A 56856-nucleotide genomic window follows, 5' to 3' on the forward strand; every position below is an offset into this window, starting at 1 on the left:
CGGGGCCACGACAACGTGCAGGGCGCCACGGACGTGGGCCCCAACCCCGATTCGCTGCCCGGCTACTACGGCCTGGCCGAAGGTTCGTGGAAGCATTTCGCGGCCGTGTGGGGTGTGGACTTCGAGTGGATCAAGAAGCAATTTGCATCGCCCGCAATGATGTCCAAGAATGGCATCACGGTGTCGCGCTGGATTGACGGCGTGCTGGAGAAAAACGAGCTGATCGATCAGGACTCCAACCTGCGCGGCGTGTTTTATTGGGGCCATGCTCCCAACTCGCAAACCCGTGGCCTCGAAATGAAGCGCGCGATGGACAAGCTGGATCTGCTGGTGGTGGTGGATCCTTACCCGTCGGCGACCGCTGCCATGGCGGCCATGCCGGGCAATCCAGACGACCTGAACAAGGACCGAGCGGTTTACCTGTTGCCTGCGGCCACACAGTTCGAGACCAGTGGCTCGTGCACGGCGTCGAATCGTTCGCTGCAGTGGCGCGAAAAGGTGATCGAGCCTCTCTGGGAAAGCCGCAGTGACCACATGATCATGCACCAGCTCGCCGAGAAGCTGGGCTTTGCGGCAGAGCTGTCCAAGAACTACAAGATGCAGAAGGTCAAGGGCATGGATGAGCCCATGGTGGAGGACATCCTGCGCGAAATCAACCGCAGTGTCTGGACCATTGGATACACCGGCCAGAGCCCCGAGCGCCTGAAGGCCCACATGAAGAACATGCATTTGTTCGATGTGAAAACCCTCAAGGCCAAGGGCGGCAAGGACAAGGAAACGGGGTACGACTTTGCCGGCGACTACTTCGGGCTGCCCTGGCCTTGCTATGGCACACCCGAGCTCAAGCACCCGGGTTCCCCCAACCTGTACGACACCTCCAAGCATGTGATGGATGGTGGCGGTAACTTCCGCGCCAACTTTGGCGTCGAAAAGGATGGTCAGAACCTGTTGGCCGAAGATGGATCGCACTCGCTGGGTGCTGAAATCACTACCGGCTACCCCGAGTTTGACCATGTGCTGCTCAAGAAGCTGGGCTGGTGGGACGATCTTTCCGATGCGGAAAAAGCCAAGGCCGAAGGCAAGAACTGGAAGACCGACCCCACGGGTGCCATCATCCGCGTGGCCATGAAGCATGGTTGCCACCCGTTTGGCAACGCCAAGGCCCGTGCCGTGGTGTGGAACTTCCCCGATGCCATTCCGCAGCACCGCGAGCCCCTCTATGGCACGCGTCCTGACCTGGTGGCCAAGTACCCCACGCACGACGACAAGAAGGCCTTCTGGCGCCTGCCCACGCTTTACAAGAGCCTGCAGGACAAGAACGTGGCCGACAAGGTGTACGAGAAGTTCCCGCTCATCCTGACTTCCGGCCGTCTGGTCGAATACGAAGGTGGTGGCGAGGAAACCCGCTCCAACCCCTGGTTGGCCGAGCTGCAGCAAGAGGCGTTTGTGGAGATCAACCCCAAGACGGCTGCCGACCGGGACATTCGCAACGGCGAGCGTGTGTGGCTGAGCTCCCCCACGGGCGCGCGCCTTAACGTGCAGGCGCTGGTGACCGAACGCGTCGCACCAGACACGGTCTGGATGCCATTCCACTTTTCTGGCCGCTGGCAAGGCGCCGACATGCTCGCGCACTATCCGAAGGGGGCCGCCCCGGTTGTGCGTGGCGAGGCTGTGAACACGGCCACTACCTATGGTTACGACAGCGTGACCATGATGCAGGAAACCAAGACCACGATCTGCAACGTGGAACGGGCGTGAGCACGCGGCACTGACCAGGAGACAGAACAATGGCACGAATGAAATTCATCTGCGATGCAGAGCGCTGTATCGAATGCAACGGCTGCGTCACCGCCTGCAAGAACGAGCACGAAGTACCGTGGGGCGTGAACCGCCGCCGCGTGGTCACCCTCAATGATGGTGTTCCCGGCGAAAAATCCATCTCGGTGGCCTGCATGCACTGCAGCGATGCGCCTTGCATGGCCGTGTGTCCCGTGAACTGCTTTTACCGCACGGACGAAGGCGTGGTGTTGCACGACAAGGATGTCTGCATCGGCTGCGGTTACTGCAGCTATGCCTGCCCGTTTGGTGCCCCCCAGTTTCCGTCGCAAGGCACATTTGGCGTGCGCGGCAAGATGGACAAGTGCACTTTCTGCGCTGGCGGTCCCGAGGCCAATGGCAGCCAGGCAGAGTTCGAGAAATATGGCCGCAACCGCCTGGCCGAAGGCAAGCTGCCCGCCTGTGCCGAAATGTGCTCTACCAAGGCCCTGCTGGCCGGTGACGGCGATGTGGTGGCGGACATCTTCCGCAACCGCGTGATGCAGCGCGGCAAGGGCGCCGAAGTGTGGGGCTGGGGCACGGCCTACGGCACTCATAAGGGTGCCCAGCCACCTGCAGGAGCCAAGTCATGATGCGTATTTCCATTACCCTGACTGCGGTGCTGGCCCTTGCCGGCCTGGCCGCCTGCTCCGAAAAGCCGCAAACCGGTGGTGGCATCAAGAACGATGCAGCGCCCTACGCGGGCACCGGCAGCAATTTCACCCAGCCGGGCTGGAAGGCGGGCGACAAGACCAGCTGGGAGCAGCAGCTGAAGGCGCGCCAGCAATACGGCCAGAACGAATACACCCGCACCCAATCCAAGTGAGGCCCACCATGAAACGCATCATGTGGTCCCTGGCCTTGACGGCGGGTCTGGCGTGGGTGCCTGCCCATGCGCAGGCACCGGCTGGGTCAGCGGCGCCGACCGCGACATCACCCGCGCCTGCCGCAGCGCCCGGTGGCATTCAGAGCCAGAACATTTTTGAGATCAAGCCCGATGCCAGCGCTGATCCCCAATATGGCGATCAGACCAATGGCGAGCGCGCCAAGGTGCAACCCGGCAACAACGCGCCCATGTGGCGCCAGGTGGGGCAGGGCGTGACTGGCTACAGCAGCCTGCCCCGGACCCAGGCCCCAGAGGCTGGAAACCTGATCCAGCCGATGGTGGCATACCCCGGGGCTCGGGTAACCAACGCGGGCGAGGGCTGGCGCCAGGTGCGCAACCAGCGGATCATTCCCTATGGCGCTGCCTTGCTGGGCCTGGTGTTGCTGGCCTTGGCGATTTTCTATTTCACCAAGGGCCCCATGGGGCACGAGCACTCCGCGTCGGACCGCCGGATCGAGCGTTTCACGCCTTTTGAACGGGCGGCGCACTGGGCCAATGCCGGCGCCTTCATCGCGCTGGCTATTTCGGGCATCGTCATGGCGTTTGGCAAGTTCTTCCTGCTACCGGTTATCGGCAGCACGCTGTTTGGCTGGCTGGCCTATGCGCTCAAGAACGTGCACAACTTCATGGGCCCGCTGTTCGCCGTTTCGTTGCTGGTCATCATCCTCACTTTCGTGAAGGACAACATTGCCAACCGCGCCGATTTCGTCTGGCTCAGCAAGGGTGGCGGCATGCTGGGCAGTGGCGACCATCAGGTGCCTTCGCACCGCTTCAACGCGGGGGAAAAGGGCTTGTTCTGGTGGGGCATCACGATTCCCGGCATTTTTGTGGTGGCCACGGGCCTGGTGCTGGACAAACTGATCCCCGGCTTTGGTGATGTGCGTAGCGACATGCAGATTGCCCACATGATCCACGCGGCCCTGGCCATCTGGATGATGGCGCTGATCTGCGGTCACATCTACATGGGAACCGTGGGCATGCGAGGCGCCTACAAGGCCATGAAGACGGGTTACGTCAGCGAGGGCTGGGCCAAAGAGCACCATGAGCTCTGGTACGACGATGTCCAGGCAGGCAAGATTCCCCGGCAACGCAGCGCCAGCCAACCGGCTGCCGGTGCTGCCGCAACACCATCAGCGGGCCAGCCCGCGCAGGTATGAGGTTTCGCACCATGATGATGCAATTTTCCCGTTCCTCGTTGCTGGCGCTTTGCGCGGCCAGCGCTTGTACGCTGGCATCGGCCAAGCTGCCCGTGCCCTCGCCCGAAGCGGCTGCCAAGGCGGCAGAAGCCGCCGCCAAGTCCGCATGGGCTGGCAAGGTGGACAACTACAAGCTGTGCCAGTCGCAAGACCGCGTGGCAGCGCACTACCGCAAAACGACGCCGTCGGCAAAGCCAGCCACCGCTGTCGGCGCGGGATGCACCGACCCCGGCCCCTTCGCCTACACGCCGCCCGCTGCCAAGCCCGCTGAGGCGGCCGGCGCGCATTCGCCACCCGGCACCGCCAGCAGCCCGCCGAGCACGCTGGTGCCCGCAGCGGCAACTGCGTCCGCGCCCAAGTCCTGAAGGCAGCTATCGCCTGGATGAAAGCCGTACCCACTTGGTGGGCGCGGCTTTTTTTGTGGCGTGACCGACGCCTTGCGGACAAGGCGCGGAGCGCCACAGTGCCAGCGCAGCCAGCCAGCCATCGAGAGTCCCCGCGCTATGCTGCATAAGCCGCCACTGCGTATATTGGCCCCATGAAACGTTCTTTGCACCCTGCTTCTGTTGTGCCTGCCCTGCCGCGTCTTACGCAAGCCCAGGCGCCCCTCACCCACGGCGTGGAGGTTGTCAATGAACTGGGCGAGCGCGAGCAGGTGCAGATTCCGGCGGAGCGGCCGCTCACGATCTACGTGGACAAGCGCGAGCTCGTCACCCTCATGACGCTGGGCGCGCAGCCCGAATTGCTGGTGCTCGGCTATCTGCGCAACCAGCGGCTGGTGGAGTCGGTCTTTGACATCGAATCCATCACCGTGGACTGGGAGGTAAACGCCGCTGCCGTGCGCACGCGCCATGGCATCGCGCGCATCGAAGAACGCACCGCCAGCAAGGTGGTGACCACAGGCTGCGGGCAGGGCAGTGTGTTTGGCGGGCTGATGGACGAGGTCGATCGCATCGAGCTGCCGGCAGCACAGCTTACCCAGGCGCAGCTGTACGGCATCGTCAATGCCATCCGGCTCAAGGAAAGCACTTACAAGTCCGCCGGCTCAGTGCACGGCTGTGCGCTGTTTCGTGGCGAGGAGTTGCTCACGTTCGTGGAAGACGTGGGCCGGCACAACGCCATCGACACCATCGCCGGCTGGATGTGGATGCAGGCCGGTGACATGACCGGCGGCAATAAGGTGTTCTACACCACGGGCCGGCTGACGAGCGAGATGGTCATCAAATCGGCCCAAATGGGCGTGCCCATTGTGGTGTCGCGCAGCGGCATGACGCAGATGGGCCATGCCGTGGCGCAGCAACTCGGCCTGTGCGCCATTGGCCGCGCAACCAACCGGCGCTTCGTCTGCTACAGCGGCGCCGACCGCTTGCTGCTGCAGCCCGAACTGGCGCTGGCGCGTCCGGTCGCGCCGGTACCCATCGGATAAGGGGCCACGCCGCAGCGGCTGGGGCAAATCCCTAAAGCCGCTTCGGGCGTGCAATTGCGCTAAGGTCCGTATCCATGAATCTGTCCTTTTTTCGCCTGGGTCTGCGTACCCTGGCGCGTGACCTGCGTGCCGGAGAGTTGCGTCTGCTCATCGTGGCTGTCACCCTGGCGGTGGCGGCGCTGACATCGGTGGGGTTTTTTGCCGATCGCTTGCAGGGGGGGCTTCAGCGCGACGCCCTGCAGTTGCTGGGCGGCGATGCCGTGGTGGCCAGCGACAATCCTACGCCTCCCGCCTTTGCCGAGCGCGCGCGGGCGCTGGGCCTGCAGGTGGTGACCACCATGGGCTTTCCCACCATGGGCCGTGCCAGCGAGTTGCAGGGCGGGGCCACCAAGCTCGTGGCCCTCAAGAGCGTGGAGCCAGGCTATCCCTTGCGTGGCAGCCTGCAGGTGGCCGATTCGCCCGATGCCGTGGCCCAGGTGACGCGCGACATACCTGCGCCGGGCGAGGTGTGGGTGGATGCCCCCTTGCTGGAGGCGCTGGGGCTGTCGATGGGCGACATGCTGCTGCTCGGTGATGCACAGCTGCGCATTGCCCGCATCATCGTGGTGGAGCCCGACCGGGGCGCGGGCTTCATGAGCTTTGCGCCGCGCGCCATGCTCAACCAGGCCGATGTGCCGGCCACCGGCCTGGTGCAGCCGGCCAGCCGCCTGACCTACCGCTTCGCCGTCGCCGGATCGCCCGCTGCCGTCAAGGCCTTCAGCGAATGGGCTGCCGCCGAGGCAAAGAAGCCTGATGTGCACGGCGTGCGCGTCGAGTCGCTCGAAAGCGGCCGCCCCGAAATGCGCCAGACGCTGGACCGCGCCCAGAAATTCCTCAACCTGGTGGCCCTGCTGGCGGCGCTGCTGTCGGCCGTGGCCGTGGCGCTGGCGGCGCGGGGCTTTGCGGCCGACCATCTCGATGCCTCGGCCATGCTGCGCGTGCTGGGCCAGAGCCAGCGCGCCATCGCGGGCGCCTACACCACCGAGTTCGCGCTGATCGGCCTGTTTGCCAGTGCCCTGGGTGTGGCACTCGGCTACCTGGTGCACAACGTGTTTGTGCTGCTGTTGGCCGGGCTGGTGGAGTCGGCCCTGCCCGCGCCCAGTCTGTGGCCCGTGGCGTTTGGCCTGGGCATGGGCCTGACGCTGCTGCTGGCCTTTGGACTGCCGCCGGTGCTGCAGCTGGCCCAGGTGCCGCCGCTGCGCGTGATCCGGCGCGACATCGGCGGCCTCAAGCCCGTTTCGCTGGCTGTGCTGGCGGTGGGTGTGGCCGGTTTTGCAGCCCTGCTGCTGGCCGTGAGCAGCGACCTGGTGCTCGGCCTGATTGCCGTGGGCGGTTTTGCCGGGGCCGTGGCGCTGTTTGCGCTTTTGAGCTGGGTGGCGGTGAAGCTGCTGCGCAAGAGCGTCAACGAGTCCACGGCGCCGCGCTGGCTGGTGCTGGCAACGCGGCAGATTTCGGCACGCCCGGCCTATGCCGTCGTGCAGGTCAGCAGCCTGGCCGTGGGGCTGCTGGCGCTGGTGCTGCTGGTGCTGTTGCGCACCGACCTGATTGCCAGTTGGCGCCAGGCCACGCCGCCCGATGCGCCCAACCGTTTCGTCATCAACGTCATGCCCGACCAGGCCGAGGCCTTCCAGCAGGTGCTCAAGGACGCCGGCGTGGCCCGCTACGACTGGTACCCCATGATTCGCGGCCGCCTGCTGGCCGTGAACGGCCGGCCCGTGGGCCCCGACAGCTACGTTGAAGACCGCGCCAAGCGCCTGGTTGACCGCGAGTTCAACCTGTCCACCGCCGTCGAGCCGCCCGGCCACAACCAGGTGGTAGCCGGCCAATGGACGCCGGGCGAAGAGGGTGCCATCAGCGTGGAAGAAGGCATTGCGCAAACCCTGGGCCTGCAGCTGGGCGACCGCCTGCAGTTCGACATGGGCGGCGTCCAGAACGAGGCCCGCATCACCAGCCTGCGCAAGGTGGACTGGGGTTCCATGCGCGCCAATTTCTTCGTGATGTATCCGGTAGCCAGCCTCAAGGATGTGCCGGTGACCTACCTTGCCGCCTACCGTGCGCCCGACAAGGCGGGGTTCGACAATGCGCTGGTGCGCCAGTTTCCCAACATCACCAACGTGGACATGGGCGCCACCATCGCCCAGGTGCAGCGCGTGCTGGAGCAGGTGATCCAGGCGGTCGAGTTTTTGTTTGCCTTCACGCTCGCTGCCGGGCTGGTGGTGCTGTTTGCCGCCGTCACGGCCACGCGCGAGGAGCGTGCGCGCGAGTTCGCCATCATGCGCGCCGTGGGGGCGCGCGCCAGCTTGCTGCGCCAGGTGCAGCGTGCCGAATTGGTGGGAGTGGGCCTGCTCGCCGGCTTTCTGGCCAGCTGCGTGGCCGTGGCCGTGGGCTGGGCCTTGGCGCGCTATGTGTTCGATTTCACCTGGACCGCCGCGCCCTGGGTGCCCTTGGCCGGCGCGTTGGCCGGCGCTGTGCTGGCACTGGCGGCAGGCTGGTGGGGCTTGCGCTCCGTGCTCAATACTCCGGTGATGGACACGCTGCGTCGCGCGGCAGAGTGAGCGGTTCGCGAGAGGTGAGAACGGGCCGCCGCTACATCAATGGCGACCACCCCCGCCGGGACCTCCACCGCCACGGAACCCGCCCCGACCACCACCGCGACCACCCCTACCCCAATAGCCGAAGCCGAAGTTGAGGGAGACCGGCGGCCCGATGTATGCCGGGCCGTAGTACGGGGTGGCATAAACGGGCGGAACTGCATATACGGGCGGCGCCGCGTAAACGGCCTGAGCGTTGGCGTCGGCACCGTAGTAGCCATAAGGGCCGGGGGCAGGCGCATATACCGCGCATCCACCCAAGGCGGACAGTGCCAGCAGCGAAAACGTCACGCGATTCACCGTGCCTTTGAGGGATTTGGTCATGATGAGCTTTCCGGTCTTGGGAAGTGATGCGAGTTAGAGCGGAAATTTCTCACCGCAGTTCAGTGGAAATGGGACTGAGGCGGCGGCGCGGCGCGTAAAGTTCTCGTTAATATGGTCGACCTGCGCCTCGCGGAACCCGCCGGAGAGGTGCGCCCCAAACTACCGTGCACAGGGCAGCACAGGCTGTTATCGACACTCCCAAGCCCTTTTTTCACCACGTTTCTGATGCCCATCGAAGAAAAGCAGCCCGACCATCCAGCCATTGAAACGCCTTATGCCTGGATAGGCGGGGAAGAGCGTGTTCACGCCCTGGTCAATCGCTTCTACGACCTCATGGACCTGGAGCCCGCCTACGCCCAATTGCGCGCCACGCACGGCAGCACCCTCGACGATGCACGCCAGAAGCTGTTCTGGTTCCTGTGCGGCTGGTTGGGCGGCCCGGACCATTACCAGAGCCGCTTCGGCCACCCCCGGCTGCGTGCGCGCCACATGCCGTTTGCCATCGGCATCAAGGAGCGCGACCAGTGGGTGGCCTGCATGGACCAGGCCATGGGCGAAACCGGCGTCCCGCAGGATCTGCGCGCGCGGCTGAAAGAGAGCTTCATGGGCACGGCCGACTGGATGCGCAACAAAGGCGTGTGAGGGTGCAGGATGTGTGTGCTATTGTTTGTATAGCTACCAGCGCTTTCCCAGTAACGGGTTGATGCTGTTTTTATGCGTATTTTGCGTGCGCGGTGCTGTGGCGGCTGCGCACCATGCACTGCGGCCGTCATGGGCGGTTCCAGCCAAGCCATCTTCGGCCGTTAAGATGCGCCCATTCAATCAAATGGGAGGTGGGATATGTCGGCAACTGCGTGGATTGTTCTGGCGGTGATCGCCGCGTTGGTGGTTTGGGCCATCGCCGTTTACAACCGGCTGGTGCAGTTGCGCAACCGCATTGCCAACGCTTTTGGCCAGATCGACGTGCAACTCAAGCGCCGCTACGACCTGGTGCCCAACCTGGTGGAAGTGGCGCGCGGCTACCTGTCCCACGAAGCGGCCACGCTGGAGGCGGTGATCAAGGCGCGCGGCCAGGCGCAGGGCGCTGCGGCCGCTGCGCGGGCGGCGCCTACCAGCGCCGGCGCCATGGGTGCGCTGGCCGTGGCCGAGCAGGCCCTGGGCGGCAGCCTGGGGCGCCTGATGGTGGTGGCCGAAAGCTACCCCGAACTCAAGGCGGACGCCACCATGCAGTCGCTCAGCGAGGAACTCACCAGCACCGAGAACCGCCTGGGCTTTGCGCGCCAGGCCTACAACGACCAGGTGCTCGACTTCAACGACCAAGCCGCGCAGTTTCCGGCCATCGTGGTGGCACGGCTGCTGGGTTTTCCCACGGCGCCCATGCTCGAAGCCACGCGCAGCGATGAAGAGCGTGCCGCGCCCCGGGTGCAGTTCTGACGACAGATTGCCTGCGTAAGTTTTCCCCATGAGGTTCTGGGACCATCAGCTCAGCGCCCGCAGCGAAACGCGGCGGCTGCTGCTCGCCTTTGCGCTGGCCGTGGCCGTGCTGGTGGCGGCCGTGCATGGGGCGCTGGTGGTGGCCTGGCTGCTCATGGTGGCGGTGCTGCCGGTGCATCTGCCGTTTCCGGCTGGTTTTCTGGCGGTGAACGTGGGGGTGTCACTCATGCTGGTGCTTGGCGGTTGGTGGGTGGAAACGTCCAACCTGCGTGCGGGTGGCGTCAAGCTCGCCCAGCGCATCGGCGCGCGCGAGGCCCGGCCCTCCGTGTCGCATGCCGAGCAACGCCTGTGCAACATCGTTCATGAACTGTGCATCGCCGCCCACATGCCGCAGCCGCAGGTCATGGTGCTGCCGCGTACCGATGCCATCAACGCCTTCGCCGCCGGATGGGATGCGAGCGACGCCGTGGTGGCCGTCACCCAGGGAGCGCTTGACCACCTCACGCGCGAGGAGCTGCAGGGCATGGTGGCCCACGAACTGAGCCATCTGCACGAAGGCGACACGCGCCTGAAGATGCGCCTGGCAGGCATGGTGTTCGGGCTGGAGCTGGTCTACAACTTTGGCGATGAAGTGCGCGAACGCCGTGGCCTGGCATGGCTGTTTGGCTCGGCCATCATGCTGGCAGGGTTCGCCGGCTGGCTGGCCGGCCGCATGCTCAAGGCCGCCGTGTCGCGCCAGCGCGAATACCTGGCCGACGCCCGCGCCGTGCAATGGACGCGCAGCCGCGACGGCCTGGGCGGCGTGCTGCGCAAGGTGATGGCGCAGCGGCGCGACACCCCCGCAGGCTACGAGCGCGTCACCCACCAGGGGCTGGCGCACCCCGCGGTGCAGCATATGCTGCTGGTGGACCTGCCGGGTGCGGGCGCCATGGAGCGCTGGCTTGACTCGCACCCCACACTGGCAGAGCGTGTGCAGCGCATCTATGGTCGCAGCATGCAGCCGCTGCCGCTCACACCGGTCAACGAGCCGCCCGAGGCCGCCCGCCGTGCGGGCACCGTGGCACCGGGCGCCGTGACGCTGGCCTCGCTGGTCGATCCGTTCGCCCGTCTGTAGATCCACGGGCAAGGCGCCACGGCGCAAGCCCTTGCCCCTTTTTCTGGTGGCGCCTAGTGTCCTGAGTTAAAAATTCATTGAATTATTTTCTGCCAATGCAATCAGTCGTGTGGTGTCATTGCACGATGAGGTGGCCATGAGCGGAAGACCAAAGACTCCATTGGTGTTGAGCGTGACGGAGCGCGAACAGCTGATCGCGCTGACCAAGCGTCGCAAGACGGCGCAGGCTCTGGCGTTGCGAGCGCGCATCGTGCTGGCCTGTGCCGAAGGTTCGGATAACAAAGTGGTGGCAGCGCGCCAGCGGGTCACGCAGCAGACGGTATCGAAGTGGCGCGGTCGGTTTGTCCAGCTGCGGCTGGACGGTCTGCTTGACGCACCGCGCCCGGGTGCACCGCGTACGATCGACGATGCCCGAGTCGATGCCGTCATCGCCAAGACGCTGGAGTCCGTGCCCGCTGGTGCCACGCACTGGAGCACGCGCAGTATGGCGCGCGCCATGGATGTGTCACAGACGGCTGTGAGTCGAATCTGGCGGGCTTTCGGCTTGCAGCCGCACCGCCATGAAACCTTCAAACTCTCCAGTGATCCGCTGTTCGTCGAGAAGGTGCGCGACATTGTCGGCCTGTACATGGATCCGCCGCTCAAGGCGATGGTGTTGTGCGTGGATGAGAAGAGCCAGATCCAGGCGCTGGACCGTACACAGCCGATCCTGCCGCTGGCACCGGGCATCCCCGAGCGGCGAACCCACGACTACATGCGCCATGGCACGACGACGCTGTTTGCGGCGCTGGACATTGCCACGGGCGAAGTGATCGGGGAGTTGCATCGGCGCCATCGCAGCACGGAGTTCCTGCAATTTCTGCGAACCATCGAAGCCAACGTGCCTGCTGGCTTGGACGTGCATCTGGTGATGGACAACTACGGCACGCACAAGACCCCCTCAATCAGGGCATGGTTCGGCAGACATCCCAGGTTTCACGTGCACTTCACGCCCACCTCTGCATCCTGGCTGAACCAGGTCGAGCGCTGGTTCGCCACCCTGACCGAGAAGTGCATCCGTCGCGGCACGCACAGATCAACAAGACAGCTCGAACAAGCAATCCGCGAATACCTCGAACTCAACAACGCGGATCCAAAACCATTCGTCTGGGCCAAGTCCGCCGACGACATCCTTGCAAGCATCGAAAGATTTTGTCTGCGAATTTCTAACTCAGGACACTAGCCCACCGCGGGCGCGGATTTTTGCAGCATCCCCCGGGTCTCGATGAACTTCACCACGTCGGCCACGCCCGCCAGGGTCTTGAGGTTGGTCATCACGAATGGCTTGAGGCCCTGGGTGGTGGTGCGCATGCGGGTGGTGTCGGCGTGCATCACGTCCAGGTTGGCGCCCACGTGGGGGGCCAGGTCGGTCTTGTTGATGATGAACAGGTCGCTTTTTGTGATGCCGGGGCCACCCTTGCGGGGGATTTTTTCGCCAGCGGCCACGTCGACGACGTAGATGGTGAGGTCGCTCAGCTCGGGGCTGAAGGTGGCGGCCAGGTTGTCGCCGCCGCTTTCCACAAACACGATGTCGGCGTTGGGGAACTCGCCCAGCATGCGGTCGATGGCTTCGAGGTTGATGGAGCAATCCTCGCGGATGGCAGTGTGCGGGCAGCCGCCGGTTTCCACGCCCAGGATGCGCTCAGCGGGCAGCGCGCCGCTCACGGTGAGCAGGCGCTGGTCTTCCTTGGTGTAGATGTCGTTGGTGATGGCGATGAGGTCGTAGTCATCGCGCATGGTCTTGCACAGCATCTCCAACAGCGTGGTTTTGCCAGAGCCGACGGGGCCGCCGATGCCCACGCGCAGAGGGGGCAGGTTTTTGGTGCGGTTGGGGATGTGGTGCAGGGCGTTGGTCATGGTGCTAGTGGTGGCGTCATTTGCTACTAAATAAATAGCTACCTGCGCTTGTATTGCTTGCGCTAGGAGCGAAAAAGCCTTGAATATTGCACTTCGTGCTGCGCGCTCAGAATGGCGAGCATGGGCGAGAACGCCTGGCGCTCGCTGTCCATCAGACCAGCGGCGTGGTCTGCAGCGAGCGGGATGGCGGCGGCCAGCCGGGCCAGGATGCGCTGGCCTGCGCTTTGGCCCAACTGCATGGATTTGAGCGCGGCCTGCACCATGTTCTCAGCCCAGCCAAAGGCGTAGGCCAGCAGCACCTCGCGCACGCTGGCCTGGGTGGGCGATGCGGCCTGTGCGAAGGCCACAGGGTAGGTGGGGGGCAGGGCGGCCAGGTGGCGCACGGCGGGCATCAGGGCTTCGTCGCCCTGGTACTGGTTGCGCAGCCATTCGGCCAGCGAGCGGCCCATTTGCTCGGTCTGCAGGCGCAGCTCGCTCGTCTCACGGGTGTGCAGCACCCAGTCGTTGAGTTCTTTCACATGCTCCAGGTCGCCTCGGCGCCAGGCGCCCACGGCCTTGGAGATCAGGGCCATGTCGCCACGCGCCTGGGTGATGTGCAGCTGGTCCAGCAGCCAGTCGCCCACGGCGGCTTCGCTGGCGAGGCCCGCGTTTTCAATGGCGCTTTCCAGCCCTTCGGAATACGAGAACCCGCCCACGGGCAGCGCGGGGGAGGCCAGCCACATCAGCTGCAAGAAGCTGGCGGCGGGCAGAGGCGTGGGGCGGTCCAGGCGCATGAAGCGGGGGGTCAGTGGTCGTGGTTGCAGTCGTGGCCGTGCACATGCCCCTGGGCCACCACGGGGATGGACACGGTGCGCCCACGGGCCGGGGTTGTGGTTGGTGCAGCTGCATGGCTGTGTTCGTGGGTATGTCCATGATCGTGGGTATGGTCATGGTCGTGTGAATGGCCGTGGCGATGGTCGTGTCCATGTCCCCCATGGCTGTGTCCACCACCATGCCCCGCTGCATAAGCGCCGCCTTCGGGCTCAAACGCCAGGTTCTGCTCGGTCACGATCAGGTGCATGGCGCGCAGCATGTCGGCCAGCACGTGGTCGGGTTCGATCTTGAGGTGGTCAGGCTGCAGCTCGATGGGCACATGGCGGTTGCCCAGGTGGTAGGCGGCGCGGGTCAGGTCAAACGGCGTGCCGTGGTGTTGGCAGTGGGTGATGACCAGCACGGGCTGCGGTGCGGCGATCACGCGGACCATGGAGCCGTCTTCGGCCACCAGCACATCGCCGCCGCGCACCAGCGTGCCACGGGGGAGGAAGATGCCCAGCTCGCGCCCGGCCGAGTCGGTGGCGGCGAAGCGGCTTTTTTGGCGCACGTCCCAGTCCAGTTCAACGGTGGTGGCGCGTTTGAGCAGGACGGGCGCGAGGCCCTGGCCTTGGGGGAGGAGTTTGGAGACCTGGATCATGGCGAAGGAGGATTACGGTGCCGGCAAGGCGAGGTCCACATTGTGGCCTTGGCTGCAGGGTGGCACGGGCTGGCTCTACAGCGCGCGGCTCATGTACCGGCTGTGGGGGTCAAGCTGGTAGCTGCCGAACGGCGCGCAGTCGGTAAAGCCGTAGCGCAGGTAGAGCTGGTGAGCGGGTTCAAAGAAGGGCTGGGTGCCCGTTTCCAGGCTGATGCGCTGGTAGCCCAGATTCACGGCCTGGCCCAGGATGTGTTCAAGGATGGCCCGGCCCACGCCGAGGCCGCGCAGGGACTCTGCGGCACGCATGGATTTGAGCTCGACGTGGTCGGCGCTCAGGTGTTTGAGGGCGCCGGTGCCCACCAGCCGACCGGGCGCGGGTTCGGTGTCGTCCGGCAGCCACGCCGTCCAGAAGCGGATTTCTGGGCGGCGCAGCTGGTCCATGTCCAGCGCATGCACGCTTTCGGGCGGCGAAGTGGCGCGCATGTCCTGCAGATGCTCTTCCATGAAGGTGGCAATGCGCGGGTCGCTCAGGTCATCCAGGCGCAGGGAGAGGCTGTCCAGCAAGCTGCTCATCGTGGGGGAGTGTCAGAACAAAAAGTAGCGCTGCGCCATGGGCAGCAGGGTGGCGGGCTCGCAAGTGAGCAGCTGGCCGTCGGCGCGCACGGTGTAGGTCTGCGCGTCCACCTCCATCTTGGGCGTGTAGCTGTTGTGCACCATGTGCTGCTTGCGCACGCCACGGATGTTGCGCACGGCGCTGAGCTGCTTGCGCAAACCAAAGCGTTCGCCAACGCCTGCATTCAACCCGGCCTGCGACACAAAGGTGAGCGAGGTCTTGGCAATGGCCCCGCCGAACGCGCCGAACATGGGGCGGTAGTGCACGGGCTGCGGTGTGGGGATGGAGGCATTGGGGTCGCCCATCGCAGCCATGGCGATCAGCCCGCCCTTGAGGATGAGCGCAGGTTTGACGCCGAAGAACGCAGGCTTCCAGATCACGATGTCGGCCCACTTGCCCACCTCCAGCGAGCCCACCTCGTGGGCAATGCCGTGCGCAATGGCGGGGTTGATCGTGTACTTGGCCACGTAGCGCTTGATGCGGAAGTTGTCGTTGCGCTGCAGGATTTCGGCCAGCTCGTCGCGCCCTGCAGTGGGGGCCAGCCAGCCGCGCTGCACCTTCATCTTGTGCGCCGTCTGCCAGGTGCGCAGGATGACTTCGCCCACGCGGCCCATGGCCTGGCTGTCGCTGCTCATCATGCTGATCGCGCCCAGGTCGTGCAGGATGTCTTCGGCGGCGATGGTTTCCTTGCGGATGCGGCTTTCGGCAAAGGCCAGGTCTTCGGCAATGCTCGCGTCCAGGTGGTGGCACACCATGAGCATGTCCACATGCTCGTCCAGCGTGTTCTGGGTGTAGGGCATGGTGGGGTTGGTGGACGAAGGCAAGAAGTTGTCCTCACCCACCACGCGCAGGATGTCGGGCGCATGCCCGCCACCCGCGCCTTCGGTGTGGAAGGCGCAAATGCCGCGCCCGGCCACGGCGGCGATGGTGTTCTCCACAAAGCCCGATTCGTTGAGCGTGTCGCTGTGGATGGCGACCTGCGTGTCCGTCTCTTCCGCCACGTCCAGGCAGTTGCTGATGGCCGAGGGCGTGGTGCCCCAGTCTTCGTGCAGCTTGAGGCCAATGGCGCCCGCGTTGATCTGCTCGTGCAGCGCATCGGGCAGGCTGGCGTTGCCCTTGCCGAGGAAGCCCAGGTTCATGGGGAACGCGTCGGCCGCCTGCAGCATGCGCTCCATGTTGAAGGGGCCCGACGTGCAGGTGGTGGCCAGCGTGCCCGTAGCGGGGCCGGTGCCGCCGCCCAGCATGGTGGTCACGCCGCTGGCCAGGGCTTCTTCCACCTGCTGTGGGCAGATGAAGTGGATGTGGCTGTCGATGCCGCCCGCGGTGACGATGTTGCCCTCGCAGCTGATGACCTCGGTGCCGGGGCCGATGATGATGTCCACGCCCGGTTGCGTGTCGGGGTTGCCGGCCTTGCCGATGGAGGCGATGCGGCCCGCGCGCAGGCCGATGTCGGCCTTGAAGATGCCGGTGTGGTCTACCACCAGGGCGTTGGTCAGCACTGTGTCCACCGCGCCGCCACCGGAGGGGCCTGTTCCAGTCCCGGCGTTGCTGCGCTGGCTTTGTGCCATGCCGTCGCGGATGGTCTTGCCGCCGCCAAACTTCACTTCTTCGCCGTAGCTGCCCGCGCGCAGCGTGTGATCGGCTTCGACCTCCAGGATGAGTTCGGTGTCGGCCAGGCGCACGCGGTCGCCCACGGTGGGGCCGAACATTTCGGCGTAGGCGCGTCGTCCAATGGTTGCCATGGGGTGTGCTCCGCGAGAACTGATAACTATTATTTTGATAGCTGCTAGCGCTTATCCATCAAGCGCTAGCGGCTGTTTTGGCTATGAATTGCTAGAGTGCGCCCTGCGTCAGGCCCTGAAAGCCGTACACCCGGCGGTCGCCCGCGTAGTCCACCAGCTCCACGGTGCGCTCCTGGCCGGGCTCAAAGCGCACGGCGGTGCCCGACGCAATGTTCAGCCGCATGCCGCGCGCAGCCGCACGGTCAAAGCCCAGGGCGTTGTTGGTCTCGGCAAAGTGGTAGTGCGAGCCGACCTGGATGGGCCGGTCGCCGGTGTTGCGCACCACCAGCGTCAGGGTGCGGCGGCCGGTGTTGAGCAGGTGTTCACCGGGTTCGGTGAGAAGTTCGCCGGGGATCATGATGGCTCCTTGCAGGGAATGCTCAGGCCATCTGCGCCAGCAGCGCGCCACCGAACGCAGCCACGCCAGCACCTGCAGCGCGGGCCAGCCACACATGGCGGTGGCGCAGTGCCCAGCCAGCGGCCAGGCCTGCGCTGTGCAGCAGCACGGTAGCCGTGAGCATGCCCGCCAGGGTCAACCAGGCGCTGTCGCTGCCTGCCAGCTCATAGCCATGGGCCACGCCGTGGAAGACGGCAAACGCGCCCACACCCAGCGCCGCCGCCAGCCCGGGAACGCGCAGGCGCGACACGACCAGCAGGCCGGTGACCAGCAGCGACGCGGCAATCATGGGCTCCACCGCTGGCAGCGCCACACCCTCCAGGCCCAGCACGGCGCCCACCAGCAGCATGGCCGCAAAGCCCACGGGGCCCCACAGCAGGTCGCGCCCCGCGCTGCGTGCGGCCAGGGCGCTCCACAGGCCCACGGCCACCATGGCGGCCAAGTGGTCCAGACCGAACAGGGGGTGGGCAAAGCCGCTCAGAAAACTGTTGTGGATGTGCGATTCAGCGCCGGTATGGGCGCTGGCGCTAGTACCAATTGCGCTGGCAGCTATGAAAAGAAGAGCGGCTGTGTGGCGGTGTGAGAGGGCGATGCGCATGGGGGCTCCACAGAGAGAAATACGAACGGGGGGTTAAACGATGGGTTGGTGGACGGTGACCAGCTTGGTCCCATCGGGGAACGTGGCCTCGACCTGGATGTCCGGAATCATCTCGGGGATGCCTTCCATCACATCGGCGCGGGTCAGCACGGTGCGGCCTTCGCTCATGAGCTGGGCCACAGTCTTGCCGTCGCGCGCGCCTTCCATCACGGCGGCGCTGATCAGGGCCACCGCCTCGGGGTAGTTGAGCTTCAGTCCCCGGGCCTTTCGGCGCTCGGCCAGCAGGGCGGCGGTGAAGATCAGTAGCTTGTCTTTCTCACGAGGGGTCAGTTCCATGTCGTTCTGCTCAATGTAAGGAGAGGTGGGCTCGTGTAGCGGGTTGTTCAGGCCGGACACACGGCGTAATCGTCAACGATGGCCATGCGGTCCGAAGGGCAGTGGATTCATCATAGGCAGCAAGCCCCGTGCCCGCCATACGCCAGAGGGCGAAGGTGCACCGCATACAAAGGCAACCCGTGGCATGGAAACTGCACTTGCAGGGGCTGTCGCCGCCCTTTGCCCATGCCTCCCTCCAACACCCCCTTTGCCCCGCCCGACGCCAGTTCGGCCCCTGTGCCAGGGCCGGATGCCGACGCACAGGCGCCCCAGCAGGTGGTCAAGGTCCGGCGGGACTACAACAGCTGGGTGGCCACCGAGACCATGGAGGACTATGCGCTGCGCTACACGCCCCAGCGATTTCGCAAGTGGTCCGAATGGCGGGTGGCCAACACGGCCTTTGGCGCCGCATCCTTCCTGATCCTCGAAGCCGTGGGGGCCACGCTGCTGGTGCAGTATGGCTTCATCAACGCCTTCTGGGCCATCGTGGCTACGGGGCTCATCATCTTTCTGGCGGGGCTGCCCATCAGCGTGTATGCGGCGCGCTATGGGGTGGACATGGACCTGCTCACGCGCGGCGCGGGCTTTGGCTACATTGGCTCCACGCTCACCTCGCTGATCTACGCGAGCTTCACCTTCATCTTCTTCGCGCTCGAAGCCGCCGTGATGGCCTATGCGCTGGAGCTGGCGCTCGACATTCCACCCACCTGGGGGTACCTGATCTGCGCCATTGTGGTGATTCCGCTGGTCACGCACGGCGTGTCGGCCATCAGCCGCCTGCAGGTGTGGACGCAGCCGCTGTGGCTGCTGATGCTGGTGGTACCGTTTGCCTATGTGCTGCTGCGCGATCCTGGTGCGTTTTCTGGGGTGGTGCACTACGGTGGTGAATTAGCGCGCAGTGCCACGTTCCAACTGCCCTTGTTTGGTGCGGCGCTCACCGTGGGCATTGCGCTCATTACCCAGATGGGGGAGCAGGCCGACTATCTGCGCTTCATGCCCGCCCGCACCGCCACCACGCGCGGCCGCTGGTGGCTGGGGGTGCTGGTGGGTGGGCCGGGCTGGGTGGTGCTGGGTGTGCTCAAGATGCTGGGCGGTGCGCTGCTGGCCTACCTAGCGCTCACGCACATGGTGCCCGCCGAGCGCGCGGTGGACCCGAACCAGATGTACCTGGTGGCCTACGAGTATGTCTTCCCGCACTATGGGTGGGCGGTGGCGGCCACGGCGCTGTTTGTGGTCGTCTCGCAGATGAAGATCAACGTGACCAACGCCTATGCGGGGTCGCTGGCATGGTCCAACTTTTTCTCGCGCCTCACGCACAGCCACCCGGGGCGGGTGGTGTGGGTGGTGTTCAACACGCTGATCGCCTTCATGCTGATGGAGATGAACGTGTTCCGCGCCATGGGCGAGGTGCTGGGGTTGTACTCCAACATCGCCATCGCCTGGATCATGTCGGTAGTGGCGGACCTCGTCATCAACAAGCCGCTGGGCCTGTCGCCCAAGGGCATCGAGTTCAAACGTGCGCACCTCTACGACATCAACCCCGTGGGCGTGGGATCGATGGCGCTGGCGTCGGTGCTGTCCATCAGTGCGCACCTGGGGCTGTTTGGCCCGCTGCCGCAGGCGTTCTCGGCCGTCATTGCGATGGCGGTGGCCTTTGTGACGGCGCCGCTGATCGCCTGGGCCACGCGCGGCAAGTACTACATCGCGCGGCAGAGCGAGACGGTGGCTGTGCCTGTGGCGGGACCTGTGCCCGGCGCGCGGGCTTCCGACATGGGCAGCTACCAGCGCTTCACCGTGCAGCGTTGCGTGATCTGCGAGCGCGAATACGAAGCGCCCGATATGGCCCAGTGTCCCGCCTACCGGGGCGCCATCTGCTCGCTGTGCTGCACGCTGGACGCGCGCTGCGGCGACCTGTGCAAGCCGCACGCGAGCATGGCGGTGCAGTGGTCGGCCGCGCTGCGCTGGGTGCTGCCGCGTGCCATCTGGCGCTATCTGGACACGGGCCTGGGCCACTTCCTGCTGCTGATGCTGGTGATTGCGCCGCTGCTGGCGTCGGTGATGGGCCTGCTGTACCACCAGGAGCTCAACACCATCGCCCAGGCGGCCACGGACACCGAGGTGATGGCGGCACCCGAAGTGGCGTTGCGCTCGGGCCTGCTCAAGGCGTATCTCGCGCTGCTGGTGATCTCGGGCATCGTGGCCTGGTGGCTGGTTCTGGCGCACAAGAGCCGCCAGGTGGCGCAGGAGGAATCCAACCGCCAGACCGGCCTCTTGGTGCGCGAGATCGAGCTGCACCGCCAGACCGACGAGGCCCTGCAGACCGCGCGCAGCGTGGCCGAGCAGGCGCGCCAGGTGGCCGAAACGGCCCAGCGCGCGGCCGACCAGGCCAACCAGGCCAAGAGCCGCTACATCAGCGCCATCAGCCACGAGATCCGCACGCCGCTCAACTCCATCCTGGGCTATGCGCAGCTGATGGGCGAGGATGCGGGCGTGCCGCCGCACCGCAAGCAGGCGGTGCACGTCATCCGCCGCGGGGGTGAACATTTGTTGTCGCTCATCGAAGGCACGCTGGACATCGCGCGCATCGAGTCTGGCAAGCTCACGCTCGATGTCACGCCCATGCGTTTTGCCGACGGCCTGCACGAGATGGCCAGCCTGTTCGAGCTACAGGCTGCCGCCAAGGGCCTGGCCTTCCAGTTCGATGTGCTGGGGGTGATTCCCGAAGTGGTGCGTGCCGACGAAAAGCGGCTGCGCCAGATCCTCATCAACCTGCTGGGCAACGCCGTCAAGTTCACGGCGCAGGGCACCGTCACGTTGCGCGTGCGCTATGCGCGCGAGATGGCACGCATTGAGGTGCAGGACACGGGGCCGGGCCTCAGCGCCGATGAGATCGAGCGCATCTTCGAGCCCTTTGCGCGTGGCGGATCGGGCGGTGGCAGCACGGCGGCCGCGCCGGGGGCTGGGCTGGGCCTGACCATCGCCAAGATGCTCACCGCGCTCATGGGCGGCGAGCTGACGGTGAGCAGCACACCGGGTGTGGGCTCGGTGTTCCACGTCAAGCTGTTCCTGCCCGAAGTGCATGGCGAGGCGCTGGGCAAGGCGGCGACAGCGCCCGCCGCATGGGCCGCACGCACCCAGCGCGCGCGCAGGGGCTACGCGGGCGAGCGCCGCCGCATACTGGTGGTGGACAACGAAGAGCCCGACCGCGAGCTGCTGGTGCAACTGCTCGTACCTCTGGGCTTTGCGCTGCGCCAGGCCGCCAGCGGCCACGATGCGCTGGACCTGCTGGCCACTGGGTACCGTCCGCACGTGATCTTCATGGACCTGGCCATGCCGGGTATCGACGGATGGGAAACGCTGCGGCGCGTGCGGCAGATGCACCTGCCCCACGTGCAATGTGCCATCGTTTCCGCCAATGCTTTCGACAAGGCGCTCGACAACGACGTGGACATCCGCCCCGAAGACTTCATCGTCAAGCCCGTGCGCCACAGCGAGCTGCTGGACTGGCTCGAACGCCGCCTGGGCCTGCAGTGGCAATACGACGAGGCCACTACAGCGCCCGCGGGTGCTGAACCCGCCGTGGTGTCTGCGGCGCCCGCACCCCTCACTTACCCCGATGCCGCTGCGTTGCTGGCTCTGGCACAGGCGGTGTCCTTGGGCTACTACCGGGGCATTCTCAACACGCTGGATGACATTGAGCGCAGCCAGCCCGCACACAGCGCTTTTGTCGGCACCATGCGGCAACTGGCCCAGCAATTCCAGTTCGATGCCATGGGCCAGATACTGGAGCAGGCACCCTCGTGATGACCACTGCCAACCCCTTTCCCTCTCACCCTCCCACAGCGCCCGCCAGCGCGCTGGACCGCAGCGACAGCGATGTGGTGCTGATCGTGGACGACGTGCCCGACAACCTGGCCGTACTGCACGACGCGCTGGATGAATCGGGCTACACCGTGCTGGTGGCCATGCACGGCGAGGCGGCGCTGCAGCGTGCGGCCCAGGCCCTGCCCGACATTGTGTTGCTCGACGCCATGATGCCGGGCATGGACGGCTTTGAAGTCGCCCGGCGCCTCAAGGCATCGCCCGCCACGGCGCACATCCCCATCATCTTCATGACGGGCCTCACCGAGACCGAGCACCTGGTCGCCGCGCTCGAGGCCGGCGGCGTGGACTACGTCACCAAGCCCATCAAGCCGCGCGAGGTAATGGCCCGCATGGGCGTGCACCTGGGCGCTGCCCGCAAGGCCCGGCAGGACGCGCGCCAGGCGCGCGAGGCGCGCAACGCGCTGGATGCGTTTGGCTACGCCAGCATCACCGTGCGCGCAGCGGATGGCCGCATCGTGTGGCAGACCCCGCTGGCGCGCGAGCTGTTGCAAAGCTACTTTGGCGAGGTCGGCCCCGATGGTATGCCCACCCCGTTTGGCCAGTGGGCACCCGAGCCCGTGCAGGCCTGGCTGCGCCGCCATGTGCTGGCCGACAACGCGGCCGAGCTGCTGGAGGCTTCGCTGGCCGAGCCGCCGCGCCTGGCGGTGGAGCAGGGCGCACGCCGCCTCACCTTTCGCTTGCACCAGCAGGCGGGCGACAGCGCAGGCGGTGGCGACTGGCTCATCGTGATGCGCGAGGTGTCCGACGCGAAGATCATCGAATCCATGATTCTGTCCTTCAAGCTCACAGCGCGCGAGGCCGAGGTGCTGTACTGGGTGGTCAAGGGCAAGATCAACCGCGACATCGGCGACATCCTGGGGGCCAGCCCCGCCACAGTCAAAAAGCACCTGGAACGCGTGTTTGCCAAGCTGGGGGTCGAGACGCGCACCGCCGCCGCCGCCATGGCAATGAACCGCATCCGGCAGTTCCATCCGCAGTTTGAAGGCTGATTTCATGCATTTTCTGGCGCCAGCGCTTGTCTATAAAGCGCTAATAGCTATCGAACTCATAGCATTTGCTGGCTTCGACTGGCCCCCGTTCACACGCCGGTGACTTGACCGGCGGGGCCGTTTCGTCCTGGCTGGGGTGTTGCAGCGCTTGCCGCAATGGGCGCACCGTCGCACAGCTGCTGTAGTGCCTGCCGTCCCGGGCCGTTAAAGCGCAGGCGCCCTCCAGACGATGTCTTTTACCTGGATCTTGCGCGGGATGATGCCCAGCGCTTGAAAGGTGTCGGCCAGTTGCTGCTGCTGGGCTATGTGCGACTCCGTCACGGGGCCCAGCGAGAACTCGGCGCGCGCGAACGCGGTGGTCCAGGACTTCACGTCAATGCCCGTGGCTTCGGCGGCCAGTGCAGCCAGCTCCGCGCGGTGGTGGCCTGCCCACACGGTGGTCTTGCCGATCTCTTCGAGCGCGGCAGACAGGGCTGCCGGGTATTGCGTGGCAAAACTGCGCGATGCGATGTAGTACGACGAACTGGTCAGGCGCTTGTCCGACGTGTCGGCGATCACGCGGGCGCCGTACCGCTCCACCGCGATGGCGTAATAAGGGTCCCACACCACCCAGGCGTCGATGTTGCCGCCGTTGAAGGCCGCCGTGGCGTCGGCCGGGGACAGGTAGGTGGGCACGATGTCGTCGAACTTCAGGCCCGCCAGGGCCAGCGCCCGCACTGTGACGTTGTGGGCGCTGGAGCCTCTGCCAAACGCCACCTTTTTGCCCCGGAGATCGGCCAAGGAATGGATGGGCGAGTTGCGCGGCACCAGCACCGCACTGTGGCTGGAGGGCGAGGCGGCGGCGTACACCAGGTTGGCGCCACCCGCCTGCGCGAAGATGGGCGGCGTGTCGCCGACCGAGCCCAGGTCGACGGCGCCGGCGCCCAATGCCTCCAGCAGGGGCGGACCGAACTGGAATTCAATCCACTTGACGCTGGCGACGCCCAGCGCTTTGAGCCGGGCTTCAATCACCTGCTGCTTCTTGGCCAGCACCAGGATGGCCGAGCCTTTCTGAAAACCGATCCGGACTTCCTTGGGAAGGGCAACCTGGGCTCGCGCACGCAGGCCCGACAGGGTGGCGAGTGCCGCGAGTCCGGCACCGAAGGTACGGCGATTGAGCATTTGCTGCATGGAGAGGGTTCCTTGTTGGCGGTAGGTGCACTCCCAGGGGAGGTGCGTTCAAGAATGGCTGTCTGGTTGCCGGTGCCCGTTGGATGGCGCATGTTGGGCTGCAAGCAGCTCGGCACAGGTATGCAGCGTAGGCGCGCGGGGAGCCGGTGTCGAATGCGCAAAGTGCAGATGCTTATGCGAAGTGCGGTTTGAATCCTGTTACGAGCACCACGGGTGCAGGTGCCCTGCCCAGCAGGGCTTGGGCGCGTGCCGGTGCCTGCGGCATACGCCACCCGGCGTATTTCCGATCGGGGGTGCAGTCTCCAGAATCCATTCCATCGACCGACCAAAACCCCCTTCGGGGCCATCGGGCGAAGCGGTTTGAAACCACCCACTGGAGAAGCACACATGCAACGTCGTTATTCCCTCAAGGCCCTCGCGGCCGTCGCTGCGCTCGCTGGCCTGTCTGCGCTGCCAGCCCACGCCCAGGAGACCATCAAGGTCGGCATCCTGCACAGCCTGTCGGGCACCATGGCCATCTCCGAGACGGTGCTGAAAGACACCGTGCTGATGGCGATTGACGAGATCAACGGCAAGGGCGGCGTGCTGGGCAAGAAGCTCGAGCCCGTGGTGGTGGACCCCGCGTCCAACTGGCCGCTGTTTGCCGAAAAGACCAAGCAGCTGCTGGGCCAGGACAAGGTGGCGGTCATCTTCGGCTGCTGGACCTCGGTGTCACGCAAGTCAGTGCTGCCGGTCGTGGAAGAAATGAACGGCCTGTTGTTCTACCCCGTGCAGTACGAGGGCGAAGAACTGTCCAAGAACGTGTTCTACACCGGCGCCGCGCCCAACCAGCAGGCCATCCCTGCGGTGGACTACCTGATGAGCAAGGACGGCGGCGCGGCCAAGCGCTGGGTGCTGCTGGGCACCGACTACGTCTACCCCCGCACCACCAACAAGATCCTGCGCGCCTACCTCAAAGCGAAGGGCGTGAAGGATAGCGACATCGAAGAGAAGTACACCCCGTTCGGCCATTCGGACTATCAGACCATCGTGGCCGACATCAAGAAGTTCAGCCAGGGGGGCAAGACGGCCGTGGTGTCCACCATCAACGGCGACTCCAACGTGCCGTTCTACAAGGAGTTGGGCAACGCGGGCCTGAAGGCCAAGGATGTGCCCGTGGTCGCATTCAGCGTGGGTGAGGAAGAGCTGCGCGGAGTGGATACCAAGCCGCTGGTGGGCCACCTGGCTGCCTGGAACTACTTCCAGTCCATCAAGAACCCGGCCAACACCGAGTTCATCAAGAAGTGGAGCGACTACGCCAAGGCCAAGGGCATTGCCGGCCACAAGGACAAGCCGCTCACCAACGACCCGATGGAAGCCACCTACATCGGCATCAACATGTGGAAGCAGGCGGTTGAAAAGGCCAAGAGCACCGACACCGACAAGGTGATCGCCGCGATGGCCGGCCAGACCTTCAAGGCGCCGAGCGGCATCGTGAGCAAGATGGACGAGAAGAACCACCACCTGCACAAGAGCGTGTTCATCGGGGAGATCAAGGCCGACGGCCAGTTCAACGTGGTGTGGAAGACGCCCGGCCCCGTGAAGGCCAAACCCTGGAGCCCGTACATCGAAGGCAACGACAAGAAGAAGGACGAACCCGAGAAGAAGTAACTCCCCTGAGGCGCTTTGCGCCTTCCCCCCGCTCTCGCATCGCTGCGCGATGCGGGCAGGGGACGCCCCCAGCGCGGCGGGGCGGCCCTTGCGCGGGGGCGCTGGTATGGGCTGTGCGCGTGGCACAGGCCGACCGCCTTTTGACCGACTGGCCCTTCCATGCTTTCCTCACTATTTTCACGGCTGCTTGCCTGCATACTGTTGTGTGCCACGGTTCAAGCGAACGCCCTCACTGCCGAGCAGGCCCTGGCCATGGCCGCTGGCGAAACCGACGACCGTGTGGCCGCCGTGCAGCAGGCCGTGGTGGAGCCCAGCGAGCGCACCGCCGCCTTCTTGCAGGCGCTGGCCGACGACGCGGTGAAGGTTGCCGATGGCAAGGCGCTGATCGTGCGCGATGACAAGGGCATCGACCCTGTCACTGGCGCCGAGGTCCCTGTGCCCGCCGATGCCGAAGACATCATCAACAACAACCGCATGCGCGGCGAGATCGACACGGCCCTGGCGGGCCTGGCGCTGTTTGGCAAGGACGAAACCCAGCGCATGGCCGCCGCCAAGGCACTGACCAAGGAACCGGATGCAGGCCGTCTGCCTCTGCTCGACAAGGCACTGGCGCAGGAGACCAACGACAAGATCAAGAACCAGCTGGAGCTGGCGCGCGCCGCCACGCTGCTGGGCAGCGACGACCCCGCGCAACGTATCGCAGCCGCCCAGGCACTGTCGCTCAGCGCCACACCTGATACGCGGCTGCTGCTCAACGAACGCGTCACCGTCGAAGAAGACGCCAAGGTGAAGGCCGCACTGCAGGCCGCCCTGCGCGCCATCGACGGCCAACTGGCCTGGGGCGAGCGCCTGGGCGCGGCATTCTCGGGCATCAGCCTGGGCTCCATCCTGCTGCTGGTGGCGCTGGGCCTGGCCATCACCTATGGCCTGATGGGCGTGATCAACATGGCCCATGGCGAGCTGATGATGATCGGCGCCTACGCCACCTATGTGGTGCAAGGCGTGTTCCAGAAGTATTTTCCGGGTGCATTCGACTGGTACCTGGTCGCTGCGCTGCCCCTGGCCTTTGGCGCCTCGGCCGCCGTGGGCGCGGTGCTGGAGCGCGGCGTGCTGCGCTTTCTGTACGGCCGCCCACTGGAGACGCTGCTGGCCACCTGGGGCATCAGCCTGGTGCTGATGCAGCTGGTGCGCACGATTTTTGGCGCGCAGAACGTGGGTGTGGAAAACCCCGCCTGGATGAGCGGTGGCGTGCAGGTGCTCTCCAACCTCACGCTGCCCTACAACCGGCTCGTCATCATCGGCTTTGCCATTGCCGTGCTGCTGGGCATGGGCTACCTCATTGGCCGCACACGCCTGGGTCTTTTTGTGCGCGGCGTCACGCAAAACCGCCCCATTGCCTCGTGCATGGGCGTGAACACGGCGCGCATCGACACCATGGCCTTTGCCCTGGGCTCGGGCATTGCAGGCCTGGCGGGCTGCGCGCTGAGCCAGGTGGGCAACGTGGGCCCCGACCTGGGCCAGAGCTACATCGTCGATGCCTTCATGGTGGTGGTGCTGGGCGGCGTGGGCCAACTCGCAGGCACCGTGTATGCGGCGCTGGGTCTGGGCATTCTCAACAAGTTCCTGGAAGGCTGGGCGGGTGCCGTGCTGGCCAAGATTGCGGTGCTGGTGTTCATCATCATCTTCATCCAGAAGCGGCCCCAGGGCATCTTCGCGGTCAAAGGGCGTACGGCCGACTGAAGCCACAAGAGACGACAGACCATGACTACGCCAACCTCTCCCAACATCCAACTGCCCGCACCGGCGCCGCTGCTCACGCGCGGTGGCTGGTCGGCCTTTATCGTCGCGCTCATCGTGGTGTGCGCCGTGGCGCCCGTGCTCAACCTGTGGGTGCCTGCGGGCAGCATGTTCCACCTGTCGGACTACGCCGTGGCGTTGCTGGGCAAGATCATGTGCTACGCCATCTGTGCGCTGGCCATGGACCTGATCTGGGGCTACACCGGTATCCTCAGCCTGGGCCACGGATTGTTCTTTGCGCTGGGTGGCTATGTGATGGGCATGTACCTCATGCGCCAGATCGGCCGCGATGGCAACTACAAAAGCGACCTGCCGGACTTCATGGTGTTCCTGGACTGGAAGGAGCTGCCCTGGCACTGGGCACTGTCCGACAGCTTTGTCGCCACGCTGATCCTGATCGTCGCAGTGCCCGGCGCCATTGCGTTCGTGTTCGGCTACTTCGCCTTCCGCTCACGCATCAAAGGCGTGTACTTTTCCATCATCACGCAGGCCATGACGTATGCGGCCATGCTGCTGTTCTTCCGCAACGAGACGGGCTTTGGCGGCAACAACGGTTTTACCGACTTCAAGCGCATCCTGGGCACCCCCATTGCCACCCCGACCATGCGCATGACGTTGTTTGTGCTCACCGGCCTGGCGCTGCTCGGCTTCTTTTTGCTGGCGCGCTGGCTGGTGCGCAGCAAGTTCGGCCGCGTGCTGCAGGCCGTGCGCGATGCCGAAACGCGGGTCATGTTTTCGGGCTATTCGCCGCTGCCCTACAAGCTCACCATCTGGACCATCAGCGCCATGATGTGCGGTGTGGCGGGCGCCTTGTACGTGCCGCAGGTCGGCATCATCAACCCCGGCGAGATGAGCGCTGCCAACTCCATCGAGATCGCCGTGTGGGCTGCGGTGGGTGGCCGCGCCACGCTGATCGGGCCCATCGTGGGCGCGTTCATCGTCAACGGTGCCAAGAGCTGGCTGACAGTGACGGCGCCAGAGTTCTGGCTGTACTTTCTGGGCGCGCTGTTCATTGCGGTCACGCTGTTCTTGCCCGACGGCGTGGTGGGCCTGGTGAAGAAGCTCAAAGCGAAGACGAAGACAACAACGAAGGGAGATGTGCCATGACGCCCGACCTGATGGAAGAAGGCGCACGGCGTCTTCAGGAACGGCACGCGCCGGTGGCGACGGGCCAGACCGAATCCGGTGGCCGTGCCGCGGGCTTCTCGCGCGTGGCAACGCCCGGCGAGGTGGACATCACCCACGGCCGCATCCTGTACCTCGAAGATGTGAACGTGAGCTTTGACGGCTTCAAGGCGATCAACAACCTGAGCCTGGATATTGCGCCCGGCGAGCTGCGCTGCATCATCGGCCCCAATGGTGCGGGCAAGACCACGATGATGGACATCATCACCGGCAAGACGCGGCCCGACAGCGGCACCGTGTACTTTGGATCGACCATCGACCTGCTGCGCCACAACGAGCCTGAGATTGCCAGTTTGGGCATTGGCCGCAAGTTCCAGAAGCCCACGGTGTTCGAGCAGCTCAGCGTTTTTGAAAACCTGGAGCTGGCGTTGAAGACCCACAAGGGCGTGAAGTCGAGCATGTTCTTCCGTCTGGACTCCGCGCAGTCGGACCGGTTGGCGGAGATCCTGCACACCATTCACCTGGAGGGAAGCGTAACGCGCATGGCGGGGAACCTGAGCCATGGGCAAAAGCAGTGGCTGGAGATTGGCATGCTGCTGATGCAGGACCCGAAGTTGCTGTTGCTGGACGAGCCGGTGGCGGGGATGACGGATGAGGAGACGGCGCGGACTGCGGAGCTGTTTCTCACTTTGAAGGGCAAGCACTCGCTGATGGTGGTGGAGCATGACATGGGGTTCATTCGTACCATTTCGGAGATCGTTACTGTGCTGTGTGATGGGGCTGTGCTGGCGCAGGGGACGCTGGATCAGGTGCAGGGGGATGAGCGGGTGATTGAGGTTTATTTGGGGCGGTGATGGTGGCTGCGCGCTCTTTGCTCTGTGACCGTGCAGCGGAACCTCGACCGTTCGGGCTGAGCCTGTCGAAGCCTGGGCTTGTGCGCTGGTTTGGGCGGTGTGCTTGTGTTGAGTGCGGAGGCCGGGAGTCGCCCGGCGTGCGAGTAACTTTCTTTTGCGTCGCCAAAAGAAAGTCACCAAAGAAAAGGCGACTCCCAGTCTGCGACCCCACGCGGTGCGTGGGGGCAAACCTGCGTCGGGGCGGTTGCGGGGTGCGCCGTGGAACTCGCTTTGCGCTGGCGCGCGCCGCTCGGACAACCACGGCGAGTCAGTTCACGAGGCATGGGCGCTGCGACGCCCATGCTCACCCCACAACCGCCCCGCCGCAGGCGCAGCCAGCAGGGGTGGGACAGCCGAAACATCCGAACAGCCACACGGGCCATTGCTTCGCTCGGCTCCGGTTGCGCCGCGCGTGGCGCTTGCGCCCGCGTGTTCGTGGCCGAGCGCAGCAATGGCCCGTGTGGATGTTCGGTTGCGGGTTCCCTTCTGTGCGTGCCGAGAAGCGCAGGGCAGGGGGTGCGTGCGTGTGCCGCAGGACACACGCACTTCGTGCACTGACTCGCCGCAGTTGTTTGAACGGAGCGCGCAGCGCGCAGTGAGTTCTGCGGCGCACCCCCTGACCGAGCATCGCAGGTTGCCCGTAGCGCAGCGAAGGGACACGCACAGTAGGGTCGCCTTTTCTTTGGTGACTTTCTTTTGGCGACGCAAAAGAAAGTTACTCGCACGCCGGGCGACTCCCGGCCTCCGCCCTGCGCTGAAGCACGTCGCACGCTTAGCGTCCCAGCTCCCGCCACTCAGCACAAGCATGCTAAATGCTACAAAATTTATAGCTTATAGCGCTTGCTGAATAAGCGCTAGAGGCCAAAAAAACTCAAATAAACCACCATGCTCACCGTCCAAAACATCAACCAGTACTACGGCGGCTCCCACATCCTGCGCGACGTGAGCCTCACCGCTGCCCCCGGCAAAGTCACCGTGCTGCTCGGCCGCAACGGTGTGGGCAAGACCACGCTGCTCAAAAGCCTCATGGGCCTGGTCCCCATCAAGAGCGGCTCCATCACCTTCGACGGCCAACCCCTCGATCAGGCCAAGCCCTACGACCGCGCCCGCGCCGGCATCGGCTTCGTCCCGCAAGGCCGCGAAATCTTCGGCCGCCTCACCGTGGAAGAGAACCTGCGCATGGGTCTGGCCTATAAAAGTGGCTCCACCCCCGTGCCACCGCACCTGTACGAGTTGTTCCCCGTGCTCAAGCAAATGCTCAAGCGCCGTGGCGGTGACCTCTCGGGCGGGCAGCAGCAGCAGCTGGCCATCGCCCGGGCTCTTACGCCCGGCCCGCGCCTGCTGATCCTGGACGAGCCCACCGAAGGCATCCAGCCCAGCATCATCAAGGACATCGGCCGCGTGATCCGCATGCTTGCCGACAAGGGCCTGAACGGGGAGAAGGTTGCCATCCTGCTGTGCGAGCAGTACTACGACTTTGCGCAGGAGCTGGCCGACGACTACCTGGTGATGGAACGCGGCGAGGTCATCGCGTACGGGCCGGGCAGCGAGATGGGGGCCAAGGGCATCCGCAAACTCGTGGCGATCTGATCGTTGGCACCTTTTTGGACGCTGTTCCAGCGCCCGCTGCATGGCAGCCTACGTTGACCAGATGCGGGGTGGTTCGGCGCCAAGCTGCCACAGGGCTGCACGCCACGCGGCCCGCACCTGCTTGAGCAACTGCATGGCCGGCTCCACCTGCGGGGCCAGCGCGCGCAGCACCACCACCTGCCCGTTGGGGCTGGTGGCGCCTGCGGTGGCTCTGAACGCATGGGCGTCCATCACCGCGCGGGCGGCGTCCAGCGCGGTGTCACGGCGGGCCTTGTCCAGCGGGGTGCCCGTCACAAAGAACAGGCTGGCGATACAGCGCTCCCCGGCCAGTCCCAGCGGGCTCTGCAGCAGGCGGTGGTCGGCCGCGTCGATCACGCCGCGCTCCAGCCACTGGCCGGGCACCTCGATGTGCTGCACGAAGCGACCGGTTTCAAAGGGTTGCCCGGCATGCGGCAGGCCCAGCGCGGTCACGTCCCAGCCCATGCATTCGGCGCCGGGGGCGAGCTTCAGCGTGAGGTGGTTTTCGGCATGGCAGGCGTTGTAGCAAAGCGCCTCCAGCGGCAACCATTCCAGGCGGGCGTTGTCTTCGAGCGTGAGGTGCGTGTGCTGCAGCGCGCGCGCTCCGGCAGATCGGTAAAAGCGCGTTGCGCCCGGCGTGGTGACCAGCCCGTGTGCGCCCGGTCCTACGGTGGCACTGATGTCCAGCGTGTCGCCGCCCACCAGACCGCCCGGTGGGTGCACCAGCACGTTGTGGCAGATGGCGTCGCCCTCGGGGTACAGGCTTTGCAGGATGCGCAGCGGCCCGCTGTGCTCAAAGCGCGCCACGGTGCGGGCGTTCTCCACCGTGTAGTTCAGCTGCAGGCGGGCGTGCCAGGGCATATCGGATGATTCGGTTTGCTACTAAATAAGTAGCTAATTATGAAGGTTGGTCGGGCGCAGCCACATGGGCGACCTGGGGGCGATGGATGGTGCGCGCTTCAGGCAGACCAGAACCCGGTGTGTGGCGCGCTGGATTCCTCCAGCAGCGCGGGGCCCAGGCATTCGACGGGGTGGGTTGCGGTGGCCAGCACGTCGCGGCACGACAGGTCCAGGTCTCGCTGGGCATGGCGGTTGCTGTGGAAGCTGCGCAGCCGCTGGCTGTCGATGCCGAAAACCACGCGGCCGATGCCGCTCCAGAAAATGGCGGCAGCACACATCGCACAGGGCTCGGCCGACGTGTAGAGCGTGGCGTGGGCGCGGGCTTCCCGCGTGAGATGGCGGCTGAGCTGCCGCAACGCATTCATTTCGGCGTGGCCTGTCGGGTCGCCAGATTCGGTGGTCGTGCAATACGCCTGGGCCAGCAGCATGCCGTCGGCCCCGGCGACTACCGCCCCAAACGGGTGATTGCCGCGCGCCCGGGCGGTGCATGCCCAGGCGATGGCCTGGCGCAGGAAGAGGGTGTCGGTTTCGCCCAGCGGCGTGGGCTCATCGAATGCGGGCGGGTAGGCCGACATGAAGGTGTGCATGGTTGTCTCCTGCAGTGTGCCGGGTGTGCGCGCGTGGCGCAGGCCTGCTCACTGCCTGTCGTCACTGGGCCGCCACCCGCGCCATTGCCATGCATTTGGCGTGCCAACAACAATGTGTGACATATCGCAGGAACGCCGGTCTCCGCCACTCAGAAAACATGCCGGGCCTGCACGCTGCAAGACCCAGGGCCCGCCTCAAAGCCAGGGCTTGAGCCATCCCAGCCCGTCCGATGTGGCGTGGGGTGCCGTGCCGCGCGCCGGGCGGTATTCGCAGCCGATCCAGCCGTCGTAGCCCAGGCTGTCCAGCAGCTTGAAAAGGTAGGTGTAGTTGACCTCGCCCACATCGGGCTCATGGCGCTCGGGCACGCCCGCGATCTGGAGGTGGCCCACATTGCCCGTGGGCAGGCACTGGCGGATCTTCATGGCCAGGTCGCCTTCCACGATCTGCGCGTGGTACAGGTCCATCTGCACCTTGACGTTGGCGGCGCCGATCTCGGCAATCAGCGCGTGGGCCTGGTCCTGGCGGCTCAGGAAGAAGCCCGGCATGTCGCGGCCATTGATGGGCTCCAGCAGGATCTGTATGCCGTGCGGTGCGGCCTGCTCGGCGGCGTAGCGCACGTTGGTGATGTAGGCGGCGCGCACGGTGGCCGCATCGGCACCCTGTGGCACCAGCCCGGCCATGACATGGATCCGCGGGCATTGCAGCGCCTTGGCGTAGTCAATGGCCTTGGCAATGCCTTCGCGGAACTCGGCCTCGCGGCCAGGCAGGCAAGCCAGCCCGCGCTCGCCCGCGTCCCAGTTGCCGGGCGGGGCATTGAACAGCACTTGTTGCAGGCCGTTGGCCTGCAGACGTGCGGCCAGTTCGTGGGCGGGGTAGGCGTAGGGGAAGAGGTATTCCACCGCCTTGAAGCCATCGCGGGCGGCGGCGGCAAAACGGTCGAGAAAGTCCACATCGTTGTAGAGCATGGACAGGTTGGCGGCAAAACGGGGCATGGGTTTCTTTCTGTCTGGGGTGAAGGCTTGGCCTCACCACTGCGCGCCAAAGGTCTGGCGCAGTTCTTCAATCTGGGGCCCGGTAAGCGGCGTGGGGCGGGCTGGCACAGCAGCCACAGGCGGGCGGTTTCTTCCAGTTCCTCAAGTACGGCCATGGCAGCAGCCGGTGTGTCGTGCCACACGTTGGGGCCCAGTCGCGCCAGCATCACGGCGCGTACCGGGCTGCCTTGCGCGGCATAGCGGCCGATGGTCTGGGCCACGAGTGCCGCCGCTGCGGCATCACCGGGGCGGTGGTAGGGAATGTGCGGCACGCGGCCCACCTTCATCACAAAGTAGGGGGTGATGGGTGGCAGCAATTGCGCATCCGTTGCCAACTGACCACCTGCAGCGGCATCGGCTTGCAGTGAGCACCCCACCAGGTGCGTGCTGTGGGTGTGGATCACGCAGCGGGCCGGCGCGGTCGTCGATGCCGATGCATCGTAAATCTGCCGGTGCAGTGCAATGGTCTTGCTGGCGCGGTCGCCCGCCACCTGCTGGCCTTGGGCGTCCAGGCGCGCCAGCCGCTCGGGCTGCAGTGTGCCCAGGCAGGCGTCGGTGGGGGTGATGAGGTAGCCATCGGCCAGTCGCACGCTAATGTTGCCAGCGGTGGCATGCACATAGCCGCGCTCAAACAGGCTGCGGCCTACGCGGCAGATTTCGTCGCGGGCTTCGCTCTCATCCATGAAGGCGGTGGTGGTGCTCATGCCGACAATTGTGCAAAAGCCTTGGTGAAGAAGTCGGTACTGCCAAAGTTGCCCGACTTCAGCGTGATGTGCAGGCCGTCTGTTGCATCGGGTGCCACGGCGTGGCACCACGGCACGCCGGGGTCGATCTGCGCGCCAATGCGCATTTGCGTGATGCCCAGGGCTTGCACGCAAGCGCCCGAGGTTTCACCGCCCGCTACGATGAGTTGGCGCACACCGCGCTGCACCAGGCCGCGCGCAATGGCGGCAATGGTTTCCTCCACCATGGCGCCTGCCTTGTCAGAGCCGAGCTTGCCCTGGATGGCGCGCACGGCCGAGGGCTCGGCGGTGGAGTACACCAGCACCGGGCCCTGGGCGATGTGGGCTTCGGCCCAGGCCAGCGCCTCGGCAGCCACGTCCATGCCCGCGGCAATGCGCAACGGGTCGATGGCCATCGCGGGTTTGCCGGCCTTGATGAAATCCATCACCTGCTGGTTGGTCGCCACCGAGCAGCTGCCCGACACGATGGCCTGCAGCCCTTGCGCGGCAGGCAGGCGTGCGGCCTCGTTGCTGGGGGCCACGCCAAAATTGCCCGGCAGGCCCATGGCCACGCCCGACCCGGCGGTGACCAGCGGCATGCCCTTGAGCGCTGGGCCCAGGCGCAGCAGGTCGGCATTCGAGACGGCATCGACCACGGCCATGCGCACACCCTCGGCCTGGAGCTGGGCGATGCGCGCGCGGATGGCGGCCTCGCCCTGCGCGACCACGCTGTGGTCGATCAGGCCCACGCGGCTTGGCGTCTGTGCCTGCAGCACGCGCACGAGGTTGGGATCCGTCATGGGCGTGAGCGGGTGGTTCTGCATGCCGCTTTCATTGAGCAGAACATCGCCCACAAACAGGTAGCCCTTGAACACGGTGCGCTTGTTGTCGGGGAAGGCCGGGGTGGCGATGGTGAAGTCGGTGCCCAGCGCCTGCATCAGCGCATCGGTCACGGGCCCAATGTTGCCTGCCGCTGTGCTGTCGAAGGTGGAGCAGTATTTGAAGTAGATCTGCTCGGCACCCTGGGTATTCAGCCACTGCAGCGCGGCGCGCGACTGGGCAATGGCGTCGGCCGCCGGGATGGTGCGCGACTTGAGCGCGACCACAATGGCATCGGCCTCGGTATCAAGCGGCGCGGTGGGCACGCCCATGGCCTGCACCACGCGCATGCCGGCGCGCACCAGGTTGTTGGCCAGGTCGGTGGCGCCGGTGAAGTCGTCAGCGATGCAGCCCAGCAGTGCGCGTGTCATGCCTTCTCCTTACCCTCGGGCAGTGTGATGCCAGGGAAGATCTTGATCACGGCGCTGTCGTCTTCCTTGGCAAAGCCCGCGGTCGATGCCTGCATGAACATCTGGTGCGCGGTGGCGGCCAGCGGCAGGGGGAATTTGCTGGCGCGAGCGGTGTCCAGCACCAGGCCCAGGTCCTTCACGAAGATGTCCACTGCCGACAGGGGCGTGTAGTCGCCCGCCAGCACATGGGCCATGCGGTTTTCAAACATCCAGCTGTTGCCCGCGCTGTGGGTGATGACCTCGTACAGCGCGGCGGCGTCCACGCCTTCGCGCAGGCCCAGGGCCATGGCTTCGGCGGCCACGGCAATGTGCACGCCGGCCAGCAGCTGGTTGATGATCTTGACCTTGCTGCCCGCACCGGCCTGGTCGCCCAGGCGGTACACCTTGCCGGCCATGCCGTCGAGCACGGCGTTGGCGGCGGCATAGGCTTCGGGCTTGGCCGAGGTCATCATGGTCATCTGGCCCGAGGCGGCCTTGGCTGCGCCGCCGGAGATGGGGGCGTCTACGTAGTGCAGGCCCAGTGCGTTCAGGCGGGCTTCCAGCGCGACGGACCAGTTTGGGTCCACCGTGGAGCACATCACGAAGGTGCTGCCGGGGCGCATGGTGGCAGCTGCGCCGCCCTTGCCGTCTTCGCCAAACAGCACGCTTTCGGTCTGCGCGGCGTTGACCACCACCGACACCACCACGTCGCTCACCGCTGCCAGGGCGGCTGCGGTGGGGTGGGCGGTTCCGCCATTGGCCGCAAAGGCCTCGGCCACGCCCGGACGCACATCGCACACATGGATGGTGAAGCCGTTGGTGCGCAGGGTTTTGGCAATGCCAGCGCCCATGGCGCCCAGGCCGATGATGCCTACGGTGGGTTGGGTCATAGTTCAGTCCTTCAGTGAATCAGGGGGAAAGTGTCTTAGGCCACCAGGGCCCACAGCAGAGCCGTGAGCGCAAAGCCCGCCAGCCCCAGCACGGTGGTCAGCACCGTCCAGGTGCGCAGGCCATCGCCCACGCTCAGGCCCAGGTAGCGGGTCACGATCCAGAAGCCCGAATCGTTGACGTGCGAAAGGCCCAAGCTGCCAAAGCCAATGGCCACCGTGAGCAGTGCCACTTGCATGGGGGAATACCCGCCGCCCGCAATCGCATCGGCCAGCAGGCCGCAGGTGGTGATGATGGCCACGGTGGCAGAGCCCTGCGCGGCGCGCAGGGCCAGCGAGATGATGAACGCCAGCAGGATCAGCGGCAGGTGCGTGGCCGTCAGGCTTTGCGACAGTGCCGTGCCAATGCCGCTGGCGGTGAGCACCTTGGCAAACACGCCGCCGGCGCCCGTCACCAGAATCACGGTGGCGGCCGGGGGCAGGGCGGATTCCATGATGGCGTTGGTGCGCTCGCGGTTCCAGCCCTGGTTGCGGCCCAGAAGGAACATCGCCAGGCCCACAGCCACCATCAGTGCAAAAATGGGCGAGCCGATGAAGCCCAGCACATTGCGCAGACCGTCGCCCTTGGGCAGCAGCGTGGCGCCGGTGGTGCCCGCCATGATGAGTGCCAGCGGGATCAGGATGAGCGCCAGGACAGAGCCCACGCCTGGAGCGCGGCGGGTGCTGGACGAGGCGTCTTCCTTGCTCTGGCCGAATGCGGCAAATTGCTCTGCCGTGGTGGGCAGCATGGGGTAGCCCTTGCGGTTGAGCCAGCCCGCCACGTACTGCGAGATCACGGCCAGCGGGATGCAGATGGCCAGGCCAATGATGGTGATCCAGCCAATGTCGCCCTTGACGATGGCTGCACCACCCACGATGCCGGGGTGCGGCGGCACCACCACGTGGGCCGCCAGCATGATGCCCGCCACGGGCAGGCCGAACTTCACGGGGTTGACGCCCGCCGCCTTGCAAAAGCCATAGACGATGGGCACCAGGATGATGAAGCCCACATCAAAGAACACGGGAATGGCGAGCACCAGCGCGGCGGCCGTGAGCGCCATGGGCACGCGCGTGGGCCCCAACAGTTGGGTGAACCGGTTGGCCAGGCTGGCTGCGCCGCCTGAGACCTCGATCATGCGGCCCAGCATGGCCCCCAGCGCCACCAGGATGGCTACCGAGCCCAGCGTGCCGCCCATGCCGGCAATCAACGTGCTGATGATGTCGGCAATGGGCATCTGCGTGGCAAACGCCACCAGAAAGCTCACCAGCATCATGGCCACGAAGGCGTGGACCTGCCAGCGGATGATGAGCAAAAGGAGCAGGGCGATGCTGCCGGCGCCAATGCCGAGGAGTGCAAGGGTGGACATGAAGAATTTCTCCGGATGGAAGGGCAACAGCGCTCGGCTGTGCATTTTTTGGTGTGTTTATATGGTTATCATACAAATTTATTGCAGCATTTCTTTTGCGTGTTAACCCTGAGGCCATGTCGGAATGGCGCCGCAGGGGTGAAATGGCTGCTGCTCACGGGGTAGGCATTCACCCCGGCGCAGGGCTTAAAAAAGCAGCGGTGGTGATTCCTGCACCAAGGGCTGTGCCAGCCGGGCGCCGTCCTGTGCCCAGAAGGCCGGATCGGCCTGCTCGATGCGGGACAGCGCATTGCGCATGTGCTCGGCGGCCGCGTGCCGGGCTGCGGGAGCGTTGCCCGCTTCAATGGCCTGCACGATGCGTTCATGCTCTTGCGTCACGGCCTGGGCGAAGTCGGTGCGCCGCGCTTCGTTGGCACGGGTCACCCGCGTGGCACCCTTGAGGAACTTGGCCAGATAGTCCAGGGTGCTGATCATGAAGGGATTGCCCGCGGCCTGGGCAATGGCGCGGTGGAACAGCACGTCTTCCTCCACGCCGTCACGCCCGCTTTGCACGGCCTGTGCAATGCGGTGCATGGCATGGCGGATGGCCGCCACGTCGCCGGCGCTGCCACGCTGTGCAGCCAGTTCGGCCACTTCGGATTCCAGCGCCTTGCGCACTTCCACGATCTGCATCACGGCCTCGCGCGAGGCCGCGTGCGGCAGGTCGAAGTTGAGCGGCTCGATGCCCGGCGCCTGCACATACACACCACTACCCTGGCGCGAATCCACCAGCCCCAGCGACTTGAGGCGCGAGACGGCCTCGCGCACCACGGTGCGGCTCACCTGGAACTGCTGGGCCAGCGCCGCCTCGGTGGGCAGTTTTTCGGCCGCCTGGATGCGGCCCGCGCGGATCTCCGCCTCCAGCGCGCTGGCGACCTGATCGGCCAGCTTGATGCCGGGTTTGATGGCGGAAAAAGGTGACGACATGGGTGAAGCGGGCAATGGGATGACGGCGGCAGTGCGGGCGTGCGGCAGTCGGGGTGATCGCCAGACTGTACCGCAAGCCCAGGGGCTTGCGGTGAGGCCGGTATGGGGCACGCCCCCACTGGCACCGGCGCCATGCGGGCTATTTCGGCGTTGCGCAGGAGTCGTCGAGCTGAGCCAGTCCCGCGAGCTTTTGCAGGCGGCTGCGGTTGTCCAGGCAGGTCTGGTATTGCGTCTCGGCCACCTTCTGTTGGGCCAGGCGCGCGGCCTTGGCGCGCTCGGCCTGCAGCTGGGCCACGCGTTCGCGGATCTGCGGCATGGCGGCCAGCGCGGCTTTTTCGCCTTCCACCATGGCGCTGGTGCGCTGGCTGAAATCGGCCGGGCCGATGTCCAGCACCTGGGGGGTGATGATCACATCGGCGCGCGCCAGCTCGGCCTGACCGAGCTTCTGGCCCATGATGGCAATCGACTGGTTCAGCGCGCCCAGCAGGTTGGCGGGCGACTGGCCCCGGGCCTTGTTGGAGATGTCCACGGCAATCACGATGTCGGCACCCAGCTGGCGCGCGGCATCCACCGGCACAGGGCTCACGATGCCGCCGTCCACAAAATGGAATTTGCCGATGGTGACCGGCTGGAAAACACCCGGCACGCTGCTGGATGCGCGCACGGCCTGGCCCGTGTTGCCGCGCGCAAACACGGTGCGCTCGCCGTCTTCGAGCCGCGTGGCCACGGCAACAAACGGTTTGGCCAGCTGTTCCAGCGGTTTGCGGCGCACCTGCTCGTTCACATAGTCTTCGAGCTTTTGGCCCAGCACCAGTCCGCCTGATGACAGTTGCAGGTCGCGGATTCTGGTTTCGTCCAGCGCCACGGCCTTTTCCTGCATCTCAAACGCATTCATGCCGGTCGCGTACAGCGCGCCGACCACGCTGCCCGCACTGGTGCCCGACACCACCGCAGGCGCCAGGCCATTGGCTTCCAGCATCTTGATCACGCCAATGTGCGCAAAACCCTTGGCCGCGCCGCCGCCCAGCGCGATGCCGATGCGAAGGGGTGCCGGAACGGGCGGCTGCGCATCGGCGGCCGCCGTCGGCCGGGCCGGTGCCGTGCCGCCGCAGGCCACCAGGCCCAGGGCGGCGCAAAGTGCCAGGGAGTGCAAAAGAAGCGACGGGCGCATGCCGGGAAATCCTGCTATCTGGAAGGGGCGGGCAGTATATGCCGCGGTGCGGCGCGTGGGCAGCTGATCCTGAAGAGGAGCTGCCGGCGCGTCCCTTGCGCTGTCAAGCGTCTCAATCTTCGAAACCGTCGCGGCCCAGGCGAGAACCGCCGCGCAAGGACCGCTCCGCCGCGCTGGCGGTGTCCTTTCCCGAATCGCGCCAGCGATTCGAGAGAAGGGGGAAGGCGCCGAAGGCGACCCAGGGGGATGTACCCTGCCTACTCGCCCTGCGAGCCCCGGTGCGCCCAGCCCGTAGTGCGCTTTTCAATCGCGCTGAACAGCTCGTACATGGCCATGGCCATGGCGCCCACCACCATCAGGCCGGCAAATGCCAGACCCATCTGCATGGACGAGCCCGCGCTGATCAGCAGGTAGCCAATGCCTTCATTCGCCGCCGTCATCTCCGACACCGTGGTGCCCACAAACGCCAGCGTGATCGCCACCTTGAGCGACCCAAAAAAGTAGGGCATGGAGCGCGGCAGGCCGACCTTGGTCAACACGTCCCAGCGCTTGGCGCCCAGCACGCGCAGCACGTCTTCGAGCTCGGGCTCCAGCGTGGCCAGGCCCGTGGCGATGTTCACCATGATGGGGAAGAAGCTGATGAGGAACGCGGTGAGGATGGCCGGGCCCACGCCAATACCGAACCACACCACGAGGATGGGCACGAACGCCGCCTTGGGCAACGCATTGAAGGCCGTCATGAGCGGGTACACGGCGGCATAGGCCAGGCGCGAGCTGCCAATCACAAAACCCAGCAGCACGCCAACGACGATGGCAATGCCAAACCCGGTCATGGTGACCCAGTAGGTGCGCCAGGCATGGGCGGCGATCACGCCGCCAAATTCCACCAGTTGCGTGCCGATGGCCCAGGGGCTGGGGAAGATGAATTCAGAGACATTGAAGGCCGAGCAGATGATCTGCCATAGCAGGACGATCGCCAGCAATAGCAGCCAGGGTGACCAGCGTTCTACGGTCTTCTTGTGCATGGGTGTGGCTTGGGTCTATTGCGGCATGGGCGCGCAGGCCTTGCCTGCAGTTTGGCGAATGGCGCCGATATGGCCGCGCAGCTCGTGCACGATGTCGGTGAATTCCTTGGTGTAGGTCACCTCCAGATCGCGCGGGCGGGGCAGCTCGATGTCCTTTTTCACCACAAAGCGGCCGGGGCTCTCGCTCATCACGTACACGGTGTTGGCCAGAAAAACCGACTCGCGCAGGTCGTGCGTGACCAGGATGACGTTGAATTGCTGCTCGGTCCACAGGTCGCGCAGGATGCACCACAGCTCCTCGCGCGTGAAGGCGTCGAGCGCGCCGAAGGGCTCGTCGAGCAGCAGCATCTTGGGCTCGTGGATCAGCGCGCGGCAGATGCTGGCACGCTGCTGCATGCCGCCCGATAGCTGCCAGGGGAACTTGTCTTCGTAGCCGCCCAGGCCCACCTTCTGCAGCAGCTTGCGGGCACGCTCTTCGTATTCCTTGCGCTTTTGCTTGAAGTGGCTGCGGTAGGGCTCGACGATTTCGAGTGGCAGCAGCACGTTGTCCACCGCGGTGCGCCAGGGCAGCAGCGAGGGTGCCTGAAAGGCCATGCCCGAGACCTTGAGCGGTCCCGTCACCGGCTGGCCGTCGATGAAGATCTTGCCCATGGAGGGCATTTTCAGGCCGGTGGCCAGTTTCATGAAGGTGGACTTGCCGCAGCCCGAGGGGCCGACGATGGCGATGAACTCGCCCTGGCGAACCTGCAGGTCGATGGCCTCCACCGCAAACTGGTTTTGCGCGCGCAGCTCGTCGTTGTAGGCGAGCCAGACGTCGCGGAAATCCACAAAATTGGAATCGGCAGCCTGCATGGGGTATTTTTAGATAAAAATGGCCTGTAGCGCTTATTGAACAAGCGCTAATAGCTACTAAATTAATAGTAAATCGGCAGCGCTTTACTTCTTGGGCAGGATGTTCAGCTCGGCCGCGCTGGGCAGAAAGCTGGCGTTCCACACGTCGTCGGCATTCACGCGCGTCTTGGTGTTGAACGCATCCGACACCTGCGAGGCCATCAGCGACAGGCGGCCGGGTTGGGCCTGGCCAAAACCTTCGGCGCGTGCGTCGGGGCTGTTGATCACGGTGTCGATGGCCAGTTGCAGGCGGCGGGTTTCGAGCGGCACGTGCACGATGCCGTCACGCGCCTTCACATGTTCGATGGCAGCGGCCGGGTTGGCGATGACCTCTTTCGCGCCCTTCGTGAAGGCCGCGAGGAAGGCCTTGATGGCGGCCGGGTTCTCTTTGATGAGCTTGGGAGACGCGATGATCACGTTGCCGTACAGCTTCACGCCGAAGTCGGCATAGGGCAGCACCACCACGTCGGCGGCCTTGGCACCACGGGCTTCCAGGTTGAGCAGTGAAGTGAAGGTGAAGCCGGTGATGGCGTCCACATCGCCGCGCACGAGCATGGTTTCGCGCAGCGGGGGGTCCATGGCGGTCCACTGCACGCTACCGATGCCGTTGGCTTTCTGGAAGATCGGGAATGCGCGGCGGCCCGCATCGAACACCGGCGCACCCAGCTTCTTGCCGGTCAGATCGGCGGGCTTGGTGATGCCGCTCTTCTTGAGCGCCATGACCGATGCGGGCGTGTTGTTGTAGACCACCATCACCGCCACGGGCTTGTTCTGCGCATCGGGGTTGTTGGCGTGGAACTCCATCACGGCGGCCAGGTCGGCAAAGCCCATGTCGTAGGTGCCCGAGGCCACACGCTGCACGGCGCCGCCTGAGCCGTTGCCCGCGTCCACCGTCACATCCAGTCCAGCGGCCTTGAAATGACCTTTGGCCACGGGCTGCAGGAACAGCGCTGCGGGGCCTTCAAAACGCCAGTCGAGCTGGAACTTGATGGGGGTGGGCGTTTGCGCTTGCGCCAGCGAGAAGGTGCTGGCAACGGCCAGCAGTGCGGCGGTTTGCAGGAACGAACGTTTCTTCATGGGGACTCCAGGGGATAGAGGCGTTGAAAGGTGCCGTCTTCACGGCCGCTTGGCCATGAACTCAGCAAAATTAATGCCCGCTTTCGCCGCAGTAGAACCGGGCATGAAGCCATTCTTCCCCGAAGTGGTGCACGGGGGGCATGCAGGGTTTCCCGACATGGCGCGAAACCCTGCGCGCCTGCCCCGCCCTGGGCTGCAGCGCGCATTGCGCCCTTGCTCTTGCCTTTACCTGGGGCGTGCTGCCGCGCTGGCCACGGCCAGGGCCGTCATGTTGAGCACGCGGCGCACGGTGGCGGCTGGGGTCAGGATGTAGGCTGTGGCAGCAGCGCCCATCAGGATGGGGCCCACGGTGACGCCACCGCTGGTGGTCGTCTTGAGCACGTTGTAGAGGATGTTGGCGGCATCCAGGTTGGGGCAGATCAGCAGGTTGGCCGAGTCCGTCAGGGTCGAGTCCGCCATGTAGGCGTTGCGGATGTTTGGCTCCAGCGCGGCATCGCCGTGCAGCTCGCCATCGCACTCGATCTCGGGGTGGGCGGCCACGAACAGGTCGCGCGCCTCGCGCATCTTGCGGGCCGATGCGCGTTTGGACGAGCCATAGCTCGAATGCGACAGGAAAGCGACCTTGGGCGGCAGGCCAAAACGCTGTACTTCCTGCACCGACATCCAGGCGATGTCGGCCAGTTGCTGGGCCGTGGGGTCTTCGTTCACATAGGTGTCGGCAATGAAGAGTGTGCCCCGGCTGGTCATCAGCGCGTTCAGCGCGGCGTAGTTGTTGGCGCTTTCCTGGCGGCCGATGATGCTGTGGATGCGCTCCAGGTGCGTCTCGTAGATGCCCACCAGGCCGCAGATCATGGCGTCGGCATCGCCCAGCTTCACCATTAGCGAGGCGATGATGGTGTTGGAGCGGCGCACGGCGGCCTTGGCCACTTCGGGCGTGGCACCATTGCGCTTCATGCGCTGGTGGTAGTGCTCCCAGTATTGGCGAAAGCGTGGGTCGTCCTCGGGGTTGCACACTTCCACATCCTTGCCCAGCTGCATGCGCAGGCCCGCCTTGGCGATGCGGGCGGCAATCACGGCGGGGCGGCCGATGAGGATGGGCGCAGCGATCTTGTCGTCGATGGCCATCTGCGCGGCACGCAGGGCGCGCTCGTCCTCGCCGTCGGCATAGGCCACGCGCTTTTGTGCATCGGGCAGGGCCTTGGCCGCGTTGATCACGGGGCGCATCAGCATGCCGGTCTGGTAAACGAAGCGCGACAGGGTTTCCTTGTAGGCCTCCATGTCGGTGATGGGGCGCGTGGCCACGCCCGATTCGGCTGCCGCCTTGGCCACGGCGGGCGCGATCTTGAGGATCAGGCGCGAGTCGAACGGCGTGGGAATGAGGTAGTCAGCACCAAATGTCAGTTCTTTGCCGGCATAGGCGCTGGCCACTTCTTCGCTGATGTCGGCCTTGGCCAGGTCGGCAATCTGGCGCACGCAGGCCAGCTTCATGGCCTCGGTGATCTTGGTGGCGCCGCAATCGAGCGCGCCCCGGAAGATGTAGGGGAAGCACAGGACGTTGTTGACCTGGTTCGGGTAGTCCGAGCGGCCCGTGGCGATGATGCAGTCGGGCCGGATGGCCTTGGCCAGCTCGGGGCGGATTTCGGGCTCGGGGTTGGCCAGCGCCAGGATGATGGGCTTGGCGGCCATGGTCTTGACCATCTCGGCCGTGAGCACGCCGGGAGCCGAGCAGCCCAGAAACACATCGGCGCCGTTGACGGCATCGGCCAGCGTGCGCGCGTCGGTCTTCTTGGCATAGCGCGCCTTCGATTCGTCATAGCCGCCGGGGCGACCTTCGTAGATCACGCCCTTCGAGTCGCACATGAAGATGTTTTCTACCTTCACGCCCAGGCCCACCATCACGCCCACGCAGGCAATGGCGGCAGCACCGGCGCCCGACACCGCGATCTTGACGGCACCGATGTCCTTGCCCACCAGCTCCAGGCCGTTGAGCAGCGCGGCGCTGGAGATGATGGCCGTGCCATGCTGGTCGTCATGGAACACGGGGATGTTCATGCGCTTGCTCAGCTCCTGCTCTATGTAGAAGCATTCGGGCGCCTTGATGTCTTCGAGGTTGATGCCGCCCAGCGTGGGCTCCAGCGCCGCAATGATCTCGATGAGCTTGTCGGGGTCGCGCTCGGCCAGTTCGATGTCGAACACATCGACGCCCGCAAACTTCTTGAACAGGCAGCCCTTGCCTTCCATCACTGGCTTGGAGGCCAGCGGGCCAATGTCGCCCAGGCCCAGCACGGCCGTGCCGTTGGTGATGACGGCCACCAGGTTGCCGCGCGAGGTGTAGTCGAACGCCTTGGACGGATCGGCCTGGATGTCGAGGCAGGGGTAAGCCACGCCGGGGGAATACGCCAGCGACAGGTCGCGCTGGTTGGACAGCGGCTTGGTGGGGTTCACCGAAATCTTGCCCCGGGTGGGGTTGCGGTGGTATTCGCGCGCGGCGTCGCGCAAGGCCTGTTCGGCGGCGGAAATGTTCTGTGTCATACGAAAATCCTCGAAGTCCTCGGCGGAATGCAAAACAAGCGTACCCGATGGCGTGGTTGGCTGGTATGCCGGTTTAAGCGCGTGCGGCACAAAGCCAAAACTCCGTGGCAGCTTCTTCGGCAGCGGGCAGGGGGATGCGAGTGGGCGTCGGCCTGGCGTGCGGCGTGGACAGCGGCGGAGGTGTCGCGGCTGGCGCCATGGAAGAAACCGTTCAGGACCACAGCCGTGATCGAGGGCAGCAGGATACTGGATTCAAGGGGGTGAGCGGGCGTTGTACCCGGTGTTTGGGCAGAGGCCGGGGAGATAACCCGGTCTCCGCCCTTCACAAAAACACACTGTCAACTGCAAAAACAATAGCTGCCAGCGCTTGATGGGTAAGCGCTAGAGGCCAAAAAGGCCAAAAAGACCAAAAACTACCCCGCCAACAAATCACACAACGCTCGTGCCACCACCTTCGTCGCGCGGCGCAGGTCTTCCAGGTCCAGCCGCTCATCGGCCCGCTTGGCGTGCGATTCGAGCACGCTGCGTGGGCCGGCGCCATAGATCACGCCCGGAATGCCGCGTTCCACATACAGGCGCACGTCGGTGTACAGCGGTGTGCCCACGGCGGGCACCGGTTCGCCCATCACCGCCTGCGCGTGTTTCTGGATGGCTTGCACCAGCGGCGCATTGCCCGCCAGCGGCGTCATGGCGTTGGCCAGCAGCAGGCGCTTGATGTCCACGCTGATGCCGGCGCGCTCGGCTGCCGCCTGCTCGATCACGCGGCGGATGGTGGCCTCGACCTCCACCGGGTTCTCCTCGGGGATCATGCGGCGGTCGAGCTTGAACATGACCTTGCCGGGCACCACGTTGGTGTTGGTGCCGCCTTCAATGCGCCCCACATTCAGGTAGGGGTGCTGGATGCCTTCGACCTTGGACGTGACCTTCAGATACTCGTGGTTCTGCGCATACAACGCGTTCAGGATGTGCACCGCGCCCTGCAGGGCATCGACGCCGGTGTGGGGCACGGCGGCGTGGGCCATCTTGCCGTGCACGGTTACTTCCATCTGCAGGCAGCCGTTGTGGGCGGTGACCACTTCGTAGCTGAAGCCGGCGGCAATCATGAGGTCGGGCTTGGTGAGGCCGTTTTTCAGGAGCCAGCCGGGGCCGAGCTCGCCGCCAAATTCTTCGTCGTAGGTGAAGTGCAGCTCCACCGCACCTTGGGTGGGTTTGGCCACGGCTTCGAGCGCGCGCACCGCAAAGGTGAAGCTGGCGAAATCGCTCTTGCTCACGGCCGTGGCGCGGCCATACATCTGGCCGTCGACGATCTCGGCGCCATAGGGGTCGTGCGTCCAGCCTTCGCCAGGCGGCACCACGTCGCCGTGGGCGTTCAGCGCAATGGTCTTGCCGCCGCTGCCATAGGGCCTGCGCACGATCAGGTTGGTGATGGATTCCATGCCATAGGCCTGCACATCGGCGGCGGGCACGGCGTGTTTTTCCGCCACGTAGCCAAAGTCCTGCAGCAGTTCGGCAGTGCGCTCGGCATGCGGTGCATTGTTGCCGGGGGGCGTGTCGGTGGGCACGCGCACCAGGGCCTGCAAAAAGCGCACTTCTTCGTCAAAGTGCTGGTCGATCCAGGCGTCGAGGTCGGCGTAAGGGGCCTGTGTGGGGGTGGTCATGGCTGGATTTCCTCGGCAAGCTGGTGCAGTATCTGCGTGAAGGCATCGACTGCAAGCTGGATGTCGTTGTTGGTGGTGGATTCGAGCGGGTTGTGGCTGATGCCGGAGTTCTGGCCGCGCACAAACAGCATGGCCTGCGGCATGATTTCGTGGAGTTTCATGGCGTCGTGCCCGGCGCCGCTGGGCATGCGGAACACGGGCACACCGAGCGTGTCCACGGCGCGTTCCCAATGGTGCTGCAAAGCGGGTGCGCTGGGCGCAGCGGCCGCGCGCATGGATTCTTCCAGCATGTAGCGCAGGCCGCGCCGTGCGGCAATCTGGGCGAGCTGTTCCAGCACGTCGCGCACCAGCGCATCGCGCTGCGCGTCGGTGGGGGCGCGCAGGTCGAGGCTGAACTGGCAGCGGCCGGGCACTACATTGATGGAGCCGCCTGGTACGTTGAGCAGGCCGATCGTGCCCACCGAGTCGCCGTCCTGCGCGGCGCGCTGCTCGATGTACAGCGCAAGCTCGGCCACGGCCACGGCGGCATCGCGGCGGCGGTTCATGGGGGTGGTGCCCGCGTGGCTGGCGGTGCCGATCATCTCGCCCACAAAACGCACGCCGCCGTTGATGGAGGTGACCACGCCCAGGGGCAGGTCCAGCTCGTTGAGCACTGGGCCCTGCTCGATGTGCACCTCGATGAAGCCCAGGTACTGGGCGGGGTCGCGCTGCAGTTTTGGAATGTCGTCGATGCACAGGCCCGCGTGTTGCATGGCCGCGCGCATGGTCACGCCATCGGCATCCTTCTGATCGAGCCAGGCGGGGTTGAAGTGACCGATGAGCGCGCCCGAACCCAGGAAGGTGGCCTTGTAGCGCTGCCCTTCTTCTTCGGCAAAGGCGATGACCTCGATGCCAAACGGCAGGCGGCGACCTGCGCGGTGCAGCTCGCGCACGCAGGCCATGGGCACGAAGATGCCCAGGCGCCCGTCGTACTTGCCGCCGTTGCGCACGGTGTCGTAGTGGCTCCCGGTCATGAGGTAGCGGGCACCCGCGCTGGCCGGGTGGTAGCGCCCTACCACGTTACCCACGGCGTCCACCTCGACCTCGTCAAAGCCGCAGTCGCGCATCCAGTGGCTGAGCGCTTTGGCGCAGGCGCGGTGCGCGTCGGTGAGGTAGGTGACGGTGAGCTGGCCTTTTTCGGCAAAGCCGGGGTCGGAGTGCTCGGCCAGCTTTTCGTGCCAGTCCCACACGTCGTTGCCCATCAGGGGCTGGGCCGCGAACTTGTCGTTCAGGCGGATCTCGGCGATGCGGTGGATGTTGCGCAGGGCCTCGGCGCGCTCGAAGTCCGCGTGGTTGCTTAGCCGCCGCGCAAAGGTGTCGATGATCTGCTGCTTGCTCAGCCCCGTGCCGCGCGGTCCGCGCACCGCCAGGATGAACGGGAAGCCAAAGCGTGCGTTGTAGTCGGCGTTGAGCTGCTGGATGCGCGCAAATTCTTCGGGTGTGCACTGCGTGAGGCCCGCCTTCGATTGCTCGTGGGTCGATTCGGCCGTGAGGCTTTGCGCCACCATGGCCTTGCCCGCCAGCTCGGGGTGGGCGCGGATCAGGCCCAGCTGCGCCTCGGTGCTGGCGGTGCGTACGGTCTGGGCCAGGGCGTGCTTCAGGTGCGCCAGCGAGCGAAACGGCCGCTGCGCCAGCGCCTGCTCGGCAATCCAGGGGGAATGCTCGTACACGCCGTCGAGCTGCTGCAGTGCCTCTGCAGCGCTGGCGGTGTTCAGTTGTTCCAGGGTCAGGGGCATGGTGTGTGCTTCAAAAAAGTGAGCTGCTCGCGGTTGTTCAATAAGCGCTAGCAGCCGATTTGACTCAAAATCGTGGCGCCGGAAACCGTTGCGCCCAATGGCGGGCGATGTCGATGCGGCGCGCCACCCACACCTTGTCGTGCTGCGCGATGTGGTCCAGAAAACGCTGCAGCGCCGTGATGCGCCCCGGGCGGCCCAGCAGGCGGCAGTGCATGCCAATGCTCATCATCTTCGGGCGGTCCAGGCCGGACGGGTCGCCCTCGGCGTAGAGCGCGTCAAAGGTGTCCTTCAGGTACTGGAAGAACGGTTCGGCGTGCGAATATCCCTGGGGCAGGGCAAAGCGCATGTCGTTGCAGTCGAGTGTGTAGGGCACGATGAGCTGGGGCACGGCGGTGCCGTCGGTGCGCTGCACCTTCATCCAGAAGGGCAGGTCGTCGCCGTAGTAGTCGCTGTCGTATGCAAAGCCACCCAAGTCGGCCACCAGGCGGCGGGTGTTGGGGCTGTCGCGGCCGGTGTACCAGCCCAGGGGCCTTTGGCCGGTCATGCGCTCGACGATGGCCATGGCCTCGGCCATGTGCGCGCGCTCCACCGCTTCGGGGATGTGCTGGTAGTGGATCCACTTGAGGCCGTGGCAGGCGATCTCGTGGCCCAGTGCAACAAACGCCTGGGTCAGGTCGGGGTGACGCTGCAGGGCGGTCGATACGCCGAACACCGTGAGCGGCAACTGGCGCTTTTCGAACTCGCGCAGGATGCGCCACACGCCCGCGCGCGCGCCGTATTCGTAGATGCCCTCCATGCTCATGTGCCGCTCGGGGTAGCTGGCGGGGTTGAACATTTCCGACAAAAACTGCTCGCTGCCGGCGTCGCCATGCAGCACGGCGCTCTCGCCGCCTTCCTCGTAGTTCAACACGAACTGCACGGCTATGCGGGCGCCGCCGGGCCATTGCGCGTGCGGCGGGTTCTGGCCGTAGCCGATCAGGTCACGCGGGTAGGGCAGGGTGGCGTCGTAGATCATGGATGGCGGCAAATGTCAGGGCGTCAGGGAATCACGGGGCCAGCGTCTCTGCCAGATTGCGGGCGCGGCGCCGGTGGGCACAGCCTGGGCAAGCAATTGACAGGCCAGCCCGGCGCGGGGGCGCGGGCGCTGGTGGCGCCGGCACGCGCCAAGGCCTCGGCGAGGGGGCTCGCAGGCGACAAAAACATGGACTGGATGATAGGTTGAACGGTGCACAGTGCATACACTTTGGGCAGCATTCGGCCCCTTTGCGGCCTTCCTTCTTCAGGAGACTTACCCATGGGCTTGAGCACCCACGTTCTGGACACCATGCATGGCTGCCCTGCGGCCGGCATGGCGGTGTCGCTGTTTTCCACCCGGGGTGACGAGTCCACGCTGCTCCAGCGCCTGGTGCTCAACCACGATGGCCGCACCGATGCGCCGCTGTTTGACAACGCCAGCCTGCGCAAGGGCACCTACCGCCTCACGTTCGATGTGGCGGCCTATTTCAAGGCGCGGGGGGTCGTTTTGCCGGAGCCCAATTTTCTCGACCGGGTGAGCCTGGATTTCGGCATTGCCCATGCCGATCAGCACTACCACGTGCCCCTGCTGGTGAGCCCCTGGAGCTACTCCACTTACCGGGGGTCGTGAGGGGCTGCTCCTGAAAAAGGAGCTGCTTGCGCTTTATCTGCGCCGATTTTCAGTAAATAGGCTTGCACCCAAAGCGGCTCAATCGCCGGCCGCTCTTCTTTATGGGTGAGCGCCGGTTTTCAGAGCTGGCCTTCGGTCAGCGTGTCGAGCTGGAAGTGCCCGCTTTTGTCCCACAGCCAGGTGTCGGTGTAGGTGACGCGGCCCATGCGCGCGGGCACCGGAAACGGAGCGGCGGCGCGCACGGTGCGCTCGATCTCGGCAATGACTTCGGGCGCGTGGCGCGGTGCGCGCATCCAGTGCAATTTGGTGATGCGGCCGCTGCGGTCGATGTCCACTTCCAGCACGCCAATGGCGTACAGCATGGGCGGCAGCTTGCCCTTGAAAACGCGCTGGTTGTTCAGGTTGTAGAGGTGGGTTGCCGCGTCGCGGCGATAGGCCCGCGCAGTGCTGGCAGCCGAGGGACCGGGCGCGGTGGACTTGCCCAGTGAGTGCGCGGCACCGTCGTCGTAGGGCGAACGGCTTTCCGGCGGCAGGGGCACGTTTTCCGGTGTGGACTTGCAGGCGGCAACAAGAGCGCCCACGGCAGCCATGAGTCCGGCCAGCAGCCAATGGCGGCCAGCCCGGGAAGAATGTTGGGACGAAGTGGGTGGCATGGTGTTGTCGCTATGCTGGTGGGCACGATCCATGCGGGCGGTGCATGGCGTGCAATGAACCTGTTGGAAGTTAGCGTGGCTGATCTGTTGTTACTGCTGGAGGGCCTGAAGGCGGCCGCCCCGGCTTGTCTGGTGACCGTGGAGTCTACCCAAGGCTCTGCGCCGCGGGAAGCCGGGGCCTGGATGGCGGTGTTCGCTGACGGCCTGGTGGGCACGATCGGCGGCGGGCATATCGAGCACCAGGCCATTGCCGAGGCCCGGCGCCGGTTGCGTGGTGTACAGGGGGCAGCGCAGCTGCGTTACGCGCTCGGTCCGGCCCTGGGACAGTGCTGCGGAGGCGTGATGCACCTGGGGTTCGAAGTGGTGGGGGCGCAACATGTGGCAGATTTGAAACAGCGCCTCGCACCGACGCGCCACCCGGTGGCCTTGTTCGGCGGCGGGCATGTCGGCCATGCGCTGGCGCGCGTGCTGGCGCCCCTGCCGTTTGCGCTGACCTGGATTGACAGCCGCGATGGGGTCTTTCCACCGCATCCGCCAGGCGACGTGGCATGCGAACACTCCGACCCGGTGCACAGCGCGGTGCCAGGGCTGGCGCCCGGCAGCCGGGTGCTCATCATGAGTTTCAGCCATGCCGAAGACCTGGATGTGGTGGCCGCGTGCCTCCAGCGCCAGCGCGCGCAGGGCGACCTGTCCTTCATCGGGTTGATCGGCAGCCAGACCAAATGGGCCACCTTTGCCAACCGGCTGCATGGGCGGGGTTTCGCGCCGCACGAGCTGGCGCAGGTGACCTGCCCCATCGGGGTGCCGGGCATACGCGGCAAGGAGCCCGAGGTGATTGCGGTGGCGGTGGCCGCGCAACTGCTGCAGACCGTGCAGGATGCTCGCGTGCCCCGGCCGATGCAAGCGCCGGATCAGGCCGTGGATGTGCGCGCGCAGTAATCGCCGCGGCCGGTACCAGCGGGTGGGGTGGCACCGGGAACAATTCCTGCATACACTTTTTGCCGAACCATGAGGGTTCTGGGTCGCAGCGGTGCCCCGGCAGATGTCTGCCACGGTGCGCGGCCTCTTTGTCTGCTCAGAGCGCCCGCAGTGGTGAGCAGGTTTGCTGTTGCAGCGCATGCGCGCTGCCAAGGTTGAGATATGGAAAGCTATTTTCTCGACTGGGCCAACCTGCTGTTGCGCTGGGTCCATGTCATCACCGCGATTGCCTGGATTGGCTCGTCGTTCTATTTCGTTTTTCTGGACAGCAGCCTCACGCCGCCGGAGGATGAGGATCTGAAAAAGCAGGGCGTGAGCGGCGAGCTGTGGGCCGTGCATGGCGGCGGGTTCTACCACCCTGTCAAGTTTGCCGTCTCTCCGCCGCAGCTGCCCAAACACCTGCACTGGTTTTACTGGGAAAGCTACAGCACCTGGCTCAGCGGCTTTGCGCTGTTCACGGTGTCGTACCTGTGGAGCGCCAGCACCTATCTGATTGACAAGTCGCGCATGGACTGGGCGCCCGCCGAGGCCATTGCGGTGGCGCTGGCGTTTCTGGTGGTTTTCTGGCTGCTGTACGACGGGGTCTGCCGCCTTTTTGGCCACAAGAAGCACGGCGACGCCATCGTGGGCGCTCTGGTGCTGGTGCTGGTGTGCGTAGCGGCTTGGCTGGCCTGCCACTGGTTTGCCGGGCGCGCCGCCTTTTTGCTGGTGGGTGCGATGATGGCCACGGCCATGAGCGCCAATGTGTTCTTCTGGATCATCCCGGGCCAGCGCACCGTGGTGGCGCAGATCAAGGCCGGCCAGCCGGTGGACCCGATTCATGGAAGGCGCGGCAAGCAGCGCAGCGTGCACAACACCTATTTCACGCTGCCGGTGCTGTTTGCCATGCTCAGCGGGCACTACAGCTTCACCTGGGGCCATCCGCAGAACTGGCTGGTGCTGATCGTGATGATGGTGGCCGGGGCTGCCATCCGCCAGTTCTTCGTGCTGCGCCATGGTTACAAGCTGGGGCGCAATAGTCATCCGCTGCCCTACGCCGTGGTGGGGGTGGCGCTGGTGGTGGCGGTGGTGGTTTGGCTGCGGCCGGTATCCATTGCTATTGATTCAGGAGCTGCTGGCGCAGGTACAGAAAGCGCTAAAGTCCGAAATGACTACATATCCGTGCAGGCGGTGCTGGCCCAGCGCTGTTATCAGTGCCATGGCGCGCAGGTGCAGATGAAGAACCTGCGGCTCGACTCGGCTGACAATGTGAGGCAGCACGCCCAGGCCATCTACCAGCAGGCTGTGGTGCAAAAACTCATGCCCATGAACAACGCCACGCAGATGACCGACGCGGAGCGGGCGCTGATCGGCCGATGGTATCTGGCCGGGGGCGCCACCGAATGACCCGGCGGTGTTCAGGTGGGCACGCTGTCCTGCAGGCCCAGTCCGGCCAGATACACGGTGAGCGCCGCGCGGCCGTTGGCCAGCAGGTCAAAGGCCCCAGGGTTGAGCAACCATTGGTGCACCAGCCCTTCGACCAGCACCTGCAAACCCCGCGCCGCGCAGTCCAGCGCCACCGGCGGGGGCTGGTTGCGGGCCGCGAAGGCCCGCTCCAGCGCGACATGGTTGCGCGCCAGGCAGCCGTCGTGCACGCTCAGGTGGCGTTCCAGCACGGCGCCCATGTCGGCGGTGTATTCGACCTGGTGGGTGGCGATTTGCAGCACGCGGTGCGTTTGCGCGTCGGTGGCGATCAGGCGCAGCGCCTCCAGCATCGCGCTGCGGATCTCGGCCACTGGGTTGGCCGCCTGCTCTACATAAGCCACCACCAGCGTCTGTTCCAGCGGCAGGGTCACGCGCTCCATCATGGCGTTGAACAGGTCGGCCTTGTCCTTGAAATGCCAATAGATCGCCCCCCGCGTGGTGCCTGCGGCCACCGCAATGTCATTGAGGGAGGTGTGTGAAACGCCACGCAATTGAAACAATTGTTCCGCAGCATCCAGAAGGTTGTTGCGCGTGGTCTGTGCGTCTGCCTTGGTGCGTCGGGCCATGGAATACCTCACTTATTGGCGGTGTTTTTCCGTCACTATACATACATTCTTGAATGTATGTATGTTTTAATGCAGCACTTCGTTACCGTGCCGTGGGCCTGCGCGCAGCGCGCCGCGTCACACTAAACTGGCCCAATTTGCGGCGCGCCGCGATCCATTCATTACTCCAAGGAACACCATGTCTGCCTTGCGCCATGTCAAGACTGTCCCCGTTGTTGCCTCTGCCTCGTCACCTGCGCGTGTGCGCCTGGGCGTTGCGGCGGGTGGCCTGTCCGTTGTATTGCTGTTGGCGGCCTGTGGCAAGTCCGAGGCGCCAGCGGCTGCGGCCGGTGGTGGCATGCCGCCCCCCGAGGTGGGGGTGGTGGTGGCAACGCCAGGCGATGTGGGCCTGGTCACCGAGTTGCCCGGGCGCCTGGAGGCCTCGCGCGTGGCGCAGGTGCGGGCCCGTGCGGCAGGCATTTTGCAAAAACGCCTGTTCCGCGAAGGCAGTGACGTGAAGGCCGGCCAGCTGCTGTTTGCCATTGATGCCGCGCCCTATGCGGCCGCCTTGCAAAGTGCCGAGGCCACGCTGGCCCGGGCCCAGGCCAACCTGACCCAGGCCGCAGCGCTGGCCGGGCGCTACAAGCCCCTGCTCGCCGCCAACGCGGTCAGCCAGCAGGAATACGCCAATGCCGTGGCGGCGCAAAAGCAGGCCGAGGCCGATGTGGCCGCAGGCAGGGCCGCTGTGCAGACCGCCCGCATCAACCTGAATTACGCCAGCGTCACGGCGCCGATTTCGGGCCGCATTGGCCGCGCCCTGGTCACCGAAGGCGCACTGGTGGGGCAGGGAGAGGCCACGCAACTGGCAGTAGTCCAGCAGATCGATCCGGTGTATGTCAACTTCACCCAGTCCGCCGGCGAGGTGATGAAGTTGCGCAGGGCCCTGGCCGATGGTCAGCTGCAGCGGGCGGCAGGCAGCGAAGCCGCCAGCGTGCGCGTGGTGCTGGAGGACGGCAGCGAATACGCCCGTGCGGGCAAGCTGCTGTTTTCCGACCTGACGGTGGATGCCACCACGGGCCAGATCACGCTGCGCGCCGAGGTGCCCAACCCCAAGGGCGACTTGCTGCCGGGCCTGTATGTGCGCGTGCGGCTGGAGCAGGCCCAGGTGGCCAACGCCATCTCGCTGCCGCAGCAGGCGGTCACGCGCACCCAGCAGGGCGACAAGATCACGGTGGTGGGCGCCGACGGCAAGCTCAGCCAGCGCACAGTGAAGGTGGGTGCCGCCCGCAACAACCAGTGGGTCGTGCTGGAAGGCCTGAAAGAAGGCGAGCAGGTCATGGTTGATGGCTTCCAGAAACTACAGATGATGCCGCCCGGCACGCCGGTGAAGGCGGTGCCATGGCAGGCCCCGGGCAGTGCCGCAGCATCGGCTGCTAACCCGCCTGCAGCTGCATCGGGTGCTGCGCCAGCGGCCAGTGCCCCTGCTGCAGCCGCCAGCGCCGGCCAGAAATAAGGAGCCAGCCCCATGGCCAAATTCTTTATCGAGCGCCCCATCTTCGCGTGGGTGGTCGCCCTGTTCATCATGGTGCTCGGCGCGGTGTCGATCACCCAGCTGCCGATCTCGCAGTACCCCACCGTAGCGCCGCCGACCATCGTGGTCACCGTCGCCTATCCGGGTGCTTCGGCGCAGACCCTCGAAGACAGTGTGCTGGCCGTGATCGAGCGCGAAATGAACGGCGCGCCCGGCCTTGCCTATATGGAGGCGGTGAGCCAGGCCAATGGCACGGGCACCCTCACGCTGAGCTTCGAGCCGGGCACGAACCCCGATCTGGCCCAGGTCGAGGTGCAAAACCGCCTGTCGCGTGCTACACCACGTCTGCCGGCGGTGGTCAACCAGCAGGGCGTGCGCGTGGAGAAGTCGCAATCGAACTTCCTGCTGTTCACCATGCTGTCGTCGTCCGATCCCAAGTTCGATGTCAATTCGCTGAGCGACTATGCCGCTCGCAACGTGGTGCCCGAACTGCAGCGCCTGCCAGGCATCGGCCAGGTGCGGTTGTTCGGTGCCGAGCGCGCCATGCGCGTGTGGATCGATCCAGCCAAACTGCAGGGGGTGAACCTGTCCGCTGCCGACGTGGCCAGCGCTATCCAGGCGCAGAACGCGCAGGTGTCGGCCGGCAGCCTGGGCGAGTTGCCCAACCTGAGCGGCCAGAGCATCTCGGCCACCGTGGTGGTGCCCGGGCAAATCAGCTCGACCCAGGAGTTTGGCGACATCGTGCTGCGCGCCAACGCTGATGGTTCCGCGGTGCGCCTCAAGGATGTGGCGCGCATCGAACTGGGCGCCCAGTCGTATGCCACCAGTGCGCGTCTGAACGGCAAGCCGGCCACCGGCATGGGGGTGCAGTTGTCGCCATCGGGCAATGCGCTGGCCGCAGCCACGGCGGTCAAAACCCGCATGGCCGAGCTGGAAAAATACTTCCCGCCCGGCATGAGCTGGACCATTCCTTACGACAGCTCCGAATTCGTCCAGATTTCCATCAAGCAGGTCGCAGTGACCCTGCTCGAAGCCATTGCGCTGGTGTTTCTGGTGATGTATCTGTTTTTGCAGAACTTCCGCTACACCGT

General features: G+C 65.5%; 49 protein-coding genes and 2 pseudogenes (2 of these 51 only partly in view). 23 read left to right on the top strand and 28 right to left on the bottom strand.

Annotated elements, in window-relative coordinates:
* The 7 genes from CBP34_RS04260 to CBP34_RS04290 all read left to right on the top strand — a co-directional run.
* A protein-coding gene (locus tag CBP34_RS04260) for a formate dehydrogenase subunit alpha (RefSeq protein ID WP_094097390.1) crosses the window boundary here: on the top strand, positions 1–1758 show its 3' portion. The gene continues 1212 nt to the left of window position 1, outside the view; the window shows 1758 of its 2970 coding nt (coding positions 1213–2970); its start codon lies beyond the left edge, outside the window; it ends in the stop codon at positions 1756–1758.
* 29 nt (positions 1759–1787) lie between these two features.
* Complete coding sequence (gene fdh3B / locus CBP34_RS04265) at positions 1788–2408, top strand: formate dehydrogenase FDH3 subunit beta (RefSeq protein ID WP_086926746.1); 621 nt, start codon at positions 1788–1790, stop codon at positions 2406–2408.
* Positions 2405–2641 (top strand): hypothetical protein, encoded by a 237-nt coding sequence (locus CBP34_RS04270; protein ID WP_086926747.1) that lies wholly within the window; start codon positions 2405–2407, stop codon positions 2639–2641. The genes fdh3B and CBP34_RS04270 overlap by 4 nt, the downstream gene beginning before the upstream one ends.
* A gap of 8 nt (positions 2642–2649) precedes the next feature.
* Entirely contained in the window at positions 2650–3858 is a 1209-nt protein-coding gene (locus tag CBP34_RS04275) for a formate dehydrogenase subunit gamma (RefSeq protein ID WP_094097391.1), read from the top strand.
* Positions 3859–3872: 14 nt separating this feature from the next.
* Positions 3873–4262 (top strand): hypothetical protein, encoded by a 390-nt coding sequence (locus CBP34_RS04280; RefSeq protein WP_094099063.1) that lies wholly within the window; start codon positions 3873–3875, stop codon positions 4260–4262.
* 173 nt (positions 4263–4435) lie between these two features.
* Entirely contained in the window at positions 4436–5323 is an 888-nt protein-coding gene (locus CBP34_RS04285) for a formate dehydrogenase accessory sulfurtransferase FdhD (protein WP_086926748.1), read from the top strand.
* A 74-nt stretch (positions 5324–5397) separates the two neighbouring features.
* Positions 5398–7917 carry an ABC transporter permease gene (locus CBP34_RS04290; protein ID WP_086926749.1) on the top strand — a complete coding sequence of 840 codons (2520 nt, stop codon included), beginning with the start codon at positions 5398–5400 and terminating at the stop codon, positions 7915–7917.
* 36 nt (positions 7918–7953) lie between these two features.
* Here CBP34_RS04290 and CBP34_RS04295 read toward each other — a convergent pair whose 3' ends face one another.
* Entirely contained in the window at positions 7954–8277 is a 324-nt protein-coding gene (locus tag CBP34_RS04295) for a hypothetical protein (RefSeq protein WP_094097392.1), read from the bottom strand.
* A gap of 225 nt (positions 8278–8502) precedes the next feature.
* On the opposite strand from CBP34_RS04295, the gene CBP34_RS04300 reads away from it, so the two are divergent.
* The 4 genes from CBP34_RS04300 to CBP34_RS04315 all read left to right on the top strand — a co-directional run bounded on the left by CBP34_RS04300 (position 8503) and on the right by CBP34_RS04315 (position 12047).
* A complete protein-coding gene (locus tag CBP34_RS04300; RefSeq protein WP_094097393.1) occupies positions 8503–8919 on the top strand; it encodes a group II truncated hemoglobin in 417 nt (138 codons plus the stop codon).
* 198 nt (positions 8920–9117) lie between these two features.
* On the top strand, positions 9118–9711 hold the full coding sequence (locus tag CBP34_RS04305) for a LemA family protein (RefSeq protein WP_086911546.1): 594 nt from the start codon (positions 9118–9120) through the stop codon (positions 9709–9711).
* 28 nt (positions 9712–9739) lie between these two features.
* The gene (locus CBP34_RS04310) at positions 9740–10825 is read left to right on the top strand and encodes a M48 family metalloprotease (RefSeq protein WP_094097394.1); all 1086 of its coding nucleotides are present in this window, start codon (positions 9740–9742) and stop codon (positions 10823–10825) included.
* A gap of 136 nt (positions 10826–10961) precedes the next feature.
* The gene (locus CBP34_RS04315) at positions 10962–12047 is read left to right on the top strand and encodes an IS630 family transposase (RefSeq protein ID WP_094099064.1); all 1086 of its coding nucleotides are present in this window, start codon (positions 10962–10964) and stop codon (positions 12045–12047) included.
* On the opposite strand, the gene ureG is transcribed toward CBP34_RS04315, so the two are convergent.
* The 8 genes from ureG to CBP34_RS04355 form a co-directional block, all read right to left on the bottom strand.
* Positions 12044–12721 (bottom strand): urease accessory protein UreG, encoded by a 678-nt coding sequence (gene ureG / locus CBP34_RS04320; RefSeq protein WP_094097395.1) that lies wholly within the window; start codon positions 12719–12721, stop codon positions 12044–12046. The two genes, CBP34_RS04315 and ureG, sit on opposite strands and share 4 nt — an antisense overlap.
* A gap of 62 nt (positions 12722–12783) precedes the next feature.
* Complete coding sequence (locus CBP34_RS04325) at positions 12784–13494, bottom strand: urease accessory protein UreF (protein WP_094097396.1); 711 nt, start codon at positions 13492–13494, stop codon at positions 12784–12786.
* 11 nt (positions 13495–13505) lie between these two features.
* Entirely contained in the window at positions 13506–14171 is a 666-nt protein-coding gene (gene ureE / locus CBP34_RS04330; protein ID WP_094097397.1) for an urease accessory protein UreE, read from the bottom strand.
* 75 nt (positions 14172–14246) lie between these two features.
* Positions 14247–14744: a GNAT family N-acetyltransferase gene (locus CBP34_RS04335; RefSeq protein ID WP_094097398.1), complete on the bottom strand. Its 498-nt coding sequence runs from the start codon at positions 14742–14744 to the stop codon at positions 14247–14249.
* A gap of 12 nt (positions 14745–14756) precedes the next feature.
* On the bottom strand, positions 14757–16526 hold the full coding sequence (gene ureC / locus CBP34_RS04340; RefSeq protein WP_094097399.1) for an urease subunit alpha: 1770 nt from the start codon (positions 16524–16526) through the stop codon (positions 14757–14759).
* Positions 16527–16617: 91 nt separating this feature from the next.
* On the bottom strand, positions 16618–16923 hold the full coding sequence (locus CBP34_RS04345; RefSeq protein ID WP_094097400.1) for an urease subunit beta: 306 nt from the start codon (positions 16921–16923) through the stop codon (positions 16618–16620).
* Between the two features lie 22 nt (positions 16924–16945).
* Entirely contained in the window at positions 16946–17560 is a 615-nt protein-coding gene (locus tag CBP34_RS04350) for a HupE/UreJ family protein (RefSeq protein ID WP_094097401.1), read from the bottom strand.
* Between the two features lie 33 nt (positions 17561–17593).
* Positions 17594–17896, bottom strand: a complete 303-nt coding sequence (locus tag CBP34_RS04355; protein WP_015012806.1) for an urease subunit gamma — start codon at positions 17894–17896, stop codon at positions 17594–17596.
* Positions 17897–18121: 225 nt separating this feature from the next.
* Here CBP34_RS04355 and CBP34_RS04360 point away from each other — a divergent pair, with 225 nt between their 5' ends.
* Positions 18122–21739: a hybrid sensor histidine kinase/response regulator gene (locus CBP34_RS04360; RefSeq protein ID WP_094097402.1), complete on the top strand. Its 3618-nt coding sequence runs from the start codon at positions 18122–18124 to the stop codon at positions 21737–21739.
* The gene (locus CBP34_RS04365; protein ID WP_094097403.1) at positions 21739–22809 is read left to right on the top strand and encodes a response regulator; all 1071 of its coding nucleotides are present in this window, start codon (positions 21739–21741) and stop codon (positions 22807–22809) included. The genes CBP34_RS04360 and CBP34_RS04365 overlap by 1 nt, the downstream gene beginning before the upstream one ends.
* Before the next feature lie 204 nt (positions 22810–23013).
* Here CBP34_RS04365 and CBP34_RS04370 read toward each other — a convergent pair whose 3' ends face one another.
* Complete coding sequence (locus CBP34_RS04370; RefSeq protein ID WP_208616370.1) at positions 23014–23979, bottom strand: aliphatic sulfonate ABC transporter substrate-binding protein; 966 nt, start codon at positions 23977–23979, stop codon at positions 23014–23016.
* A gap of 387 nt (positions 23980–24366) precedes the next feature.
* Between CBP34_RS04370 and urtA the strand changes: the two genes are divergently transcribed.
* From urtA to urtE, 5 genes are all read left to right on the top strand, one after another.
* On the top strand, positions 24367–25629 hold the full coding sequence (gene urtA / locus CBP34_RS04375; RefSeq protein ID WP_094097404.1) for an urea ABC transporter substrate-binding protein: 1263 nt from the start codon (positions 24367–24369) through the stop codon (positions 25627–25629).
* Positions 25630–25788: 159 nt separating this feature from the next.
* A complete protein-coding gene (gene urtB / locus CBP34_RS04380; RefSeq protein ID WP_094097405.1) occupies positions 25789–27369 on the top strand; it encodes an urea ABC transporter permease subunit UrtB in 1581 nt (526 codons plus the stop codon).
* 21 nt (positions 27370–27390) lie between these two features.
* Entirely contained in the window at positions 27391–28533 is a 1143-nt protein-coding gene (gene urtC, locus CBP34_RS04385; RefSeq protein WP_094097406.1) for an urea ABC transporter permease subunit UrtC, read from the top strand.
* Positions 28530–29405 carry an urea ABC transporter ATP-binding protein UrtD gene (gene urtD / locus CBP34_RS04390; protein WP_094097407.1) on the top strand — a complete coding sequence of 292 codons (876 nt, stop codon included), beginning with the start codon at positions 28530–28532 and terminating at the stop codon, positions 29403–29405. Before urtC ends, urtD begins: the two co-directional genes overlap by 4 nt.
* Before the next feature lie 924 nt (positions 29406–30329).
* Complete coding sequence (gene urtE / locus CBP34_RS04395) at positions 30330–31034, top strand: urea ABC transporter ATP-binding subunit UrtE (protein WP_094097408.1); 705 nt, start codon at positions 30330–30332, stop codon at positions 31032–31034.
* A gap of 48 nt (positions 31035–31082) precedes the next feature.
* Here the strand turns inward: urtE and CBP34_RS04400 are convergent, their stop codons facing one another.
* From CBP34_RS04400 to puuE, 16 genes and pseudogenes are all read right to left on the bottom strand, one after another.
* Complete coding sequence (locus tag CBP34_RS04400) at positions 31083–31913, bottom strand: urease accessory protein UreD (protein ID WP_094097409.1); 831 nt, start codon at positions 31911–31913, stop codon at positions 31083–31085.
* A gap of 98 nt (positions 31914–32011) precedes the next feature.
* Positions 32012–32539, bottom strand: coding sequence for a nucleoside deaminase (locus CBP34_RS04405; protein ID WP_086926761.1), 528 nt, complete (start codon positions 32537–32539; stop codon positions 32012–32014).
* 195 nt (positions 32540–32734) lie between these two features.
* Positions 32735–33532, bottom strand: coding sequence for a 2-oxo-tetronate isomerase (gene otnI / locus CBP34_RS04410; protein ID WP_086926762.1), 798 nt, complete (start codon positions 33530–33532; stop codon positions 32735–32737).
* Between the two features lie 33 nt (positions 33533–33565).
* Positions 33566–34254: pseudogene (locus CBP34_RS04415) on the bottom strand (class II aldolase/adducin family protein).
* Between the two features lie 17 nt (positions 34255–34271).
* Positions 34272–35543, bottom strand: a complete 1272-nt coding sequence (gene otnK / locus CBP34_RS04420) for a 3-oxo-tetronate kinase (RefSeq protein ID WP_094097410.1) — start codon at positions 35541–35543, stop codon at positions 34272–34274.
* Positions 35540–36451 (bottom strand): L-threonate dehydrogenase, encoded by a 912-nt coding sequence (gene ltnD / locus CBP34_RS04425; protein ID WP_094097411.1) that lies wholly within the window; start codon positions 36449–36451, stop codon positions 35540–35542. The genes otnK and ltnD overlap by 4 nt, the downstream gene beginning before the upstream one ends.
* 35 nt (positions 36452–36486) lie before the next feature.
* Positions 36487–37854: a GntP family transporter gene (locus tag CBP34_RS04430; RefSeq protein ID WP_094099066.1), complete on the bottom strand. Its 1368-nt coding sequence runs from the start codon at positions 37852–37854 to the stop codon at positions 36487–36489.
* Between the two features lie 186 nt (positions 37855–38040).
* Complete coding sequence (locus CBP34_RS04435; protein WP_094097412.1) at positions 38041–38820, bottom strand: FadR/GntR family transcriptional regulator; 780 nt, start codon at positions 38818–38820, stop codon at positions 38041–38043.
* A 139-nt stretch (positions 38821–38959) separates the two neighbouring features.
* The gene (locus CBP34_RS04440; protein ID WP_094097413.1) at positions 38960–39991 is read right to left on the bottom strand and encodes a patatin-like phospholipase family protein; all 1032 of its coding nucleotides are present in this window, start codon (positions 39989–39991) and stop codon (positions 38960–38962) included.
* 257 nt (positions 39992–40248) lie between these two features.
* The gene (locus tag CBP34_RS04445) at positions 40249–41016 is read right to left on the bottom strand and encodes an ABC transporter permease (protein WP_094097414.1); all 768 of its coding nucleotides are present in this window, start codon (positions 41014–41016) and stop codon (positions 40249–40251) included.
* A gap of 15 nt (positions 41017–41031) precedes the next feature.
* Entirely contained in the window at positions 41032–41868 is an 837-nt protein-coding gene (locus tag CBP34_RS04450) for an ABC transporter ATP-binding protein (RefSeq protein ID WP_094097415.1), read from the bottom strand.
* A gap of 84 nt (positions 41869–41952) precedes the next feature.
* Positions 41953–42984 (bottom strand): ABC transporter substrate-binding protein, encoded by a 1032-nt coding sequence (locus CBP34_RS04455; RefSeq protein ID WP_094097416.1) that lies wholly within the window; start codon positions 42982–42984, stop codon positions 41953–41955.
* A gap of 225 nt (positions 42985–43209) precedes the next feature.
* Complete coding sequence (locus tag CBP34_RS04460; RefSeq protein WP_094097417.1) at positions 43210–45516, bottom strand: NADP-dependent malic enzyme; 2307 nt, start codon at positions 45514–45516, stop codon at positions 43210–43212.
* Between the two features lie 413 nt (positions 45517–45929).
* Entirely contained in the window at positions 45930–47174 is a 1245-nt protein-coding gene (locus CBP34_RS04470; protein ID WP_094097419.1) for a M20 family metallopeptidase, read from the bottom strand.
* Positions 47171–48949 (bottom strand): 2-oxo-4-hydroxy-4-carboxy-5-ureidoimidazoline decarboxylase, encoded by a 1779-nt coding sequence (uraD, locus tag CBP34_RS04475; RefSeq protein ID WP_094097420.1) that lies wholly within the window; start codon positions 48947–48949, stop codon positions 47171–47173. The genes CBP34_RS04470 and uraD overlap by 4 nt, the downstream gene beginning before the upstream one ends.
* Before the next feature lie 64 nt (positions 48950–49013).
* Entirely contained in the window at positions 49014–49964 is a 951-nt protein-coding gene (puuE, locus tag CBP34_RS04480; RefSeq protein ID WP_094097421.1) for an allantoinase PuuE, read from the bottom strand.
* Between the two features lie 279 nt (positions 49965–50243).
* On the opposite strand from puuE, the gene uraH reads away from it, so the two are divergent.
* Positions 50244–50594: a hydroxyisourate hydrolase gene (uraH, locus tag CBP34_RS04485; RefSeq protein ID WP_094097422.1), complete on the top strand. Its 351-nt coding sequence runs from the start codon at positions 50244–50246 to the stop codon at positions 50592–50594.
* 119 nt (positions 50595–50713) lie between these two features.
* Here the strand turns inward: uraH and CBP34_RS04490 are convergent, their stop codons facing one another.
* A complete protein-coding gene (locus CBP34_RS04490) occupies positions 50714–51247 on the bottom strand; it encodes a hypothetical protein (RefSeq protein WP_418134706.1) in 534 nt (177 codons plus the stop codon).
* Positions 51248–51301: 54 nt separating this feature from the next.
* Between CBP34_RS04490 and xdhC the strand changes: the two genes are divergently transcribed.
* Positions 51302–52186 (top strand): xanthine dehydrogenase accessory protein XdhC, encoded by an 885-nt coding sequence (gene xdhC / locus CBP34_RS04495; protein ID WP_094099067.1) that lies wholly within the window; start codon positions 51302–51304, stop codon positions 52184–52186.
* 201 nt (positions 52187–52387) lie between these two features.
* On the top strand, positions 52388–53611 hold the full coding sequence (locus CBP34_RS04500; RefSeq protein ID WP_094097423.1) for a urate hydroxylase PuuD: 1224 nt from the start codon (positions 52388–52390) through the stop codon (positions 53609–53611).
* Positions 53612–53622: 11 nt separating this feature from the next.
* Here CBP34_RS04500 and CBP34_RS04505 read toward each other — a convergent pair whose 3' ends face one another.
* The gene (locus CBP34_RS04505; RefSeq protein ID WP_094097424.1) at positions 53623–54255 is read right to left on the bottom strand and encodes a TetR family transcriptional regulator; all 633 of its coding nucleotides are present in this window, start codon (positions 54253–54255) and stop codon (positions 53623–53625) included.
* 178 nt (positions 54256–54433) lie between these two features.
* Between CBP34_RS04505 and CBP34_RS04510 the strand changes: the two genes are divergently transcribed.
* Both CBP34_RS04510 and CBP34_RS04515 read left to right on the top strand, forming a co-directional pair.
* The gene (locus CBP34_RS04510; RefSeq protein WP_094097425.1) at positions 54434–55747 is read left to right on the top strand and encodes an efflux RND transporter periplasmic adaptor subunit; all 1314 of its coding nucleotides are present in this window, start codon (positions 54434–54436) and stop codon (positions 55745–55747) included.
* A 12-nt stretch (positions 55748–55759) separates the two neighbouring features.
* Positions 55760–56856, top strand: a pseudogene (locus CBP34_RS04515) (efflux RND transporter permease subunit); it runs 2061 nt beyond the window's last position.

Source organism: Acidovorax carolinensis (assembly GCF_002157145.1).
Classification (GTDB): domain Bacteria; phylum Pseudomonadota; class Gammaproteobacteria; order Burkholderiales; family Burkholderiaceae_C; genus Acidovorax; species Acidovorax carolinensis.

Excerpts from the sequence above, each read along its gene's own strand:
- fdh3B (WP_086926746.1), top strand. The coding sequence starts at position 1,788 with ATGGCACGAATGAAATTCATCTGCGATGCAGAGCGCTGTATCGAATGC.
- CBP34_RS04270 (WP_086926747.1), top strand. The coding sequence starts at position 2,405 with ATGATGCGTATTTCCATTACCCTGACTGCGGTGCTGGCCCTTGCCGGC.
- CBP34_RS04275 (WP_094097391.1), top strand. The coding sequence starts at position 2,650 with ATGAAACGCATCATGTGGTCCCTGGCCTTGACGGCGGGTCTGGCGTGG.
- CBP34_RS04280 (WP_094099063.1), top strand. The coding sequence starts at position 3,873 with ATGATGCAATTTTCCCGTTCCTCGTTGCTGGCGCTTTGCGCGGCCAGC.
- CBP34_RS04285 (WP_086926748.1), top strand. The coding sequence starts at position 4,436 with ATGAAACGTTCTTTGCACCCTGCTTCTGTTGTGCCTGCCCTGCCGCGT.
- CBP34_RS04290 (WP_086926749.1), top strand. The coding sequence starts at position 5,398 with ATGAATCTGTCCTTTTTTCGCCTGGGTCTGCGTACCCTGGCGCGTGAC.
- CBP34_RS04295 (WP_094097392.1), bottom strand. The coding sequence starts at position 8,277 with ATGACCAAATCCCTCAAAGGCACGGTGAATCGCGTGACGTTTTCGCTG.
- CBP34_RS04300 (WP_094097393.1), top strand. The coding sequence starts at position 8,503 with ATGCCCATCGAAGAAAAGCAGCCCGACCATCCAGCCATTGAAACGCCT.
- CBP34_RS04305 (WP_086911546.1), top strand. The coding sequence starts at position 9,118 with ATGTCGGCAACTGCGTGGATTGTTCTGGCGGTGATCGCCGCGTTGGTG.
- CBP34_RS04310 (WP_094097394.1), top strand. The coding sequence starts at position 9,740 with ATGAGGTTCTGGGACCATCAGCTCAGCGCCCGCAGCGAAACGCGGCGG.
- CBP34_RS04315 (WP_094099064.1), top strand. The coding sequence starts at position 10,962 with ATGAGCGGAAGACCAAAGACTCCATTGGTGTTGAGCGTGACGGAGCGC.
- ureG (WP_094097395.1), bottom strand. The coding sequence starts at position 12,721 with ATGACCAACGCCCTGCACCACATCCCCAACCGCACCAAAAACCTGCCC.
- CBP34_RS04325 (WP_094097396.1), bottom strand. The coding sequence starts at position 13,494 with ATGCGCCTGGACCGCCCCACGCCTCTGCCCGCCGCCAGCTTCTTGCAG.
- ureE (WP_094097397.1), bottom strand. The coding sequence starts at position 14,171 with ATGATCCAGGTCTCCAAACTCCTCCCCCAAGGCCAGGGCCTCGCGCCC.
- CBP34_RS04335 (WP_094097398.1), bottom strand. The coding sequence starts at position 14,744 with ATGAGCAGCTTGCTGGACAGCCTCTCCCTGCGCCTGGATGACCTGAGC.
- ureC (WP_094097399.1), bottom strand. The coding sequence starts at position 16,526 with ATGGCAACCATTGGACGACGCGCCTACGCCGAAATGTTCGGCCCCACC.
- CBP34_RS04345 (WP_094097400.1), bottom strand. The coding sequence starts at position 16,923 with ATGATCCCCGGCGAACTTCTCACCGAACCCGGTGAACACCTGCTCAAC.
- CBP34_RS04350 (WP_094097401.1), bottom strand. The coding sequence starts at position 17,560 with ATGCGCATCGCCCTCTCACACCGCCACACAGCCGCTCTTCTTTTCATA.
- CBP34_RS04355 (WP_015012806.1), bottom strand. The coding sequence starts at position 17,896 with ATGGAACTGACCCCTCGTGAGAAAGACAAGCTACTGATCTTCACCGCC.
- CBP34_RS04360 (WP_094097402.1), top strand. The coding sequence starts at position 18,122 with ATGCCTCCCTCCAACACCCCCTTTGCCCCGCCCGACGCCAGTTCGGCC.
- CBP34_RS04365 (WP_094097403.1), top strand. The coding sequence starts at position 21,739 with ATGACCACTGCCAACCCCTTTCCCTCTCACCCTCCCACAGCGCCCGCC.
- CBP34_RS04370 (WP_208616370.1), bottom strand. The coding sequence starts at position 23,979 with ATGCAGCAAATGCTCAATCGCCGTACCTTCGGTGCCGGACTCGCGGCA.
- urtA (WP_094097404.1), top strand. The coding sequence starts at position 24,367 with ATGCAACGTCGTTATTCCCTCAAGGCCCTCGCGGCCGTCGCTGCGCTC.
- urtB (WP_094097405.1), top strand. The coding sequence starts at position 25,789 with ATGCTTTCCTCACTATTTTCACGGCTGCTTGCCTGCATACTGTTGTGT.
- urtC (WP_094097406.1), top strand. The coding sequence starts at position 27,391 with ATGACTACGCCAACCTCTCCCAACATCCAACTGCCCGCACCGGCGCCG.
- urtD (WP_094097407.1), top strand. The coding sequence starts at position 28,530 with ATGACGCCCGACCTGATGGAAGAAGGCGCACGGCGTCTTCAGGAACGG.
- urtE (WP_094097408.1), top strand. The coding sequence starts at position 30,330 with ATGCTCACCGTCCAAAACATCAACCAGTACTACGGCGGCTCCCACATC.
- CBP34_RS04400 (WP_094097409.1), bottom strand. The coding sequence starts at position 31,913 with ATGCCCTGGCACGCCCGCCTGCAGCTGAACTACACGGTGGAGAACGCC.
- CBP34_RS04405 (WP_086926761.1), bottom strand. The coding sequence starts at position 32,539 with ATGCACACCTTCATGTCGGCCTACCCGCCCGCATTCGATGAGCCCACG.
- otnI (WP_086926762.1), bottom strand. The coding sequence starts at position 33,532 with ATGCCCCGTTTTGCCGCCAACCTGTCCATGCTCTACAACGATGTGGAC.
- otnK (WP_094097410.1), bottom strand. The coding sequence starts at position 35,543 with ATGACACGCGCACTGCTGGGCTGCATCGCTGACGACTTCACCGGCGCC.
- ltnD (WP_094097411.1), bottom strand. The coding sequence starts at position 36,451 with ATGACCCAACCCACCGTAGGCATCATCGGCCTGGGCGCCATGGGCGCT.
- CBP34_RS04430 (WP_094099066.1), bottom strand. The coding sequence starts at position 37,854 with ATGTCCACCCTTGCACTCCTCGGCATTGGCGCCGGCAGCATCGCCCTG.
- CBP34_RS04435 (WP_094097412.1), bottom strand. The coding sequence starts at position 38,820 with ATGTCGTCACCTTTTTCCGCCATCAAACCCGGCATCAAGCTGGCCGAT.
- CBP34_RS04440 (WP_094097413.1), bottom strand. The coding sequence starts at position 39,991 with ATGCGCCCGTCGCTTCTTTTGCACTCCCTGGCACTTTGCGCCGCCCTG.
- CBP34_RS04445 (WP_094097414.1), bottom strand. The coding sequence starts at position 41,016 with ATGCACAAGAAGACCGTAGAACGCTGGTCACCCTGGCTGCTATTGCTG.
- CBP34_RS04450 (WP_094097415.1), bottom strand. The coding sequence starts at position 41,868 with ATGCAGGCTGCCGATTCCAATTTTGTGGATTTCCGCGACGTCTGGCTC.
- CBP34_RS04455 (WP_094097416.1), bottom strand. The coding sequence starts at position 42,984 with ATGAAGAAACGTTCGTTCCTGCAAACCGCCGCACTGCTGGCCGTTGCC.
- CBP34_RS04460 (WP_094097417.1), bottom strand. The coding sequence starts at position 45,516 with ATGACACAGAACATTTCCGCCGCCGAACAGGCCTTGCGCGACGCCGCG.
- CBP34_RS04470 (WP_094097419.1), bottom strand. The coding sequence starts at position 47,174 with ATGACCACCCCCACACAGGCCCCTTACGCCGACCTCGACGCCTGGATC.
- uraD (WP_094097420.1), bottom strand. The coding sequence starts at position 48,949 with ATGCCCCTGACCCTGGAACAACTGAACACCGCCAGCGCTGCAGAGGCA.
- puuE (WP_094097421.1), bottom strand. The coding sequence starts at position 49,964 with ATGATCTACGACGCCACCCTGCCCTACCCGCGTGACCTGATCGGCTAC.
- uraH (WP_094097422.1), top strand. The coding sequence starts at position 50,244 with ATGGGCTTGAGCACCCACGTTCTGGACACCATGCATGGCTGCCCTGCG.
- CBP34_RS04490 (WP_418134706.1), bottom strand. The coding sequence starts at position 51,247 with ATGCCACCCACTTCGTCCCAACATTCTTCCCGGGCTGGCCGCCATTGG.
- xdhC (WP_094099067.1), top strand. The coding sequence starts at position 51,302 with ATGAACCTGTTGGAAGTTAGCGTGGCTGATCTGTTGTTACTGCTGGAG.
- CBP34_RS04500 (WP_094097423.1), top strand. The coding sequence starts at position 52,388 with ATGGAAAGCTATTTTCTCGACTGGGCCAACCTGCTGTTGCGCTGGGTC.
- CBP34_RS04505 (WP_094097424.1), bottom strand. The coding sequence starts at position 54,255 with ATGGCCCGACGCACCAAGGCAGACGCACAGACCACGCGCAACAACCTT.
- CBP34_RS04510 (WP_094097425.1), top strand. The coding sequence starts at position 54,434 with ATGTCTGCCTTGCGCCATGTCAAGACTGTCCCCGTTGTTGCCTCTGCC.